Source organism: Gallionella capsiferriformans ES-2, assembly GCF_000145255.1.
In the GTDB taxonomy this organism is placed as follows: Bacteria; Pseudomonadota; Gammaproteobacteria; order Burkholderiales; family Gallionellaceae; genus Gallionella; species Gallionella capsiferriformans.
In genome coordinates this window covers 1,901,573-1,958,232 of sequence record NC_014394.1, presented here as the reverse complement: position 1 = coordinate 1,958,232, position 56,660 = coordinate 1,901,573, and the positions used below count along the sequence as shown (strand labels likewise).

At 53.0% G+C, this 56,660-nt stretch carries 55 protein-coding genes and 1 tRNA gene (1 of these 56 cut by a window edge); 42 read left to right on the top strand and 14 right to left on the bottom strand.

The features are described from left to right. The first annotated feature begins 309 nt into the window (after window positions 1-309). The 3 genes from GALF_RS08995 (at window position 310) to GALF_RS08985 (ending at window position 2,620) form a co-directional block, all read left to right on the top strand. Entirely contained in the window at window positions 310-585 is a 276-nt protein-coding gene (locus tag GALF_RS08995; protein ID WP_013293747.1) for a hypothetical protein, read from the top strand. Between the two features lie 334 nt (window positions 586-919). Further along, entirely contained in the window at window positions 920-1,489 is a 570-nt protein-coding gene (locus tag GALF_RS08990; RefSeq protein WP_013293746.1) for a recombinase family protein, read from the top strand. 798 nt (window positions 1,490-2,287) lie between these two features. Beyond that, window positions 2,288-2,620, top strand: coding sequence for a hypothetical protein (locus GALF_RS08985; protein ID WP_013293745.1), 333 nt, complete (start codon window positions 2,288-2,290; stop codon window positions 2,618-2,620). Window positions 2,621-2,895: 275 nt separating this feature from the next. On the opposite strand, the gene GALF_RS08980 is transcribed toward GALF_RS08985, so the two are convergent. Further along, window positions 2,896-2,986: transfer RNA gene (locus GALF_RS08980), tRNA-Ser, on the bottom strand. Window positions 2,987-3,123: 137 nt separating this feature from the next. Between GALF_RS08980 and GALF_RS08975 the strand changes: the two genes are divergently transcribed. The 19 genes from GALF_RS08975 to GALF_RS08885 all read left to right on the top strand — a co-directional run bounded on the left by GALF_RS08975 (window position 3,124) and on the right by GALF_RS08885 (window position 22,555). Further along, window positions 3,124-4,053, top strand: a complete 930-nt coding sequence (locus tag GALF_RS08975) for a tRNA dihydrouridine synthase (RefSeq protein ID WP_013293744.1) — start codon at window positions 3,124-3,126, stop codon at window positions 4,051-4,053. A 70-nt stretch (window positions 4,054-4,123) separates the two neighbouring features. Further along, on the top strand, window positions 4,124-5,902 hold the full coding sequence (locus GALF_RS08970) for a GspE/PulE family protein (protein ID WP_013293743.1): 1,779 nt from the start codon (window positions 4,124-4,126) through the stop codon (window positions 5,900-5,902). Window positions 5,903-6,093: 191 nt separating this feature from the next. Beyond that, window positions 6,094-6,822 (top strand): 30S ribosomal protein S2, encoded by a 729-nt coding sequence (gene rpsB, locus GALF_RS08965; protein ID WP_013293742.1) that lies wholly within the window; start codon window positions 6,094-6,096, stop codon window positions 6,820-6,822. Between the two features lie 72 nt (window positions 6,823-6,894). Next, window positions 6,895-7,794 carry a translation elongation factor Ts gene (tsf, locus tag GALF_RS08960; protein ID WP_013293741.1) on the top strand — a complete coding sequence of 300 codons (900 nt, stop codon included), beginning with the start codon at window positions 6,895-6,897 and terminating at the stop codon, window positions 7,792-7,794. A 5-nt stretch (window positions 7,795-7,799) separates the two neighbouring features. Continuing rightward, the gene (gene pyrH / locus GALF_RS08955; protein WP_013293740.1) at window positions 7,800-8,519 is read left to right on the top strand and encodes a UMP kinase; all 720 of its coding nucleotides are present in this window, start codon (window positions 7,800-7,802) and stop codon (window positions 8,517-8,519) included. 62 nt (window positions 8,520-8,581) lie between these two features. Beyond that, complete coding sequence (gene frr / locus GALF_RS08950) at window positions 8,582-9,103, top strand: ribosome recycling factor (RefSeq protein WP_223293759.1); 522 nt, start codon at window positions 8,582-8,584, stop codon at window positions 9,101-9,103. Further along, window positions 9,103-9,888: an isoprenyl transferase gene (locus tag GALF_RS08945; protein ID WP_013293738.1), complete on the top strand. Its 786-nt coding sequence runs from the start codon at window positions 9,103-9,105 to the stop codon at window positions 9,886-9,888. Before frr ends, GALF_RS08945 begins: the two co-directional genes overlap by 1 nt. Next, on the top strand, window positions 9,881-10,693 hold the full coding sequence (locus tag GALF_RS08940) for a phosphatidate cytidylyltransferase (RefSeq protein WP_013293737.1): 813 nt from the start codon (window positions 9,881-9,883) through the stop codon (window positions 10,691-10,693). Before GALF_RS08945 ends, GALF_RS08940 begins: the two co-directional genes overlap by 8 nt. Window position 10,694: 1 nt before the next feature. Then, complete coding sequence (gene ispC / locus GALF_RS08935) at window positions 10,695-11,876, top strand: 1-deoxy-D-xylulose-5-phosphate reductoisomerase (protein ID WP_013293736.1); 1,182 nt, start codon at window positions 10,695-10,697, stop codon at window positions 11,874-11,876. Further along, entirely contained in the window at window positions 11,873-13,228 is a 1,356-nt protein-coding gene (rseP, locus tag GALF_RS08930; RefSeq protein WP_013293735.1) for an RIP metalloprotease RseP, read from the top strand. The genes ispC and rseP overlap by 4 nt, the downstream gene beginning before the upstream one ends. 6 nt (window positions 13,229-13,234) lie before the next feature. After that, complete coding sequence (bamA, locus tag GALF_RS08925; protein ID WP_013293734.1) at window positions 13,235-15,508, top strand: outer membrane protein assembly factor BamA; 2,274 nt, start codon at window positions 13,235-13,237, stop codon at window positions 15,506-15,508. A gap of 50 nt (window positions 15,509-15,558) precedes the next feature. Beyond that, entirely contained in the window at window positions 15,559-16,074 is a 516-nt protein-coding gene (locus GALF_RS08920; protein ID WP_013293733.1) for an OmpH family outer membrane protein, read from the top strand. Window positions 16,075-16,082: 8 nt separating this feature from the next. Then, complete coding sequence (gene lpxD, locus GALF_RS08915; protein ID WP_013293732.1) at window positions 16,083-17,132, top strand: UDP-3-O-(3-hydroxymyristoyl)glucosamine N-acyltransferase; 1,050 nt, start codon at window positions 16,083-16,085, stop codon at window positions 17,130-17,132. After that, a complete protein-coding gene (fabZ, locus tag GALF_RS08910) occupies window positions 17,129-17,599 on the top strand; it encodes a 3-hydroxyacyl-ACP dehydratase FabZ (protein ID WP_013293731.1) in 471 nt (156 codons plus the stop codon). The genes lpxD and fabZ overlap by 4 nt, the downstream gene beginning before the upstream one ends. Beyond that, window positions 17,599-18,375, top strand: a complete 777-nt coding sequence (gene lpxA / locus GALF_RS08905; protein WP_013293730.1) for an acyl-ACP--UDP-N-acetylglucosamine O-acyltransferase — start codon at window positions 17,599-17,601, stop codon at window positions 18,373-18,375. The genes fabZ and lpxA overlap by 1 nt, the downstream gene beginning before the upstream one ends. 6 nt (window positions 18,376-18,381) lie before the next feature. Next, entirely contained in the window at window positions 18,382-19,536 is a 1,155-nt protein-coding gene (gene lpxB, locus GALF_RS08900; protein ID WP_013293729.1) for a lipid-A-disaccharide synthase, read from the top strand. After that, the gene (rnhB, locus tag GALF_RS08895; protein ID WP_013293728.1) at window positions 19,536-20,150 is read left to right on the top strand and encodes a ribonuclease HII; all 615 of its coding nucleotides are present in this window, start codon (window positions 19,536-19,538) and stop codon (window positions 20,148-20,150) included. The genes lpxB and rnhB overlap by 1 nt, the downstream gene beginning before the upstream one ends. A gap of 74 nt (window positions 20,151-20,224) precedes the next feature. Next, entirely contained in the window at window positions 20,225-21,889 is a 1,665-nt protein-coding gene (locus GALF_RS08890; RefSeq protein WP_013293727.1) for a response regulator, read from the top strand. Then, the gene (locus tag GALF_RS08885; RefSeq protein WP_013293726.1) at window positions 21,890-22,555 is read left to right on the top strand and encodes a sensor histidine kinase; all 666 of its coding nucleotides are present in this window, start codon (window positions 21,890-21,892) and stop codon (window positions 22,553-22,555) included. 25 nt (window positions 22,556-22,580) lie between these two features. Here GALF_RS08885 and cheZ read toward each other — a convergent pair whose 3' ends face one another. From cheZ to fabI, 3 genes are read right to left on the bottom strand one after another with little or no spacing between them, the layout of a single operon-like run. Beyond that, complete coding sequence (gene cheZ, locus GALF_RS08880) at window positions 22,581-23,273, bottom strand: protein phosphatase CheZ (RefSeq protein ID WP_013293725.1); 693 nt, start codon at window positions 23,271-23,273, stop codon at window positions 22,581-22,583. A gap of 17 nt (window positions 23,274-23,290) precedes the next feature. Next, complete coding sequence (gene cheY, locus GALF_RS08875) at window positions 23,291-23,680, bottom strand: chemotaxis response regulator CheY (RefSeq protein WP_013293724.1); 390 nt, start codon at window positions 23,678-23,680, stop codon at window positions 23,291-23,293. Between the two features lie 58 nt (window positions 23,681-23,738). Further along, entirely contained in the window at window positions 23,739-24,527 is a 789-nt protein-coding gene (gene fabI / locus GALF_RS08870; RefSeq protein ID WP_013293723.1) for an enoyl-ACP reductase FabI, read from the bottom strand. 114 nt (window positions 24,528-24,641) lie between these two features. On the opposite strand from fabI, the gene ccmA reads away from it, so the two are divergent. From ccmA to GALF_RS08825, 10 genes are all read left to right on the top strand, one after another. Beyond that, window positions 24,642-25,256 carry a cytochrome c biogenesis heme-transporting ATPase CcmA gene (ccmA, locus tag GALF_RS08865; protein ID WP_013293722.1) on the top strand — a complete coding sequence of 205 codons (615 nt, stop codon included), beginning with the start codon at window positions 24,642-24,644 and terminating at the stop codon, window positions 25,254-25,256. Beyond that, window positions 25,253-25,936 (top strand): heme exporter protein CcmB, encoded by a 684-nt coding sequence (ccmB, locus tag GALF_RS08860; RefSeq protein ID WP_013293721.1) that lies wholly within the window; start codon window positions 25,253-25,255, stop codon window positions 25,934-25,936. Before ccmA ends, ccmB begins: the two co-directional genes overlap by 4 nt. Before the next feature lie 3 nt (window positions 25,937-25,939). Continuing rightward, window positions 25,940-26,674: a heme ABC transporter permease CcmC gene (gene ccmC / locus GALF_RS08855; RefSeq protein WP_013293720.1), complete on the top strand. Its 735-nt coding sequence runs from the start codon at window positions 25,940-25,942 to the stop codon at window positions 26,672-26,674. After that, window positions 26,674-26,841: a heme exporter protein CcmD gene (locus tag GALF_RS15345; RefSeq protein WP_013293719.1), complete on the top strand. Its 168-nt coding sequence runs from the start codon at window positions 26,674-26,676 to the stop codon at window positions 26,839-26,841. The genes ccmC and GALF_RS15345 overlap by 1 nt, the downstream gene beginning before the upstream one ends. A 1-nt stretch (window position 26,842) precedes the next feature. Then, on the top strand, window positions 26,843-27,298 hold the full coding sequence (gene ccmE, locus GALF_RS08850; protein WP_013293718.1) for a cytochrome c maturation protein CcmE: 456 nt from the start codon (window positions 26,843-26,845) through the stop codon (window positions 27,296-27,298). Between the two features lie 17 nt (window positions 27,299-27,315). After that, window positions 27,316-29,325 (top strand): heme lyase CcmF/NrfE family subunit, encoded by a 2,010-nt coding sequence (locus GALF_RS08845; RefSeq protein WP_013293717.1) that lies wholly within the window; start codon window positions 27,316-27,318, stop codon window positions 29,323-29,325. Continuing rightward, the gene (locus tag GALF_RS08840) at window positions 29,322-29,849 is read left to right on the top strand and encodes a DsbE family thiol:disulfide interchange protein (protein WP_013293716.1); all 528 of its coding nucleotides are present in this window, start codon (window positions 29,322-29,324) and stop codon (window positions 29,847-29,849) included. The genes GALF_RS08845 and GALF_RS08840 overlap by 4 nt, the downstream gene beginning before the upstream one ends. After that, window positions 29,846-30,340: a cytochrome c-type biogenesis protein gene (locus GALF_RS08835; protein WP_013293715.1), complete on the top strand. Its 495-nt coding sequence runs from the start codon at window positions 29,846-29,848 to the stop codon at window positions 30,338-30,340. The genes GALF_RS08840 and GALF_RS08835 overlap by 4 nt, the downstream gene beginning before the upstream one ends. Next, on the top strand, window positions 30,337-31,596 hold the full coding sequence (gene ccmI, locus GALF_RS08830; RefSeq protein ID WP_013293714.1) for a c-type cytochrome biogenesis protein CcmI: 1,260 nt from the start codon (window positions 30,337-30,339) through the stop codon (window positions 31,594-31,596). Before GALF_RS08835 ends, ccmI begins: the two co-directional genes overlap by 4 nt. A 257-nt stretch (window positions 31,597-31,853) precedes the next feature. Continuing rightward, window positions 31,854-32,258 carry a DUF1924 domain-containing protein gene (locus GALF_RS08825; protein WP_013293713.1) on the top strand — a complete coding sequence of 135 codons (405 nt, stop codon included), beginning with the start codon at window positions 31,854-31,856 and terminating at the stop codon, window positions 32,256-32,258. 87 nt (window positions 32,259-32,345) lie between these two features. On the opposite strand, the gene GALF_RS08820 is transcribed toward GALF_RS08825, so the two are convergent. The 7 genes from GALF_RS08820 to GALF_RS08790 form a co-directional block, all read right to left on the bottom strand. Continuing rightward, window positions 32,346-32,657, bottom strand: coding sequence for a DUF3301 domain-containing protein (locus GALF_RS08820; protein ID WP_013293712.1), 312 nt, complete (start codon window positions 32,655-32,657; stop codon window positions 32,346-32,348). 36 nt (window positions 32,658-32,693) lie between these two features. Beyond that, window positions 32,694-33,914, bottom strand: coding sequence for an ABC transporter permease (locus GALF_RS08815; protein WP_013293711.1), 1,221 nt, complete (start codon window positions 33,912-33,914; stop codon window positions 32,694-32,696). Beyond that, entirely contained in the window at window positions 33,911-34,609 is a 699-nt protein-coding gene (locus GALF_RS08810; protein WP_013293710.1) for an ABC transporter ATP-binding protein, read from the bottom strand. The genes GALF_RS08815 and GALF_RS08810 overlap by 4 nt, the downstream gene beginning before the upstream one ends. Beyond that, window positions 34,609-35,796: an efflux RND transporter periplasmic adaptor subunit gene (locus GALF_RS08805; protein WP_013293709.1), complete on the bottom strand. Its 1,188-nt coding sequence runs from the start codon at window positions 35,794-35,796 to the stop codon at window positions 34,609-34,611. Before GALF_RS08805 ends, GALF_RS08810 begins: the two co-directional genes overlap by 1 nt. After that, window positions 35,793-37,214 (bottom strand): TolC family protein, encoded by a 1,422-nt coding sequence (locus tag GALF_RS08800; RefSeq protein WP_013293708.1) that lies wholly within the window; start codon window positions 37,212-37,214, stop codon window positions 35,793-35,795. The genes GALF_RS08805 and GALF_RS08800 overlap by 4 nt, the downstream gene beginning before the upstream one ends. 96 nt (window positions 37,215-37,310) lie before the next feature. Beyond that, window positions 37,311-38,360 carry an acetate/propionate family kinase gene (locus tag GALF_RS08795; RefSeq protein WP_013293707.1) on the bottom strand — a complete coding sequence of 350 codons (1,050 nt, stop codon included), beginning with the start codon at window positions 38,358-38,360 and terminating at the stop codon, window positions 37,311-37,313. 61 nt (window positions 38,361-38,421) lie between these two features. Next, a complete protein-coding gene (locus GALF_RS08790; protein WP_013293706.1) occupies window positions 38,422-40,791 on the bottom strand; it encodes a phosphoketolase family protein in 2,370 nt (789 codons plus the stop codon). Between the two features lie 272 nt (window positions 40,792-41,063). Here GALF_RS08790 and GALF_RS08785 point away from each other — a divergent pair, with 272 nt between their 5' ends. Together GALF_RS08785 and GALF_RS08780 are read left to right on the top strand one after the other, a co-directional pair. Then, entirely contained in the window at window positions 41,064-43,520 is a 2,457-nt protein-coding gene (locus tag GALF_RS08785; RefSeq protein WP_041938040.1) for a glycogen/starch/alpha-glucan phosphorylase, read from the top strand. A 125-nt stretch (window positions 43,521-43,645) separates the two neighbouring features. After that, window positions 43,646-44,518, top strand: a complete 873-nt coding sequence (locus tag GALF_RS08780; RefSeq protein WP_013293704.1) for an HDOD domain-containing protein — start codon at window positions 43,646-43,648, stop codon at window positions 44,516-44,518. Between the two features lie 32 nt (window positions 44,519-44,550). On the opposite strand, the gene prfB is transcribed toward GALF_RS08780, so the two are convergent. After that, window positions 44,551-45,655 (bottom strand): peptide chain release factor 2 gene (gene prfB, locus GALF_RS08775; protein WP_013293703.1). Its coding sequence is split into 2 segments (ribosomal slippage): window positions 44,551-45,573 and window positions 45,575-45,655, totalling 1,104 coding nucleotides; the frame shifts between segments, so codons are not numbered across the junction. Window positions 45,656-45,832: 177 nt separating this feature from the next. Here prfB and GALF_RS08770 point away from each other — a divergent pair. The 7 genes from GALF_RS08770 (at window position 45,833) to GALF_RS08740 (ending at window position 53,073) form a co-directional block, all read left to right on the top strand. After that, the gene (locus tag GALF_RS08770) at window positions 45,833-47,533 is read left to right on the top strand and encodes a SulP family inorganic anion transporter (RefSeq protein WP_013293702.1); all 1,701 of its coding nucleotides are present in this window, start codon (window positions 45,833-45,835) and stop codon (window positions 47,531-47,533) included. Between the two features lie 126 nt (window positions 47,534-47,659). Beyond that, complete coding sequence (locus GALF_RS15025; protein WP_150102597.1) at window positions 47,660-48,067, top strand: c-type cytochrome; 408 nt, start codon at window positions 47,660-47,662, stop codon at window positions 48,065-48,067. Window positions 48,068-48,235: 168 nt separating this feature from the next. After that, window positions 48,236-48,892, top strand: coding sequence for a MotA/TolQ/ExbB proton channel family protein (locus GALF_RS16085; RefSeq protein WP_013293700.1), 657 nt, complete (start codon window positions 48,236-48,238; stop codon window positions 48,890-48,892). 4 nt (window positions 48,893-48,896) lie between these two features. Continuing rightward, window positions 48,897-49,298: an ExbD/TolR family protein gene (locus tag GALF_RS08755; protein ID WP_013293699.1), complete on the top strand. Its 402-nt coding sequence runs from the start codon at window positions 48,897-48,899 to the stop codon at window positions 49,296-49,298. A gap of 114 nt (window positions 49,299-49,412) precedes the next feature. Further along, the gene (locus tag GALF_RS08750; protein ID WP_013293698.1) at window positions 49,413-49,859 is read left to right on the top strand and encodes a four-helix bundle copper-binding protein; all 447 of its coding nucleotides are present in this window, start codon (window positions 49,413-49,415) and stop codon (window positions 49,857-49,859) included. Window positions 49,860-50,047: 188 nt separating this feature from the next. After that, on the top strand, window positions 50,048-52,246 hold the full coding sequence (locus GALF_RS08745; RefSeq protein ID WP_013293697.1) for a TonB-dependent receptor: 2,199 nt from the start codon (window positions 50,048-50,050) through the stop codon (window positions 52,244-52,246). Window positions 52,247-52,398: 152 nt separating this feature from the next. Next, entirely contained in the window at window positions 52,399-53,073 is a 675-nt protein-coding gene (locus GALF_RS08740) for an energy transducer TonB (protein ID WP_013293696.1), read from the top strand. A gap of 90 nt (window positions 53,074-53,163) precedes the next feature. On the opposite strand, the gene GALF_RS08735 is transcribed toward GALF_RS08740, so the two are convergent. Further along, a complete protein-coding gene (locus tag GALF_RS08735) occupies window positions 53,164-54,804 on the bottom strand; it encodes a DEAD/DEAH box helicase (protein WP_013293695.1) in 1,641 nt (546 codons plus the stop codon). A gap of 381 nt (window positions 54,805-55,185) precedes the next feature. Next, window positions 55,186-55,686: a DNA-deoxyinosine glycosylase gene (locus GALF_RS08730; protein WP_013293694.1), complete on the bottom strand. Its 501-nt coding sequence runs from the start codon at window positions 55,684-55,686 to the stop codon at window positions 55,186-55,188. 102 nt (window positions 55,687-55,788) lie between these two features. On the opposite strand from GALF_RS08730, the gene GALF_RS15020 reads away from it, so the two are divergent. Next, a protein-coding gene (locus GALF_RS15020; protein ID WP_013293693.1) for a CYTH and CHAD domain-containing protein crosses the window boundary here: on the top strand, window positions 55,789-56,660 show its 5' portion. The gene runs 619 nt beyond the window's last position; only the first 872 of its 1,491 coding nucleotides appear in the window; its start codon is at window positions 55,789-55,791; the stop codon falls past the right edge of the window.

Here is a 56,660-nt window from a genome sequence, read left to right as displayed (position 1 = left end):
GCACACTTACAGTTTAGGCATGAACTGGATTATATTTTCTGTAAATTTTCGAGGGGTGTCCTAAAGGTCTTCCGCACCGTTCTTCCCCCTGTGCCCAGTCGCTGTGCCTATGGTGTGGCGTGGGAATCTTCGGGGGCTTTGAAGTACCAAGGGCGGGTAGCCTGACTAACCTCCCTTCTCAATTGTCAGGGTGTTATCAAGAGTCAAAGAGTTTGATATGTGATTGATTATATTGATAATTAACTCTTGTGCAGCCCATCTATATCCGATACAGTGCGCCCTCTTTCAACCACAACGGAGCAACGGAACATGACACAGGTACACACAGCAGCACTTGAATCAGCACAGCGCATAGAGGACTACCAACGGGCAGACATTGAAGCGATCCTGTCCGCAAGGGTGCGCGAGTTCCTTGATGACTTTGATACGGTGAAGGCGTACAGCCTCAATAAGGCGACCCCAACGGAGTGGGATATATCGGGTGCTGTGCTTAAAGAAGGGATTGATGAACTCCTAGAAAGCTTCGGGGGGCTGGGTCACTATGCGGGGGCGATCCGCTCAGGTGCGGCGCATAGCTGGCAATAATCCAGCATCAGCTCTAAGGAATACATCAGGCCGCCACTGTGCGGCTTTTTCTTTGCCTGTTGATGTAGCCACGCAGCACAGCAGGACAGCGCACAGCCCTATAGAACCCTCAGGAAGCCATACGGCGCACCGCTGCAATCAATTGATACCAACATATAGGCAAGCTACCGCTAACCCCTTGCTGGCACTCTCACACTGTATTCTTTAACCAACGTTTACAGGTACGAAAATGAATACAGTGAATGCGTATTCTTAAATGGGGTATTGACAGCGATACACTGTACCGAGATAATGCACCCCTATTTTGAGTAATCAAACACACAGGGGAATCATCATGGCAATCTTCGCATATCTTCGGGTCAGTACACAGGATCAGACTACCGAGCAGCAGCTATATGCAATTGAACAGGCTGGTCATGCTGTAGGTGAGCGGCTGGTATACACAGAGCATGGTGTATCAGGGAAGATTCCAGCCATGCAGCGTGAGCAGTTCAAGCAACTGAGTACACAGATCACCTCAGGGGATTCTTTAGTGGTTGCCAAGCTGGATAGATTGGGGCGGGATACGATGGATGTAATCGCCACCATTGAAGCACTGATAGCCCGTGGTGTCTCAGTAGTGGTGCTGGGGCTGGGTGTGCTGGATAGTTCCCCGACCTCAAGATTGACCCTGACCATGTTGGCAGCTATTAGCCAGTTTGAGCGTGAGCTGATAGGTGAGCGTACCAAGGCAGCACTGGCGATCAAGAAGGCCAACGGGGTGCAACTGGGTAGACCTATGAAGATCAACAATGCAGACCTGAAGGCCAGCGCACAGGCTTTACTTGATGGCGGTACTAGCTGGAGGAAGGCCGCTACTGATTTGAATATATCCCTGTCCACATTACAGCGGATGATGAAATAGTACCTAGCCAGCGCCAGCCCTGAGGATTACACAAGGGAACTCATCGCGGATGTGCTGCCATATTGATTAATAATGCTCAGTCAGCACCCACAGAGCCTCTTTAAGCCACCTAGAGCGCATCCGTGTATTTATTTGATACCAACACATAGGCGGAGCGATAAGATAGCGTTAAATGCAATCCTAGCGGGAGCATCATTTAGTACCACTACTCAAGCCCCGCATTACCAAAGTTATCCACAGGGCTGCAAGCCGCGTATTCATTGGGCTGCGTGATAGGGGGGTTATAGTGGTTGATAAAAAGAGAAGATACATAAAGAAGTTCTTAATGATTACTTAAAGAAGTTCTTAATGATTCCTTAGGTAGTCACCGATACGCAAGTGGGTGTGAATTAACTATTGATTACACTCATCAGTGCTTTACTTCAGGCTCATTCTGAACCTCTCTGGGTGGTGTACTCAAGGAAGTTCAGAATGTGGCAGGGCTGAACCCGAGAGTTCCGCCACACAAACTTAGTAGCGCGCACCACACTAACCCCTATCGAATGGCTAACGCTGTCCGGTAGGGGTTTTTTTCGTGTATGGCGTATCTGTCACTTTTCTGAATATCACTAATCAGGAGTGCTAGCCAGCACCAGCGCACCCACAGAGCCTCTTTAAGCCACCTAGAGCGCATCCGTGTATTTATTTGATACCAACACCTAGCGATTGGCATTGAGCGCCTTGAGGGGCTGCTTTAAGCCTTCAGCCAATTGTGCACATCTGCACAGTTCCCAGCCATCAACCAACAAAGGAGGGGTCATGCCCCACAACCATACCGCAATCCTGTATGACCATATCAGATTCTTGAATTCAGCAATGCAGACCTTCCAGTACCAACCCACCGAGCAACACAGAGCCGCACTCACGGCAACCATGAAGAACTATCGGGAGGCGGTCTCTCGTGGGTTGGCGATCAGCCGCGCCATACCTCCCCCACTTGAACCAGCGGATAACCTATCGGACTACTACAGGCGGGAACTCAACGAAGCCATGATTCAATTCAAGGCACTGCCTGAGGATGGATGGGAGGCACTGGACAGGCTGACTACGGGGTACATCAAGGCAGTACAACAGGGGAAGATTAGACCCTAGAGGATGCAAGGAGGCGCTCTAAGGGTGATACAGTGGATTGTTATCATTTATTGATACCAACACAAGGGCGAAGCTATGAGAGGCGCTTAAACGCGATACTAGGGGGTTGTCTTTGATTGCCCAGATATGGGGAGTTGGGATGTTCCTGAGATTCTAGGAGCTTGCCTAATAGCCTGCCGTGTGGGTGAGCTGTGTGGGTATAACGTGTGGGTGAGGTAAATTAGACGCTTACCTAACTAGCTGATTATATTCATAAATCAACCAGTTTTATCAACTGGCGGAGAAGGGGGGATTCGAACCCCCGTTGGGATATTATCCCAAACACGCTTTCCAGGCGTGCGACTTAAACCGCTCATCCACCTCTCCGAAGGGCGCGCAGAATAAACCAGATTGCGCTTTAGTGCAATCGGCATGTGACATATTTAAAATACTCGGCGCAAAACTAGCATTATCGAGGTGTTTTTACACTAAACTCACAAGTCCTCAAAATTGCAGATAAATACATGCGCTTGATTCTTGCTCCGATGGAGGGATTGGCCGATCCCAGTCTGCGCGACATCTTGACGCGACTGGGCGGCATCGACCTTTGTGTGGCTGAATTCGTGCGGGTCACGAATCATCTGCTCACCGAAAAATTTGTGCTGCGCACGGTGCCTGAGCTCGACCACGGAGGCTGTACACCTTCCGGTGTGCCGGTGCGTGTGCAGTTGCTGGGAAGCGATCCCGTCTGCCTTGCTGAAAATGCTGCATTTATTGCAAGCCTTGGCGCGCCGGGGATTGATCTTAACTTTGGTTGTCCCGCACCGACCGTTAACCGGCACGGCGGCGGGGCTGTTCTGCTTGCGTTTCCCGAACAAATCCACGCCATTGTGGCGGCTACGCGCCGGGCTGTGCCGGAAGGTATTCCCGTGACAGCCAAGATGCGTCTGGGGCTTTCTGATACTTCGCTGACCTTGGAATGCGCTCGTGCAATTGAGGCGGGCGGCGCAGATGAGATCACCGTTCATGCGCGTACGCGCTCAGACGGCTACCGTCCGCCTGCGAGATGGGAGTGGCTCAGCCAGATTCGTGAGGTGGTGACGCTGCCGATGGTAGTCAACGGGGACGTCTGGACGCCGGAGGATGGTCAGAATATACGCAGGGTCAGCGGGTGTGAGGATGTCATGGTCGGGCGCGGGGTTATCCTCAGGCCCGATCTGATGCGGCGCATCAAAGAGGGGGGTGAGGCGATGAGCTGGGAGGCGTTGCGGCCTTGGGTGCTCGATTACTTCGATTTGTTGTGTGCCAGAATGGAACACCGGCATGCGCCGGGGCGGCTCAAGCAATGGATGGGAATGATGCGCGCGGCATATCCTGAGGCGCAGGAGCAGTACCAGTCGTTGCGCACTGAGCGCGATCCGGCCGCCGTCAGGAAGATGCTGGCGGGTTTTTAGCTGTGATGAGAGCGATAAGCCTTGGGCGACTCCGGGGCGTGGCTCAACTCTTTAAGGTGTGGGGTGAACGATGAGTAAAGAAGTGAGGCCGCTCGAGGCAAGGTTGACGCTCGTTCAGTTGTTGGGCTGGCTTGCACAGGATGGCGTGATCCTGGCGGCGGATGCTGAGCTTCTTGCGGGCAATCGCAAGGGGGAGCACGGCCTGTATCCGCTGGTTCTGATCGCGGAGCAAAAGTGGCTCAGCCGGACATTGCCTGCGAGGCTTTTGACGGTCGAGTATCTGACCGAGTGGCTGGCGGCGCGCACAGGCATGGCGTATTTTCATATCGATCCTTTGCAGTTGAACTTTGGCAGCGTCGCCAATGTGGTTTCAAAATCCTATGCCGAGCGGCTTAAAATTATGCCAGTGAAGGTCGGGGAGGGCGAGGTGGTGATTGCAACCTCCGAGCCGTTTGTGACCGACTGGGTGGCAGAGCTGGAACGCATCCTGAATCTAAAGATTACCCGGGTGCTGGCAAGCCCGCTCGATATCAACCGCTATTTGCCGGAAATCTACAGTCTTGCCAATTCGGTTCAGCAGGCGAGTAGGGCTCGCGCCGGGCAGGCGGTCGGCGTGCAAAATTTTGAGCAGCTGGTCGAGCTCGGTAAAAACAAGAATCTCGACGCAAACGAACAGCATGTTGTGACCTTGGTCGACTGGCTGTTCAAATACGCCTTCGAGCAGCGCGCCAGCGATATCCATCTTGAGCCGCGCCGCGACATTGGCATCGTACGTTTTCGTATCGACGGCGTGCTGCATCAGGTTTATCAGTTGCCAGTCAGTGTCAATAACGCGATTACCAATCGCATCAAACTGTTGGGGCGCATGGATATGGTGGAGAAGCGTCGCCCACAGGATGGACGCATCAAGACGGTGAGCGCCTCGGGCGATGAAATCGAGTTGCGACTGTCAACGATGCCCACCGCCTTTGGCGAGAAGTTGGTGATGCGGATTTTTGATCCGGAAATTCTGGTGAAAAGTTTTGCCGATCTGGGATTTTCGCGGGGGCAGACGGCGCTGTGGGATCAATGGACGGCCCAGCCTTGTGGCATCATTCTGGTGACGGGGCCGACCGGATCGGGAAAGACGACGACCCTGTATTCAACGCTCAAGCAGTTGGCGACACCGGAAGTCAATGTCTGCACCGTGGAAGATCCGATCGAGATGATCGAGCCTGCCTTCAATCAGATGCAGGTGCAGCAAAATATTGGTTTGAATTTTGCCACTGGCGTGCGCACGTTGTTGCGGCAGGATCCCGATATTATTATGGTCGGCGAAATTCGCGACGCGGAAACGGCCGAAATGGCGATACAGGCTGCACTGACGGGGCATCTGGTGTTGTCGTCGCTGCATACCGGGGATGCGCCCTCCGCCATCATGCGTCTGCACGAACTGGGGGTGCCGTCCTATCTGCTCAATTCCACGTTGTTGGGGGTAATGGCGCAGCGTCTGGTGCGCACGCTGTGTCCGCATTGCAAGGCGGCGGGTAAAATAAACACCGATGAATGGCAGGAGTTGGTGCGTCCGTGGCAGGCGCCCGTGCCGCCCAGTGTCAGTGTGGCGACCGGCTGTCTGGAGTGTCGCATGACCGGCTATCGCGGGCGCACGGGGATTTATGAAATGCTGCCGTTCAGTGTGGACATGCAAAGGCTGGTGTCAGGCGTTGCCGATTTGGCGGCGATCAAGGCGCTGGCAATCAAGGAAGGTATGAAGCCCTTGCGGCTCTCGGGTGCCGAAAAAGTGGCCGCAGGTCTGACGACTTTGGCTGAGGTGGTCAAGGTGGCGCCACCGTTTGAATCGAGTTTTTGATTGATAAGCGTGTTGAGCCGGATGGTAAATTGGTGGTAGAATGCGTGTTGCATCGGAATTGGCCGGTGCAAATTTCCCGCTCGCACAAGTTGGGGTGCTCGTAGGAAGCGGTAAAAATCGTAAGGTTTTTGCGGTTTTCGTAAGAGTCAGGCTGGCGAGTGGTAGTTTTAACCCTTACGTTAGGAATAAACATGGCTGTAACAATGCGTCAAATGCTGGATGCTGGTGTTCACTTTGGTCACCAAACTCGTTTCTGGAATCCTAAGATGGCTCCGTTCATCTTCGGTCACCGCAATCGTATTCACATCATCAACCTGGAAAAATCCGTAGCCCTGTTTGCAGAAGCAGAAAGCTATGTGCGCAAATTGTCCGCGAAAAAGGGCACTGTCCTGTTCGTCGCGACTAAGCGTCAGGCACGTGAAATTTTGCAAGAAGAAGCTGTTCGTGCAAATTCACCGTTCGTAAATCACCGCTGGTTGGGTGGTATGCTCACCAATTACAAGACCGTTCAGCAATCGATCAAGCGTCTGCGCGAACTCGAAGCGATCACCGCTGAAGGCGCTGAAGGCGTTTCCAAGAAAGAAGCGCTGGTTATGGCGCGCGAACTGGAAAAGCTCAATCGCAGTCTGGGCGGTATCAAGGATATGCCTAATCTGCCGGATGCAATTTTCGTCATCGACGTGGGCTATCAAAAGGGCGCAATCGTTGAAGCCAAGAAGTTGGGTATCCCTGTTATCGGTATCGTTGATACCAATAACTCACCGATCGGTGTGGATTTCGTGATCCCTGGTAACGACGATTCGACTCAGGCAATTCGTTTGTACGCACGCGGTATCGCTGACGCGGTATTGGAAGGTCGCGCACAGGCCTTGAATGAATTGGTTCAGCAAGTAGCTGAAGAGCCAGAACAAGTAGCCTAAGTTTTCTTTAGGCGTTGAAAGGGGCGCAAGCCCCTTTTTTTGTAAGTTTTTTAAGAATTTTTGGAGTTAGTTATGGCAGAAATTACTGCAAGTATGGTTAAGGAATTGCGCGAAGCCACCGGCCTCGGCATGATGGAATGTAAAAAAGCGTTGGTTGAAGCGAACGGTGATTTCAAGGTGGCTGAAGAGCAGATGCGCATCAAGAGCGGTGCGAAGGCCAGCAAGGCTTCTTCACGTGTAACAGCTGAAGGCGTGGTAAGTGCCTTTATCGCTGCGGATGCCAAGTCGGGTGCGGTTGCTGAAGTGAATTGCGAGACTGACTTTGTTGCTAAGAACGATGACTTTGTTGCCTTTGCAAAGAATGTTGCCGAAACGGTTGCAAAGCATAATCCTGCCGATATCGCTGCGTTGTCCGAACTCACGATTGCCAACGGAACCGATACGGTTGAAGAAACCCGCAAGGCGCTGGTAATGAAATTGGGCGAAAATCTGACCGTTCGTCGTATCGAGCGTTACGAAACGACTACTGGCACATTGGCAAGCTATCTGCACGGTAGCAAGATCGGTGTTCTGCTGAATTTCACCGGCGGCGATGAAACTTTGGGTCGTGATATCTGCATGCACATCGCAGCTTCTAAACCTAAATCGGTCGATAGTTCAGGTGTTAATCCTGCGGATATCGAAACTGAACGCCGCATTGCGATCGAAAAAGCACGTGAAGCCGGCAAGGCTGAAGCGATGCTGGAAAAAATCGCTGAAGGTACTGTGCAGAAATTCCTGAGGGAAGTAACGCTGTTGGGGCAGGTTTTCGTTAAGGCTGAAGACGGCAAGCAAACCATCGAGCAACTGTTGAAGGCGCGTGGCGCTTCGGTGTCTGCATTCCAGATGTTTGTGGTCGGTGAAGGCATCGAGAAGAAGGTAGAAGACTACGCGGCAGAAGTTGCTGCAACCATCGCAGCTGCACAAGGATAATTGCCATGAGCGCACCCGTTTATAAACGTATTCTGTTAAAACTTTCCGGCGAAGCCCTGATGGGCGACGACAGTTATGGTATCAATCGCACGGTCATCGAGCGCATCGTTGCCGAGATAGCAGAAGTCGTGGCGATGGGTGTGCAAGTGGCGATGGTCATCGGCGGCGGCAATATCTTTCGCGGTGTGGCGCCTGCCGCAGCGGGAATGGACAGGGCTACCGCCGACTACATGGGGATGCTGGCCACGGTGATGAACTCAATGGCGCTGCAGGATGCGATGAATCGCGCGGGGCTCGATTGCCGCGTGCAGTCAGCGCTGAACCTGGAGCAAGTCGCTGAGCCTTTCATTCGCGGCAAGGCCCTGCGTTATTTGGAAGAAGGCAAGGTCGTCATTTTTGCGGCAGGTATCGGTAGTCCGTTTTTTACCACCGATACGGCTGCAGCTTTGCGCGGCGTGGAAATGAGTGCCGAAGTGGTGATCAAGGCCACCAAGGTGGACGGGATTTATACCGCAGATCCTAAAAAGGATCCGCACGCGGTTCGCTATCAGAGCCTGAGCTTTGATGAGGCGATCAGCAAAAATTTACAGGTGATGGATGCCACTGCGCTGACTTTGTGCCGTGACCAGAAATTGCCTATCATCGTATTTAGCATCTTCAAAGCGGGCGCGTTAAAACGCGTGGTGTTCGGCGAAGGTGAAGGTACGCTGGTGCGTGTTGAGTAGTACTCTCGCAAATACAGGAGAAAGTTGTGATTACTGAAATCAGAAAAGATGCCGAAGCCAGAATGCGCAAGTCGCTGGACGCCTTGCGCGCGGATTTAGGCAAGGTTCGTACCGGTCGCGCACATACAGGTCTGTTGGACCACGTGATGGTGGATTATTACGGCAGTCCGACACTGGTGACGCAGGTGGCCAACATCACGCTGGTCGATGCGCGCACCATCGGTGTGCAGCCTTATGAGAAAAGCATGGTGGGCAAGGTTGAGCGCGCGATCCGCGATGCGGATCTGGGGCTCAATCCCGCAACGAACGGCGAACTGATTCGTGTACCGATGCCGATGCTCACCGAAGAGCGTCGTCGCGATATGATCAAACTGGTCAAGTCAGAAGGCGAAGATGCGAAAATTGCGGTGCGTAATATCCGTCGCGATGCCAATGGCTCTCTAAAGGATTTGCTCAAGAAAAAAGAAATTTCCGAAGACGATGAGCGTCGCGTTCAGGATGATATTCAGAAACTGACCGACCGTTTTGTCTCTGAAATTGACCAGATGCTGGCCGCTAAAGAAGTCGATTTGATGGCAGTGTAATGGCCATTTTGCCCAGTTCCACGCGTGCTATTCCGGATGTGGCTCGTGTGCCGCGTCATATTGCCATCATCATGGATGGTAATGGGCGCTGGGCGAAGCAACGCTTCATGCCGCGCATCATGGGGCATCAGCGCGGCGTGGAATCCTTGCGCGCGGCGGTGCGCGCCTGCCGCGATCTGGGCGTACAATATCTGACCGTTTTTGCCTTCAGCAGTGAGAACTGGCGTCGTCCGGTTGATGAAGTCTCCTTTTTGATGTCGCTGTTCCTGAAAATGCTGGAGCGCGAAGTTGCCAGCCTGCACAAAAACAATATCCGTCTGAAAATCATCGGAGACCGCAGCCGTTTTGATGAAAAGCTGCAAAATACGATGTCGCATGCAGAGTCGCTCACGGCCGGTAACACGGGTTTGACGCTGACCATTGCGGCTAATTACGGCGGACGCTGGGATATGATGGCCGCCGTGCAGCGTTTGCTGAGCGTTCATCCTGAACTTGCGACTTCGTTTACTGAGGATGATCTGCAGCCTTATCTGTCTATGGGGGATGCGCCTGAGCCGGATCTCTTTATTCGTACCGGTGGCGAGATGCGCATCAGCAATTTCATGTTGTGGCAGTTAGCTTATACGGAGTTGTATTTCACCGATACCCTGTGGCCGGTTTTCGATCGGAAAGAACTGGAAAAAGCCATTGCTTCGTATCAAAATCGCGAACGGCGTTTTGGTCGCACCAGTGAGCAACTGGTGGGCGTCCCTGTGCAATCGAATGAAGGAGAGTCGCGTGCTTAAATCCAGAATCATTACTGCCGTCATTCTCCTGCTGTTGCTGTTGGGCGTGCTTTTTACCTTGCCGGTTGCGTGGTGGTCGGCTTTGGTCGTACTGCTTGTGATGCAGGGGACGATTGAGTGGTCGAAATTGGCTAAATTACAGATTATGGGCGCCTATGTCAATGCGGGCCTGACCTTGGCGGCCATGCTGGCTTTACTCTGGTTTGACGCAAATTATAGCGAGCCCGACCGCCTGTTTGTTCATTTGATGATCTATGCCGTTTCCGCATTGTTGTGGTTAATCATCGTGCCGACTTGGATGATCGCATCCTGGCGCATCGAGAGCCCGGTATTGATGGCGGTAGTGGGGTGGGCGCTTTTGATTCCGACGGGGCTTGCGATGCTCGATTTGCACGCCGTGAGTCCCTGGGTCTTGCTGTTGCTGATGGCGCTGGTGTGGGTCGCTGACATCGGGGCCTATTTTTCAGGTCGCAGGTTTGGCAAAAATAAACTGGCGCCCAGCATTAGTCCCGGAAAAACCTGGGAAGGGGTGGCAGGCGCTATGTTCGCTGTGACGATTTATGTGCTGATCGTCTGGTATATCTTCCCGTTCGCCATGCTGCCTATAATTTTGCTGGCGGCCTGGTGGTGGGTGGGACTGGCCGTGATTGGCGATTTGTTTGAATCAGCGATCAAGCGTCAGGCTGGAGTCAAAGACAGCGGAACCCTGCTGCCGGGGCACGGCGGGCTGCTCGATCGTATCGATGCATTGACTTCGACGCTGCCGCTGGCTGCGATGGTGATTCTGTTGGGGCAGTTTAGTTAATATGCAAAACATTACGGTATTAGGTTCAACCGGCAGTATCGGCACCAGTACACTGGATGTGGTGGCGCGTCACCCCGATAAGTACCGGATTACGGCTTTAACGGCTCATCGTCAGATTGACCTGTTGTTTCGCCAGTGCATGCAGTTCAAACCCCGCTTTGCCGTGCTGCTCGATGAGAATTCCGCTGCGCAGTTGCGTGCGCTGCTCTGTGATGCTGGACTTGCGACCGAGGTGTTGTGCGGCGTGGATGCGTTAGAACAAGTGTGCGTGTTGCCGGAAGTCGATGCGGTGATGGCGGCGATTGTCGGCGCGGCAGGCTTGCGGCCTACACTGGCTGCGGCAAAAGCCGGCAAAAAAATTCTGCTGGCCAACAAGGAAACGCTGGTGCTGGCGGGCAATGTGTTTATGGACGCCGTTCGCATCAGCGGGTCGGCCTTGCTGCCGATCGACAGCGAACACAACGCAATTTTTCAGGCCTTGCCGCGCAATTACAGCGGCAATATGGCTGATCATGGCGTGCGACGCATCCTGCTCACCGCATCCGGCGGGCCGTTCCGCAATACGCCGTTATCTGAATTGCAAAATGTCACCCCGGATCAGGCTTGCGCGCATCCCAACTGGACGATGGGTCGTAAAATTTCAGTTGATTCGGCCAGCATGATGAACAAAGGTCTGGAAGTCATTGAAGCGCACTGGCTGTTTAATGCCAGCGCTGATGATATTCAGGTTGTTATCCACCCGCAGAGCGTGATTCATTCACTGGTTGAATACATCGACGGCTCGGTGATCGCGCAGTTGGGGAACCCTGATATGCGCACGCCGATTGCCTATGGCCTGGCCTATCCTGAACGCATCGATTCAGGCGTGGCACCGCTCGATTTGTTCAAGGTAGCCACGTTAAGTTTTGACGAGCCTGACTTTGAGCGCTTTCCTTGTCTGGCGTTAGCCTATCAGGCGCTGCGCACCGCAGGGACGGCACCTGCCGTGCTCAATGCGGCAAATGAAATCGCGGTTGCCGCCTTTTTAGATCATAAAATTTCTTTTTTATCGATACCGCGTGTGATTAATGAGGTGCTCAATCGCTTGCCTGTTAATGTCGTAACGGTCATTGACGATGTGCTGGATGCAGATCTGGCGGCGCGTCGCGCCGCAGAGAACGTCATTTCAACTTTAGTTAAATGATTACGCTGTTATCCTTCGCGGCAGCCATCGCGCTGCTGGTGGTATTTCATGAGTACGGTCATTACTGGGTTGCCCGGCGCTGCGGGGTCAAGGTGCTGCGATTTTCGCTGGGGTTCGGCCCCGTCTTGTACCGCAAGCGTTTTGCCGGTTCCGATACGGAATGGGTGTTGTCAGTGATCCCGCTAGGCGGTTACGTTAAGATGCTTGACGAGCGTGAGGGGGAAGTGCTGCCCGGTGAACTGGACAGGGCTTTCAATCGCAAACCCGTTTTGCAGCGCATGGCGATCGTCGTGGCAGGCCCGGTTGCTAATTTGTTGCTGGCGGTTTTTTTGTATTGGATTTTGTTCGTGCACGGCGTGCCGGGTTTGAAGCCGGTGCTAGGTGAAGTCGTGCAGGGGACGCCCGCTGCCAATGCACAGATGATGGTCGGTGAGACGATCATCCGTATCAACGACGAGCCCATTCCAAGCTGGCAGGAGTTGCGTTGGACGCTTTTGACGCTGGCCCTGCAAAAAGGCGAGGTTGCCGTTGAGGCGCAAACAGCCAGCGGAACCACGGTGCGGCATACCTTGAGTTTGAGCAGTCTCGACGCGCACGACTTAGAGGGCGAGTTTCTCGATAAACTGGGGCTGCATTTAAATCAACCGGCTGTTATGCCGGTCATCGGAAAATTGACTGCCGACGGCATCGCTAAACTGGCGGGCTTGCAGGAATCGGACCTTGTTTTGCGTGCTGACGGAAAAACGCTCGCCAGTTGGAGTGCCCTCGTCGATATTATCCGCACGCATCCCGGTCAGTCTGTTGCGCTTGAAATCCAGCGTGCGGGAAGCGTGCAGACGATTTCGCTGACGCCGCAATCCGTTTTAGAATCAGGCAGAATGGTTGGAAAAATCGGCGCTGCGCCTCGTGTCGATCCTGCGGTAATTGCGGCGATGTTCACCGAGGTGAGCTACGGTCCGGTTGATGCGATCGGACAGTCGCTGAAGAAGACATGGGATACCGCTGCTATCAGTTTGAAAATGCTGGGGAAAATGTTATTGGGCGAAGTGTCCATGAAGAATATCAGCGGGCCGATTTCAATCGCAGATTATGCCGGGCAGTCGGCCCACATGGGGCTGACCGCTTATCTGGGATTTTTGGCGCTGATCAGCATTAGCTTAGGGGTGTTGAATTTACTGCCTGTTCCCTTATTGGATGGCGGGCACTTGCTGTATTATGTCGCTGAATTGATCAAAGGCAGTCCGGTTTCCGAGCAGGCCTGGGAAATCGGTCAGAAGATCGGCATTGCATTACTGGGTACCTTGATGGTTTTTGCCATCTATAATGATATTAATCGCCTCATCTCAGGTTAGTACTAAATGAACAAGACAAAACTGGCAGGAATTCTTTCATTGTTGTTTGCAGCGCCCGCATGGGCGATTAGCCCCTTTACGGTTACCGATATTCGCGTCGAAGGCATACAGCGCACAGAAGCGGGGACTGTATTTAGCTACCTTCCCGTCAAAGTCGGCGAGGTCATGAACGACGAACAGGCCGCTGTCGCGATACGCGCCCTGTATGGCACCGGATTTTTCAAGGATGTACGCCTTGAAGTTGAACAGGGCGTGCTGATCGTACTGGTCAAAGAGCGGCCGTCGATTGCCAGTATTCAGGTGAATGGCGTCAAAGACTTTTCCAAAGATCAACTCAAAGACAACATGAAGTATGCAGGCTTAGCTGAAGCGCGCATCTTTGATAAAGGCGCGCTGGATAAGGCAGTGCAGGACTTGAAGCGCCAGTATGTGGCGCGCGGAAAATACGGCGTGAGCGTGAATGCCAAGGTAACGGAATTGGAACGCAACCGCGTCGGCGTTGTGTTTGACGTGGTCGAAGGAGAAATTTCCAAGATCAAACAGATCAACATCGTCGGAAATAAGGCTTATTCTGAAGCAGATCTGCTCGATTTGATGAAACTTAGCACACCCGACTGGATGAGCTGGATGAGCAAGAACGATCAGTACTCGAAGCAGAAGTTGTCTGCCGATATGGAGTCGATGCGTTCGTTCTACATGGACAGCGGTTTTTTGGAATTCAATATCAATTCCACGCAGATTTCCATTACGCCCGATAAGAAGGATATCTATATCACCATCAATGTCACTGAGGGTGAAAAGTACACGATTTCTAAAGTCGCCGTTTCCGGAAATACGCTGGTTGCTAAGGAAGAGATCGAAAAACTCGTTCAGGTAAAACCGAACGATGCGTTTTCTCGTAAGGCGTTGTCTGAAACCAGTAAGCTGGTTGGTGAACGTCTGGCGGCGGAGGGGTATGCTTTTGCCAACGTTAATGCGATTCCCGATCTGAATAAGGAAAAGCATGAGGTCGCGTTCAATTTTGTAGTGGATCCCGGGCAGCGCGTGTATATCCGCCGCATTAATATCGCGGGCAATACCAAGACGCGCGATGAAGTCATTCGCCGTGAATTCCGTCAGGTTGAAGGTGCCTGGTTTGACGTGACTAAAATTAAAAAATCCAAACAACGCGTTGACCGGTTGAATTTCTTCTCCGAAGTGAATGTTGAAACGCCCGCCGTACAGGGGACTTCTGATCAAATGGATGTGAATGCCTCCGTCAAGGAAAAATCGACGGGTAGTTTTACGGTCGGTGCGGGTATCAGTCAGGGAGAAGGTCTGGTGCTCTCGGGGGGCGTAACGCAGGCAAACTTGTTTGGTAGCGGTAATATGCTCTCAACCCAGTTAAATACCAGCAAGATCAACAAGAACATTTCGGTGTCGTATACCAATCCGTATTATACGGACGAAGGTGTGAGTCGCGGTTTCGATATCTATCAGCGCAACACCAATGCGACCAATACAATCATGAGTCGATATACCTCTGCTACAACCGGCGGTGGCGTGCGCTTCGGGATCCCTATCAGCGAGGATCAAAGTATCTCATTCGGGTTATCTGCTGAAAAATCTACGATTGGTTTGACCGCCCTGAGTCCGTTGTCCTATCAAAATTATGTGACGACCTTCGGCAGTACCAACACAACGGTGCTAGGCACATTAGGCTGGGGGCGCGATAGTCGTGACAGCGCAATCTACACCACTGAAGGTACGGTGCAACGCGCGTATGCAGAGGTTGCTTTGCCGGTGATGGATATGCGCTATTACAAGGTCAATTATGATCAACAGTGGTATTACCCGATTTCATCGGACTTTACCTTGATGCTCAATGGCATGGCCGGCGCAGGTCGGGGGTACGGTGGCAAGCAAATGCCGTTCTTCAAGAATTTCTACGCGGGCGGTAGCGGTTCGGTGCGCGGTTATGAAGCCAACTCGCTAGGACCGCGTGATGCCAATAATTTTTCACTGGGCGGTCAGCGTCGCGTTGCAGCAAGCATGGAAATTATGGCGCCTATTCCGGGTATCAAGGATAAATCGGTTCGTTTGAGCGGCTTTGTCGATGGCGGGGCCGTCTATGGTACCGGTACGCTGCCGGGCAGTGTCGGGATGCGTTATTCGTATGGTGCTGCGGTCACTTGGTTGTCACCGATGGGACCAATGAAATTCAGTTATGGTTTGCCGTTGAATAAACAGGCTGTTGATAAGTTGCAGGCCTTCCAGTTTACTTTGGGTACCATGTTTTAGACGTGTCTGTTCGACTGCCTGTACCGGATAAATATAAAAAGGAACTCACGATGGATACGAAAATGATTAAGTTGGCGTTTATTGCAGCATTGCTGGCTGCAGGTTCTGCTATGGCAGGAGATTTTAAGGTGGGTGTGGTCGATACGGAGCGCGTATTACGCGAATCAGCCCCCGCGGTGAAGGCCGAGAAGAAAATCGAAAAAGAATTTTCCGGACGAGATCAGGAAATCAAGAAAACGATGAGGCAGGCCAAAGATTTGCAGGTGCTGCTGGAAAAGGACGCGAGTACGCTGCCTGAGGCCGACCGGCGCAATAAGGAGCGCGAACTCAATGCGCTTAACGTCAATTTGCAACGCATGCAGCGCGAATTTCGCGAGGATTTGAGTTTGCGCAAAAATGAAGAGTTAGCCGTGGTGCTGGAACGTGCCAATAAGGCCATTCAAATGATTGCCGAAACAGAAAAATTTGATTTGATTTTGCAAGAAGCGGTTTATCGCAATCCTAAGATCGATATTACCGATAAGGTCATCAAAAATCTTGCATCGGACAAAACAGACAACAAGTAACCGATAGCATGGCTTATACATTAGCTCAGATTGCGCAGCAATTAGGCGGGTGCCTGTTCGGTGATGGCGAGGTGCTCATCGATCAAATTTCCACGCTGGAGCGGGCCACGGCCGGTCAGATCAGTTTTCTTACCAACAGTAAATATCATGCGCAGTTAGCGAATACCGGTGCGTCAGCGGTCATACTTGGCGAGGCGGATGCGGATGCGACCGATTTGCCGCGCATTATTTCTGAAAATCCTTATGCCTATTTTGCCCGCGTCTCCGCCTTGCTCAATCCCTCTACTGAGATCAAGCCGGGGGTGCATCCGGCTGCCGTCGTCAGCGAGGGCGCGCAGATAGATCCCTCCGCCTGTATTTGCGCGACGGCGGTGATCGGCGCGGGCGCTGTGATCGGTGCGCATACCCTGATTGGCGAGGGATGCAGCATCGGAGAAAACGTTGTGATTGGTTGTCATGTCAGGCTGTATCCCCGTGTCGTGATTTACCACGATTGTGTGATCGGCGACAATTTGATCGCGCATTCCGGTGTGGTGATCGGCTCCGATGGGTTTGGCATCGCGATGGACGAGGGGCGCTGGCTGAAGATTCCGCAAATCGGTAGGGTCGTGATCGGTCGCGATGTGGAAATCGGTGCGAATACCACCATTGATCGTGGTGCCCTGGACGATACGGTGATCGAAGACGGCGTGAAGCTGGATAACCAGATTCAGATCGCGCATAACGTGCGCATCGGTGCGCATACCGCGATTGCAGGTTGTGTGGGAATTGCCGGCAGTACCACGATCGGCAAGTACTGTCAGATCGGTGGCAGTGCGGGTATCCTCGGACATTTGAAAATCGCGGATCGTGTGGTGATTTCTTCATTTACCCTGATTGGAAAATCCATCCGCGAAGCGGGCTCTTATGCCGCGATTTATCCCTTTGCCAAGACGGACGACTGGCGCAAAAATGCGGTTCATCTGCGTCATCTGGATGAAATGGCGAAACGCTTGAAAACACTGGAGCAAGAGATGTGCTTGCTAAAACAAGAATCACAGAAAGGTAATACAGAATGAGTACTCAGTCCGAGAAGGCCGGCCACGCGATGGACATTCATGCAATTCTTGAAAGCTTGCCGCACCGTTATCCTTTTTTATTGGTTGATCGCGTGTTGTCGGTCGAGCCGGGTAAAAATATCGTTGCGCTGAAAAATGTCACGATCAACGAGCCGTTTTTTCCGGGGCATTATCCGCACCACCCGGTTATGCCCGGTGTGCTGATTATTGAGGCGATGGCACAGGTTGCTGCTTTGCTGTCTTTTCAGAGCATGGAAAAAAAACCGGATGAAAACACAGTGTATTACTTTGCCGGTATCGACGGCGCGCGCTTTAAACGTCCTGTCACCCCGGGTGATCAGCTCATTTTTAAGGTGGAATTGACCCGCAGCATGCGCGGAGTGTACAAATTTAAAGCCATCGCTGAAGTCGACGGGCAGTTGGCGGCTGAGGCTGAACTAATGTGCACGGTTAAGACGGTGGCTTGATGACTCAGTCGAAAATACATCCAAGCGCTATTGTTCATCCGGGTGCGCGTCTTGCCCCTGACGTTGAAGTCGGTGCATACTCGCTGATCGGTGAACATGTCACCATCGGTGCCGGTACGGTGGTAGGTCCCCATGTGGTCATCAACGGTCATACGACGATCGGTGAGCATAACCATATTTTTCAATTTTGTTCGCTAGGCGAAGTGCCGCAAGACAAAAAATATGCAGGTGAGCCGACCAGACTGGAAATCGGCGATCACAATACCATCCGGGAATTCTGTACTTTCAATCTCGGTACTGCTCAGGATGGCGGCGTGACGCGCGTTGGAAATCACAACTGGATTATGGCTTACGTGCATTTGGCGCATGACTGTCAGGTCGGTAATCACACGATTTTTGCCAACAATGCACAGCTTGCAGGTCATGTTGAGGTCGCGGACTATGCGATTCTGGGCGGTTTTACCGTTGTGCATCAGTTTGTTCGTATCGGCGCGCACATCATCACCGGCATGGGCACGATTCTGCTCCAGGATGTGCCGCCCTTTGTGCTGGTTTCCGGCAATCCGAGTGCGCCGCACGGTATTAATTCCGAAGGCCTTAAACGACGCGGTTTTTCAAGTGCGTCGATTATGGCCATCAAGCGAGCTTACAAGGTCTTGTATAAGTCAGGTTTAAGTCTGCTCGAGGCACAGACTGCCATCGCAAAAATGGATCAGGCCGAGTTGCAGCCTCTGGTCGATTTTCTGGCGAGTACTCAGCGCGGCATCGTTCGGTAGTCGGGTATGATTCAGAAAAAACTTGTCATCGGTATCGTCGCAGGCGAGGCCTCAGGTGACCTGCTCGCAAGCCATTTGATGGTGGCCCTTAAACTGGCTCGTCCGGATATCGAGTTTGTCGGTATTGGCGGGCCTAAAATGCAGTCTGCAGGTATGCAAGTTTTGTTTCCGATGGAAAAACTCGCGGTATTCGGCTATGTCGAAGTATTGCGCCATTATCGTGAAATTACCGGTATCCGGGCTAAGTTGCGCGCGTACTTTCTGGCACATCGTCCGGCTTTGTTCATTGGTATTGATGCGCCTGACTTCAACCTTGATCTGGAACAGGCGCTCAAAGGACACGACATTCCAACCGTGCACTATGTCAGTCCTTCTATTTGGGCGTGGCGCGGCGAGCGCATCAAAAAAATCAAGCGGGCCGTGACGCACATGCTGGCACTCTTTCCGCATGAGCCAAAACTGTACCGGGATGCCGGAATTTCTGTGGATTATGTCGGCCATCCTTTAGCGGATATGTTGCCCGATTCGCCCAATCGAGACCGGATGCGGGAGTCGATGCGCCTTCCGCTGTCAGCGAGGGTATTTGCTTTTCTGCCCGGTAGCCGTCAGTCTGAGGTGAAACAACTGGCTCGTTTGTATATCGAAACGGCTAAGCTGATCTTGCAGCAGGAGCCGGAAGCGCGCTTTCTGGTGCCGCTGATTAGTCGCGAAACGCGGACTATTTTTGAGCAGGCTATTTACGATTGCGATGCGGAAGACTTGCCATTTGTGCTGTTGTTCGGCCATGCGCAGGACGCTATGATTGCGGCCGATATTGTGCTGGTGGCCTCAGGCACTGCAACGCTCGAATGCGCCCTGCTCAAACGCCCCATGGTGATTACTTATCGTTTGAATCCGATGACCTGGCGGATGATGAAGCGTAAAAGCTACCTGCCTTACTTCGGCTTGCCCAATATTTTGTTCGGGCGCTTTGTCGTGCCCGAACTAATACAGGACGATGCAACTCCTGAAAATCTCGCACAGGCGTTGCTCAACTTGCTGAACGATAAGGATGCTATCGCGCAGCTGGAAGGTGTTTTTTCTGAGCTGCATGCCACGCTGCGCCAGAATACCAGTGAGAAAGCCGCCGCTGCAATCCTGCCCTATCTCCCCGCAGTCTGATGCCGCTCTTCAGCTCAGGCGAGATGGCGTTAAATGATGAAAAATTCACACTGATCTGTGGTGTGGATGAGGCGGGGCGAGGGCCGTTGGCCGGACCCGTGAGCGCGGCGGCGGTAATTCTTGACCCGAATAATCCCATCCCCGGCCTGAATGATTCGAAAAAACTTAGCGAAAAACAGCGTGAAAAATTAGCGTCGCTGATCCGCGAATGCGCGCTGGCCTGGGCCGTGGCCTATGCAACAGTGGAGGAAATTGACCGGCTCAACATCCTGCAGGCGACGCTGCTTGCGATGAGGCGTGCAGTGCAGGCCTTGCAGGTTCAGCCGCAGCTTGTATTAGTCGACGGTTTGTACTGCCCTGATACGGGGATTGCCAGTGAGGCGATTGTTAAGGGTGACAGCAAGGTCGCCGCCATTTCTGCTGCGTCCATACTGGCAAAAACAGATCGAGATGCACTGATGTTGCAGCTCGATGAGCAGTATCCGCACTATGGATTCGCACTGCATAAGGGCTATCCAACCGCCGCGCATCTTGCCGCTTTGCAGGCGCACGGCGTCAGTGTTGTTCATCGCAGGAGTTTCAAGCCAGTCCGCGTGCTGATTGAGCGCGACTGAACATATAAAGGGTCAGCAGACTCATCTGATCAAGGCTAGAATACCAAACTCACATTTTCCGGAGTTCGACTGCTTTGGCTACTATCCTCCCTCAGGGCGCGAGCATTTTCGACAAGCATGTAGAAAACGAATACATTCGTTTCGATAAATTGTCTGCACTGGTCATCGATGACATTAGTTCGATGCGACATGCGATACGCACGCAATTACAGTCGATCGGAATGAATTCTGTTGGTGTGGCAGTCAATGCACATGAAGCCTTGGAGTTGATCGGGCTGAATACCTATGATGTGATCTTGTGCGATTACAACTTGAATAAGTCGAGCTCCGGCCAGCACTTCTTAGAATATCTGCGCAACGAAAATATTCTCAGTGCTACCACGTTGTTTATCATGCTAACCGCTGAAACGGAATACAGTTTTGTGGCCAATGCGGTTGAATTTATCCCAGACGACTATTTGCTCAAACCCTGTTCTGAGGCGAAGTTGCGTTCACGACTGGAACGTCTGATAGACCGGCGCACTTATCTAATGCGGGTGCTCAAAGCGATGGATATCCGTCGCTACGATGTGGCGATCCATGAGTGTAATAAGTTGCTCGCAACGGCCGCAGACGACCGGCGCAGGATGGATGTGTTGCGGCGCAAGGCTGAAGCTCAGTTAAAACTAGAAGAATATACCGCGGTGCTCGATACCTATGCGCGGGCCGCAACCATCCGGGCGGATACCCCGTGGATACTGCTGGGCATGGCACGTGCGCATTACGCGCTCGGCGATTCTGCGCAGGCGTCCACTCTCGCCAGTGAACTGATCGATAAAAATAAGAGTTATGTCGCAGCTTATGAGCTGCTGGCAAAAATTCGCCTGGAAGCAGACGACGAAGAGGGTGCTTTTGATCTGCTCTTACGCTCCTCCGCAATTTTGCCCAGTGCAAAGCGACTCCGTTCTGTAGCGCAAGCGGCCTTTTTGTTAGGGAGGCTTGACGAAGCCAAAGCGAACGCGGAGGCGGCAATTCAGTTGTCTACAGGTTCGATGGTCGAGAGGTCGGGGGACTACCTGTCGCTTGCTCAGACGCTGGTGGATATGGGAGACCATAAGTCGGCCATGCTCACGCTGGAGAAAAATGCCCGCAAACATGGCGATGAAGGGATATTCGGTGTGGCAAAGGGCGCCATACTCGCCCAGGCTTATTTCGATGCCGGTGAACGCGAAAAGGCAAAAAAATTGATGGATCGTTCGATTTCCCTGCTGGCCAGCCGTAAAAACAGCTTTGTGATGACGGCATTGGGGAAAGCCGCGCTTAAGGTGGGTGACGTCATTCTAGGTTTGAAGTTATTAACCAAGGCCATTCAGTGCAGCGGTAAGGATGAAATGCGCATCGCGCGATACGTCAAAAAATCCATGGTAGACACTGGGCAAAAAGACAAGGTGGAGGATGTCATCGATGGCGGACGCAAGCGGATTTTACTGCTGCTCGATGAGGCAACTAAGCTGATGCGAACTGCGCATTTCGAGGAGGCTAATCAAATGGTTGTTGAGGCACTCGATATTCAGGAAGAAAATATTGAAACGCTGATGACGGCAGCGCAGTTACATTTGTTGTGGTTAAAGCACGGGGGGCTGGATGACAAGATTATGGCACGCGCCAAGAACTATTTGTCGATGCTGGATAAACTCGTGCCAAACAATCAGAAGGTGATGAATTTCTATCGATTTTTTAATGAGATTGCGAGCAAATAAATGGAAAAAACCTTGTCTGCACTGGTTGTTCATGACATTAAAAATGCCTTGGCCTTGCTGGAAATCGATCTTGAGCAATTGATACACCGCGAGAATGCGCCGACTGAAGGGCTCCGGGCGTATCGGCGCTGTGTCGATTTGAAGAGCCGCCTGATCAGTTTCTTAACGCTTTATAAGCATGACCAATCGGGGCTACAACCGCTGAGGCAGGAAGTCGTTTTGCTCGAATTCATCGAAGATTTGGTTCGCAACAGTCAATCCGGCATGGCGGCAGAAAGTCACCACGGTCACAAAATTACCGTGAGCATTGATTACGAGAAGATGAAGATGGGCAGCATGGCGACAGCGTGGCTGGATGAGAATCTGGTGGAGTTGGCGATGGAGTCCGCAATCAATAATGCGATTCGTTATACGCATCACCGGGTTGGCGTATGGGTTGAGCAAACCCCGGACGCGCTGATTTTAAACGTGCAGGACGATGGCGTCGGGGTAGGTGTCGTCGGTGAACTCGTACAGCGTAATGTTCCTGATCAGTCATCCTCGACAGGGCTGGGATTGGCTTTATGCAAGGCGGTGGCTGAAGCGCATGGCGGTGGAGAGGTACGACTGGGTAATGTCGCAGGGGGGGGGGCGCTGTTTTCAATGACGTTGCGCTCTACTTCATGAGCATGCGCCGCTTGGAGCATATTTTTTAGAATCCTAAGCTTTCTAGTAGATCGTCCACCTGATCCTGATTAGTCACCACATTGTGGTTGTTCTGGTTAATCACAGGGCCGTTTTCCAGGCTGCTGTCGGGTTCTGAACTGCCTTCTATAGGCGAATTTTCCAGTAACAGACCGAGCAATTGTCGTTCCATGTTTTGTGTCAAATCGATAATTTTTTTGATGACTTGACCTGTTAAATCCTGAAAGTCCTGCGCCATCATAATTTCTATCAGATAACCATTGGCCGTGCGGGTTTTGTCCGGCAGGGTTTGCAGAAAGCCTTTATTGCGCATGACCAATGTTTTGAATTCATGAGGGCTTAATTTTCCTGCCAGCAGCAGATCCCATTGCTGATCCAGTTGTTGTGATTCTGCCTCCAGATTTTGCACCAGGGGTTGTACAGCCTCCGTGGCATTGAGCACCCGTTCGGCGGCTTGCTGTGTGAGTGTTGCTACATAATTCAAGCGGTCGCGGGCATCGGGAATTGAGGAGGCAACCTGTTCGATGTGTGTGTTTAAACCCAACTCCCGCAGCGTGTCGTGCAAGGTTCGGGTGATTTGTCCCAGCTGATTAATCAAACGGGTAGGCGCGGCCTCGGCCGGTTCGATAACGGCAGGCTTGTTATTCGCCAGTATGCTTTCAAACAGCAATTCAAGATCTTCGTCGTTCGATTCGTTCATGTTTGTTATGCCCGCGTTCACTTGTTCAAACTTTGAAATATTTTTTTCAGCTTTTCATCCAGTGTTGAGGCGGTGAACGGCTTGACTACATAACCTGAGGCGCCCGCTTGAGCGGCTTCAATGATATTTTCGCGCTTGGCTTCTGCGGTGACCATCAGAACGGGCAGATGGCGTAGCTTGGTATCCGCACGAATCTCACGCAATAGTTCAATCCCGGTCATATTGGGCATATTCCAGTCTGATACGACGAAATCATATGTGTCTGCACGTAATTTTTTCAATGCATCGACGCCGTCTTCAGCCTCCTGAACATTAGCAAAGCCAAGTTCTTTGAGTAAGTTTTTGATGATGCGGCGCATGGTGGAAAAATCATCCACGACCAAAAATTTAGTATCTTCAATTCCCATGAGAGCCCTTTTGCAGCGCGTACGCAGTCTTTAGCTGTCGTAAAGCAGTGATGCCTGTTCAGGCTTCAGTTGAACCCAGAGAGGTGGTGTTGAAACCGCCATCGACATAAGTGATTTCGCCGGTAATGCCGCTGGCCAGATCGCTGCACAGGAAGGCGGCGGCGTTGCCTACTTCTTCGGCCGTAACGTTACGTTTAAGTGGCGCGTGTTTTTCGTTGTAACCCAGCAGTTTCCCGAAATCAGCAATGCCCGCTGCTGCCAGTGTACGGATTGGGCCGGCCGATATGCCGTTTGCGCGGATACCGCGTGCACCCAGCTGCATCGCGAGATATCGCACGGACGCTTCAAGGCTGGCTTTGGCCATGCCCATCACGTTGTAATGCGGCATAGTGCGTACGGCGCCCAGATAGCTTAATGTTAAGATGGCCGCATTGCGTCCCTCCATCATCGGCAGTGCAGCTTTGGCCATAGCAGGAAAACTGTAGGAGCTGATGTCGTGGGCAACGCGGAAGGCTTCGCGGCTGAAGCCGTCGAGAAATTCACCTTCGAGTGCTTCGCGCGGCGCAAAGGCGATCGCATGCACAAAACCGTCAAAACCGTCCCAGTGCTGCTTCAAGTTGATAAACAAGTTGTTGATGTCCTCGTCGGAGGCGACGTCGCATTCAAACACCAGTTCACTGTTAAATTCGCGGGCTAATCCTAAAACGCGCTCGCGCACGCGTTCTCCCTGATAGGTGAACGCTAGTTGCGCGCCTTCACGGTGCATCGCAACGGCGACGCCATAGGCAATGGAGCGCGTGCTGATCATGCCGGTAATCAAAATGCGTTTGTTGGCCAAAAATCCCATGTGTACTCCTTCAGGTTGGTCAAAAGTGGGCGAATTATAAAGCAATTGAATGTCGCGCATCGGGCGTATGCAATCGTATATAATCCTGAGTTGTTCAATTTCAGGTCTTTTTTCATGCTGGAAGTCAGCAATCTTGCTTGTAGTCGCGGTGATCATCGCCTGTTTTCGGGATTATGCTTTGCGCTGTCGCCGGGGCAGATCATGCAGGTTCAGGGCGCGAATGGCAGCGGAAAGACCAGCTTGTTGCGTACCCTGTGCGGTTTTATTTCCCCTGATGAGGGCTGTATTTCCTGGGGGGGCACCGATGTGCGCGAACTGGCTGAGGATTATTTTGCCCAGATGATGTATTTGGGGCATTTGAATGCCATCAAGGATGAATTGAGCGCGCTTGAGAATCTGCGTATTTCGGCGGGGTTGTCGGGCATGGAACTGAGTGAGGCGGATGCCATTGCCGCCTTGCGACGCATGGGGATCAAGGGGCGCGAGCGGTTGCCGACTAAGGTGCTCTCACAAGGGCAGCGCCGCCGCGTTTCGCTGGCGCGTCTGCTGGTGAATGATGCCAGGCTGTGGGTGTTGGATGAACCTTTGGCCGCTTTAGATGTCGGAGCGGTGGCGTTGATCGGGGAATTGATCCGCGAACATTTGGCAGGGGGGGGGATGGTTATTTTTACCACCCATCAGCCGCTGGTCGTGGCGGGTATGGAGATGCGCAGTCTGTCGTTGTCATGAAGAAATTATCGTTATTTTCTTTATTGTTGCTGGTTATACGTCGTGATCTCGTGCTGGCGATGCGTCGCCGCGCGGACGTACTGACGACACTGTTCTTTTTTGTCATGGTGGTGAGTTTGTTTCCATTGGGTGTCGGTCCAGAAATGGATATGTTGCGCAAAATGGCACCCGGTGTTTTGTGGGTAGCAGCCTTACTCGCATCAATGTTGTCGTTGGGCAGATTGTTCTCGGCAGACTATTTGGATGGTACGCTAGAGCAAATGCTGCTCGCGCCCCAGTCATTGTCGGTGCTGGTGCTGGGTAAAATGGCCTCACACTGGATGGTGTCGGGTTTGCCGCTGGTCTTGATGACGCCGGTGCTGGGTTTGCAGTTCGATATGTCGGTTGAAGCGATCGGCGTGTTGATGTTGAGTTTGCTTTTGGGTACGCCCATATTGAGCATGGTCGGTGCAATCGGTGCCGCGCTGACCTTAGGTTTGCGAGGCGGCGGCGTGCTGCTCTCCCTGCTGGTGCTGCCTTTATGTATTCCGGTGCTGATTTTTGGCACCGGTGCGGTGCAGGCGGTGACCAGCGGTTTGAATGTGTCGTCTCATCTATCTTTGATGGGCGCATTGCTGGTGTTGGCGCTGGCCTTTACCCCCTGGGTGACGGCACAGGCATTAAGAATTTCGATGGAGTAATGTATGGCAATTAACTGGTTTAAATACTCAGCACCGACCACCTTCTATCCGCTCGCCGGCAAGTTGATTCCCTGGTTCGCGATATCCTCAGCGATCCTGTTTGCGGTCGGCTTGTACATCGGCTTTGTCGTGGCGCCTAGTGATGCTACGCAGGGCGAGTTTTATCGCATCATCTTTATTCACGTGCCATCTTCGATTATTTCGATGTTTTTGTATCTGATCATGGCAGGTTATGCTGCGCTTGGCCTAATCTTCAACACGCGGCTATCTTCGATGATGGCCAGCGCGATAGCGCCGACCGGCGCTTTGTTTGCCTTTATTTCGCTCTGGACCGGTGCCCTGTGGGGAAAACCGATGTGGGGCGCGTGGTGGGTCTGGGATGCGCGCCTGACCTCGGAACTGATCTTGTTGTTCCTGTACCTCGGATTTATCGCGCTGCACGCCTCGATTGATGATCCTCGTCGGGCTGACCGCGCAGCAGCCTTGCTGGCGATCGTCGGTTCCGTGAACGTGCCTATCATTTATTTCTCGGTTAAATGGTGGAACACCTTGCATCAAGGCTCAACCATTAAGTACTCGGGTACCTCAATGCACATCGCGATGCAACAGGCGATGTTCACCATGCTGGCTGCCTGCTGGCTGTATGCGATTGCGATTGCGTTGATGCGGGTGCGCAGCATCATCCTCGAACGTGAAAAAAATACCAAATGGATCACTGAATTGGCGGAGGTTAAGTAATGGGACTGGACATCTGGATGAGAGAAAATCCGCTTACCTATATCTGGGTGGGCTCTTACGCAGTTGCTTTTATCATCTTCGCGGTTGAAATCGCGATGGTGATACATAAACGAAAAATTACCCTGCAGCAGGTGCGCCTGATGCGTGAAGCTTCGGAAGAGGAATAAGATGAAACCGCGTCAGAAAAGAATTTTATACATTGTGCTCGCGATTGCTGCGGTAGGGCTTGCGGTAGGTTTAGTGCTCAATGCGCTCAAAGATAACGTCAGTCTGTATTTTACGCCGACTCAGGTTTACAACAAGGAGGCACCGCAGGGACGTAGTTTTCGTATTGGCGGGCTGGTCGAAGAGGGCAGTATAGAGCGCCAGAAGGACGGGCTAACCGTGCATTTCATGATTACCGACTTAAAACAAAAATTGCCGGTCGTCTATAAAGGCATCCTGCCCGACTTGTTCAAGGAAGGTAAGGGGGTTGTCGCGCAAGGAAAGATGGAGGCGGATGGCGTGATGCACGCCTCAGAAGTGCTGGCCAAGCACGATGAAAACTACATGCCGCCTGAAGCTGCCGATGCATTGAAGAGGGCGGAAGCCGCCTCTGCAGTCAGCGCCCCTGCTACCAAATAATTGTTGAAAGATCGTACATGATTCCAGAACTAGGTCATTTTTCTCTCATTGTCGCGCTGTGTCTGGCGATCGTCTTAGGTGTGCTGCCCATAGTGGGCGCTGCGCGCAACAATCCTGTCTTGATGGGGGTTGCGCGACCTTTGGCTTACGGGCAGTTGCTTTTTATCGGACTTGCGTTTGCCACGCTAGCCTATGCCTTTTTGGGCAACGATTTCTCTGTCTTGTATGTCGCGCAACATTCGAACTCTCAATTGCCCGGGCAATATCGTTTTGCGGCGATCTGGGGCGGGCATGAGGGCTCGCTCTTGCTGTGGGCCTTGCTGCTATCGGTTTGGACCGCTGCGGTTGCGATGTTTAGCCGTCATTTGCCTGAAGAGATGGTCGCACGTGTGTTGGGCGTGATGGGATTGATTTCGGTCGGATTCCTGATGTTCATGTTGTTCACCAGCAGTCCGTTCGATCGCCTGTTGCCGGCGGCTGCCGATGGTCGCGATCTGAACCCTCTGTTGCAAGATCCGGGGCTGGTAATTCATCCGCCGATGCTCTATATGGGCTATGTCGGGTTCTCCGTGGCGTATGCTTTTGCGATCTCAGCCTTGCTAGGTGGAAAGCTTGATGCAACCTGGGCGCGCTGGTCGCGTCCTTGGACGACGGTGGCGTGGGTGTTTATGACCATCGGCATTGCGCTGGGCAGCGGCTGGGCCTATTACGAATTGGGCTGGGGCGGCTGGTGGTTCTGGGATCCGGTCGAGAACGCCTCGTTCATGCCATGGTTGCTAGGCACGGCCCTGATTCATTCGCTGGCCGTAACTGAAAAGCGCGGCGCATTCAAAAGCTGGACGGTGTTGCTGGCGATCGCGGCGTTTTCGTTTAGCCTGTTGGGTACCTTCCTCGTGCGCTCCGGTGTGTTGACCTCGGTACACTCGTTCGCCGCCGACCCTAAGCGTGGTATCTTTATTTTGAGTTTTCTAGTGCTGGTGATCGGTGCTTCCTTGCTGTTGTTCGCCTGGCGTGCACCTAAGGTCGGTTTGGGCGGCAAGTTCGATATGCTGTCGCGCGAGTCCTTGCTGCTGTCAAATAACGTGTTGCTGTCGGTTGCCTCGGCTTCCGTCTTTATCGGTACGTTGTATCCTCTGTTCATGGATGCCTTAGGTTACGGAAAACTCTCGGTCGGTCCGCCGTACTTCGAAGCCGTTTTCGTGCCGCTGATGATGCCGATGGTGTTCATGATGGGCTTAGGGCCACTGGCGCGCTGGAAAAAAATGGCCGTGCCTGATCTAGCGCAGCGTGTGAAATGGGCGTTTGCCAGTTCGCTGGTATTGGCCTTGCTGCTGCCACTCTTGATGGGTCGTTTTTTGTCGCTGGAATCGAACAAATGGTCGCCGATGATCGTGTTGGGGCTGTTGATGGCGTTCTGGATTATCGCGACCCTGTTCGTCGGCTTGCGCCAGCGCTTATCAGGGCAGGGCGCATTCATGGCGCGGGTGCGCAAGCAAAGCATGAGCTATTACGGTATGCAACTGGCGCATTTGGGTGTGGCGTTGTTTATCATCGGCGTAACGCTGGTGAAGGGGTATGAAACCGAACGCGATGTGCGCATGAATGTCGGCGACACCGTGATGGCGGGTGGCTATGAGTTCCGTTTCAACGGCGTGACTGAGACTGAGGGGCCTAATTATGTTGCCGGTGTCGGCCATGTCACGGTCAGTCATGACGGCAAAATTGTCGGTGAATTGACCCCTGAAAAACGTCAGTACAATGTCTCCGGTATGCCGCTGACGGAAGCTGCGATTCAGACCGGCGTGTTCCGCGATCTGTATGTGTCGCTGGGCGAGCCTATTCCGGAATCGGAAGGTGCGTGGGCGGTGCGCGTTTATATCAAACCATTTATCGACTGGATATGGGCTGGCACGCTGTTGATGGCGCTGGGCGGTATGCTGGCCGTGTCTGATCGTCGTTATCGCATCCACAAGAAGGCGGGGAAAATTGCACGGTCTTCCGCAATTGATCAAGGAGTCGCATCATGATGCGTTTCATTTTACCGTTTGTGATTTTTCTGGTCTTGTCGGTGTTCTTATATAAGGGCCTAGGGCGCGATACGCGCGAAGTACCTTCGCCGCTGGTCGGGAAAGCTGCGCCTGCTTTTGTATTGCCACTATTGCATGAGCCGGAAAAAAAGTTTTCACCTGAAGAGATGAAAGGCAAAGTCTGGCTGCTCAATGTCTGGGCTTCCTGGTGTGGTGCCTGCAAGGACGAGCATCCTATTTTGATGGAATTGTCCCGTCAGAATATCGTGCCTATCGTGGGGCTGGATTACAAGGATAAGGCTGTCGACGGTGAAATGACATTAAAGCGCGCGGGTGACCCGTATTCTCTGGTGATCGCGGATCTTGATGGCAAAGTTGGCTTCGATTACGGCGTATATGGCGTACCGGAAACCTATGTGATCGACAAGCAAGGAATGATTGCCTACAAGTTGATCGGCGCGCTGACTGCACAGAATTTGCGCGATACAATTTTGCCGAAGGTCGCGGAGTTACAAGCCAAATGAGATACCTTTCAATTTTGCTGTTTTGCCTATTGCCGGCGATGTCATTTGCCGGCGTTGCAAAGGACATCGCAGATGATCCTGTGATGGAGCGCCGCATGATGCTGCTGGCTGAAAAAGTGCGCTGTCTGGTGTGTCAGAGTGAGCCGGTGTCCAATTCGCATTCGGACTGGTCGAAAGATGTGCGTCAAATCATGCGCGAGAAAATGCAGGCCGGGGCCACCGATCAGGAAATACTCGATCTGCTTGTTGAGCGCTTCGGCAAGTCGGTGTTGTTTGATCCGCCGGTCGATAAGGAAACCATGCCATTGTGGTCGGCGCCGTTCATCTTGCTGCTGTTGGGCGGGGCGGGATTGTTTTATCAGTTGAGACGTCGCAAAGGACAGGTCGTTGACGTTGAACTGTCTGCACAGGAACAACTGCGCGCCTGCGCCTTACTCAATGATCCCGATTTGAATGATGCACCTGAACCACACAAGGATACACACGCATGACCCTATTCTGGATAATCTGTGCAGCGCTGCTGCTCGTGGCGCTGCCTTTTGTCATCTGGCCGCTGTGGCGCAAGCACGCAGCGAACAATGATGTGCTGCGTGATGCAGCTAATTTGGAAATCCTGCGCGATCAGGCCGATGAGCTTCAGGCTGATCTCAATAACAGCTTACTCACGCAGGCGTCCTTCGAGCAGGGGCGTCGCGAATTGCAGGCGCGTTTGATAGAAGAAGTTAAAACGACCGCGGTGCCGCAGGCGGTGGTTCGCAATCCGGCACGGTTGCTGGCGATTGTGCTGGCGTTGCTGATTCCGCTTGGCAGTGTCTTGCTCTATCTGCAAATAGGTAGTTTGAAGGCCATGCAGCCGCAGCAGATACAAGGCGAAGGCGCGGAAGGGTTTGGGGTTTTACGCTCTGAAGCGGCTTTGCAGGAGTTGGAGGCGAAGCTTGTGAAACTGCCGGAAAATCCAGATGGCTGGCTGATGCTTGCGCGCTCCTACACCGAACTGCAGCGCTATGCGGATGCCGTTCGTGCCTACGGCGAGTTAGTCAAACTGGTGCCGAATGAGTCGCAACTTTGGACAAATTATGCTGATGCGATGGCGATGAACAACAATCAGTCGCTGCTGGGCGAGCCGACCAAATTCATCAGCAAGGCACTGCAACTCGATCCGGAAAATACTACCGCGTTGGCGCTGGCGGGCTCATCCGATATGGAACGCGGTGATTATGTGTCGGCGATCACGCACTGGCAGAAGCTGGTCACTCTGTTGCCGCCGGACTATCCGCAAATCCAGATGATCCATGACGGGATTAATCAGGCGCGCGAATATCTGTCTCAGCAAAAGGGGGGCAAGGAGATGCTGGCTAAATTGCCGGCGGCTAATGCACCTGAAAAAGTGGCGGCCAACCCGGCTGTTGCAATTACCGGGCGCGTCACTTTGAGTCCAGCTTTGCTGGCTAAAGCGTCACCTACCGATGTTGTCTTCATCCTGGCGCGTGCAGCCGAAGGCCCTAAAATGCCGCTCGCGGTGATACGCAAGCAGGTTAAAGATTTGCCGATGGAGTTTACACTCGACGACAGCATGGCGATGCAGCCGCAATTGAAACTCTCGGGTTTCGACAAGGTCGTGGTGCTGGCACGGGTGTCAAAATCGGGCACGCCGATGGCGCAAACTGGCGATCTGGAAGGGTCCGCCGGTGTCGTTAAGCCTGGCACTAAGGGTTTAAATATCACGATTGACAGTACAGTGAAATAGTACTGGTGCATTTAAGGGCGGCATCCTTTATATTTGGGGTGCCGCTTTTTTACGGGCGTAGGTTTTACACGAATTTGTGTGGTCGCCTCAATCCGTGATCGCGCCCATTTAAGGGGTATGACGGGGTGTAAAGTACCTAAATGTCAGCCGTGCACGAGACAATAACCTACGTTGCATATAGTTATTGACAGCGTGTGGTTGGGTGCTGGAGAATACAGCCTGTTGTACAAACTTAAACCCATGGGAGGGATTCACAGATGAAAAAAGCATCATACTTGTTGCTCGCAATTTTTGGTTTGATCAGTTTTTCTGCACAAGCAGATGTTACGACTGCCGAGCAAGCTGCCACGCAATATTCTTTGTTTGCAAAGTCGACTCTGTCGGCTGATGACGGTAAAGAATTCTATACTCGCAAGCAAATGGTTAAGGGTAAAGATTTGGCCTGTTCAACTTGCCACACAGATAATCCTGCAAACAAGGGCAAGCACAATGAATCCGGCAAAGAAATTCAGCCTATGGCGCCTTCTGCGAATCCAAAACGTTTTTCTGACCTGAACGAATCTGCTAAGGGTTTCACTAAGCATTGCAAACAAGTTTACGGTAAAGATTGCTCTGCCAAAGACAAAGGCAATTTCATTGCTTATGTGCTGACATTCAAGTAATTCGACGTTGTTGTTGAAAACCCCCTCAGGCCCAAGCTTGAGGGGGTTTTTATTTACGGGGTTAAAAATGCCAAGAGACTGTTTTGTCTATGGTTCAATCCGGTAAGGATCTAGCGTGACCGATTCTAACGTGGTTCCACTCAGGATTAATTGTCCTTCCAGTCGGCTGTTGCCGGTTTCGCTAAATTCAAACTGGTAGGTACGGCGTATTACGCGTCGGCCCTGTTTGTCACGTGCAATCCGGATTTTGATATTCTCGACCGTATCGTCGAGAAACTGCAGGTTGGCATCCTGACAGACTTGTCTGCCATAGTTTCTGGCCGCGTCCAGTGCGCCCATACTGTCGAACCAGTACCAGGCAACAAGGGCGAAGATGAGCAGTGCAGCGAAGATGTCCATGGGGTTTTAGCCGTTAAAAATTCGACTCAGGCGCACCTATTGGTAACGCAATGCTTCGATCGGATCCATGCGGGCGGCTTTTCTGGCGGGATAAAAACCGAAGAAAATTCCCACGGTCGCCGCCACGCCAAAAGCGACTAGCACCGAATTTCCCGAGATAATCACCAGCGTTCCGGTCAGCGCCTCGGTCAGTAGTGCACCGCCAACGCCCAACAGCAGACCAATCAGACAGCCAGCCACAGAAATGATGATGGCTTCGAGGAGAAACTGCAGCAGAATGTCGCGTTCACGCGCGCCGATCGCCATGCGGATGCCGATCTCGCGGGTGCGTTCTGTGACCGAGACTAACATGATGTTCATGATGCCGATGCCGCCGACCAGAAGCGAGACCGAGGCGATCGCCCCCAACAGCATCGACATGATGCGGGTGCTCTCTGCGGCTGAATTGGCGACTGCAGTGAGGTTACGCAGCGAAAAATCGTTGTCAGCATTTTCACGGATGCGGTGGCGTTGACGCAGCAGGCCTGTCATGGCTGCTTCCACTTCCGGCATCACGTCCAGCCCCGTCGATTGCACCATGATCATGCGCACGGTGCCGGGAAAGCGGATACCGAACACGTTACGCTGCGCGGTGGTTAACGGAATGATAATGGTGTCATCCTGATCGCGGCCATCCATGCCCTGACCCTTGCTCGCTAACACCCCTAAAATGATAAAAGGACTTTGCTTGATACGGATGGTTTTGCCGAGCGGATTGTCATCGCCGAACAGGTTTTGTGCGGCAGTTTGGCCTATCAGCGCCACACGGGTGGCCGAGCGCACATCGGAGGCGGTAAACGCCGCACCGCTGACGACCTGCCAGGCGCGCACATCTAAGTAGGCTGGTGTCGTGCCGATAATGGCGGTATTCCAGTTGGCCGGTCCGTAAACGACCTGCGCATCGCCCGGATTGATCGGGGCGACCGCCTGCACGCCGGGCAATTCGGCAATGGCGGCCGCATCGTTCACCGTCAACGTCAGCGCGCCGCCGCTGCCGGTACGTACGCCGCCGGCCTGTGTGCTGCCGGAGAGCAAAATGAATAGATTGCTGCCCATCGCGCTAATCGATTGTTTGATGGCATATTGCGCACCCTGTCCGATCGACATCATCAGCACGACGGCCGCAACCCCGATGACCATCCCTAACATGGTCAGCACCGTGCGCATACGGTTCGCCCCCATTGCGCGCCACGCTTCGCCCAGCATCGCTAGTGTCATGACTGATGCTCCGTTGCTTGATCGCTGATGATGCTGCCGTCGTAAAAGCGCACCTGGCGTTTGGCGTGGCTGGCGATGTCGGCCTCGTGGGTAACCAGCACGATGGTGATGCCTTCGAGATTCAATTCACTGAACAGCGCCATGATTTCGATGCTGGTGTGGCTGTCCAGATTGCCGGTCGGCTCATCCGCCAGTAGCAGGCGCGGGCGGTTGATCAGGGCGCGTGCGATGGCAACCCGTTGTTGTTGTCCGCCGGAAATCTGATTGGGCAGTGAATTCGCTTTATCGGCCAGTCCAACGCGCGTGAGCAATTCATGCGCGCGCTGCGACCGTTCTGCATGCTCGATACCTGCGTAGATCAGCGGCAGGGCGACGTTGTCGAGCAGCGTCATGCGCTGCAACAAATTAAACCCTTGAAATACGAAGCCTATGGTTTGGTTACGCAGCAGTGCCAGCTCGTCGCGACTGAGTTCTGCGACCGAGCGGTTGTTGAGTTGATACTGGCCACCGGTGGGCTCATCAAGGCACCCTAGTATATTCATGAAGGTCGATTTGCCGGAGCCTGACGGACCCATGATGGCGACAAATTCACCGCGGCTAATCGTCAGGCTGACATTTTTCAGGGCCGGAAACAAGCCTGCGGAAGTCGCATAGGATTTACTCAAATCCACAATGCGGATGACAGCCTCGCTCATCAGAACATTCTCATGCGCATCGGTTGAGTTCCTGTTTGCGCCGTGCTGCCGCCCTGTGCATCGCCCGTGACAATCTGATCGCCCGCTTTGATGTCGCCTGACAGAATCTCGGTGTTGCGGTTGTCGGTGATGCCGAGTTTAACCGGCACGGCGAGGAGCTGGCCGTTTCTCATGACATACAATCGTCCGGAAAATCCGTCGCGCTTGTCCTCTTTAGGCTTTGCCGTCTCGCTGCGGGGTTTTGTGTTTGCGCCTGATTTTTCAACGGGTTTGAAACGCAGGGCGACGTTGGGCACGAACAGCACATTGCGGCGTTCAGTCACCGCGATGCTCACGTAGGCGGTCATGCCGGGCATTAAAATCTGTTCCGGATTGGCGACGTTGATGACCACGTCGTAAGTGACCACGTTTTGCACGGTGGTGGGATTTAAGCGTATCAGGCGCACCGACCCCTGAAAATTTCGGTTCGGATACGCATCCACCGTGAAGCGCACGGTTTGGCCGACGCGGATTTTCCCGATATCGGCTTCGGCAAAGCTGCTGTTGATCTGCATCTTAGATAAATCCTGTGCGATCTTGAACAGAGTCGGTGTCTGTAAGCTGGCGGCAACGGTTTGACCGACATCAACCGAGCGGTCGATGACGACGCCTGATACGGGGGAGCGGATGACCGAGTAGGCCAGATTTGCGCGGTCCTTTTCGACGGTGGCTTGAGTGAGTTTCATTTGTGACAGCGCTGCTTTTTTGGCCTGAATCGCTGTGTCGAGCTCAAGGCGGGAGGCGTATTCCTGATTAAACAGGCTGCGGGTACGCGCTTCATTTGCGCTCGCCAATTCCACCGATGCGCGTGCAATTTCCACGTTTGCCATATCCTGTTTGAGCTGGGCTGAGAGTAACGCATTATCTAACTCGAGCAGCACCTGTCCCTTTTCAACCGCATTATTAAAATCGACGTACAGTTTTTTTACCGTGCCCGACACCTGAGTGCCAACATTGACCAGCGTCACCGGGTTGATCGTGCCATTGGCTGAAACGGTCTGGCTGATGTCGCCCTGTTCCACCGCTTGCATCCGGTATTGCTGTTCGGGCGTAGTCTGATTAAATTGCCGGTAGATTGACCATCCCGCGATCGCGAGCGCTGCGCTGATTAGCAGGAGTGAGAGAGGGGAGAGCAGAAATTTTTTCATGGCTTAAAGGATGTTGTGACGTCGGGTAAGGACGTTAATAATTGCGCATCCAGACTGCCCATCGCCTGCGCGAGTGTGGCGCGGCTGATATTCCAGTTCAGATCGGCCTGGATGCGTTGCTGGCGTGCGCTGGCCAGTATGGTTTGCGCATTAAGTAAATCAAGCATAGTACCTGCACCCGCCCTGTAACGCCCCGAGGCGACGCGTTCGGATTGTTCGGCGCTGCTGAGTAAATCGCTAGTGGAGCGCCTGTTTTGTGATGCTGTGGCCAGATTTTGATACGCGTTCCAGACATCGAGTGCGATTTGCAAACGAATACGATCCATTTGCGCTTTTTTGCTTTCGACTTGCGCATCGGCCGCGCGTATCCGGTAGGTGGGGGTAAACCCCGAGAACAGCGGCACGCTGACCGCCAGCCCCAGCGATGAGCCATGAGTATTGACCCCTGCATTGTTGTTCTGATTCGCCGCAGCAGTCATCGACAGGGTTGGCATGCCCGCCGCGCGCGCTGCATCAGCCGCCGCTTGTGCCGCTTTAACGGCCGCTTGCGCAGCCAGCAGATCAGGGCGGTTTAGTCTCGCCGTCTCAATCAGTGTGACGATGCTTTGTTCGATCGCATCGAATTTATCCTGCCCGTTGTCAACGGGCGTGCTGCCGGAGGCGAGTTTGACACCCAAATTTGCATCGATGCCTAAGATATTGGCAAGACTGCCCTGTGCGATTTTCATCGCGCCATGTGCTGTAATGCGGTTGAGCGTTGCCTGTGAGTAGGCGGTTTGTGCAGTGAGCTTGTCGGCAGGTGTGGTGCTGCCGGACTGGTAGCGTGCCGCGGCCACTTTCAAACTCTCCTGTGCAGCCTGTTCTGATACCACGGATGCGTCAAATGCAGCGAGGGTCGAGCGAGTCTGGTAATAGGCCTGTACCGCCGCGAGAAACAGTGTTTGCACGGTATTATTCTGGGTCGCGCTCACCGAAATCAGCAATTGGCGGGCGTTTTCCAGATTGGCCGCGCGTGCACCAAAGTCGTATAACAAGTAGGAAAAATTAAGACCTAGGCTGCTCAGTTTATTGCCGGGCGTACTTTGATTTTCGCTGACACTTACACTAACGCCGGGTAGATAGCCTCCACTGATAACGCCCACTTGTGCGGCCTGCGCACGTGAGTTGGCCCAGACTTCCCTTGTTTGCGGGTTGTTGCAAAGCGCGGTATTGACGATGTCGATCAGATCAAAAGTGCGGTCATTTTGTGTTTCGGTACAGGGGGCGAGGGGCGTAAGACGAGACTCAGTCAATAGTGGATCTGACGTGTCGCTTGCCTGCGACTCAGTACTGGCTAGCAGTATGCACAGAGCAAGTGCGACATTCCCGACAATTCGGGGCAGCGCTACCGGAACCTGACGTTTTAAGTGAGCGTACATGAGTGTGGTGACAAATTTTATGGGTATATTGTAACGGTTGGCATCCGGATTCGTGCAGACTGCGGTTGTTAAATTATTAACAGGGTGTGACGGTGATCAATTCAGGCAGGCGGATAAGGACAGTCGCTGGATCATCGCTTCTTCGTCAGCCGCAATGACGAGTACAGGGCGGCTGTTGGCGCTGCTGATTTTTATCGAGGCCCCGTCGTCATTTAATGTAAATCCTAAAAAGGCCAGCGGAGCGCAGATTTGCCGGCGTATGCTGGCGGCGTGTTCACCGATGCCGCCTGTGAAAACCAGCGCATCGATGCCGCCCGCTTTGGCCGCCAGTGCGCCGATTGCCCCGCTGACTTCACGGCAGAAATAATCGACGGCAAACTGGGCTGAGGCCGTATTGCTTGCCAATAGTTCGCTCATTTCGCTGGATTCACCATCCGACAGGGCCAGTAGCCCCATTTGGTGGAACACGATATCCGTCAATTGCGCGGTATCGAAACGGCGGGAGAGTTCCAGCATGACGCCAGGGTCGAGATTGCCGCTGCGCGTGCCCATCACGACGCCGCCGGCTGGCGTGTATCCCATCGTGGTGTCGACCGAGTGCAGGTCTTTGAGCATACAGAGACTCGCGCCGCTGCCCAGATGCGCGATGACGACATTGCCACGCGCCGTCTGGCCCAACAGTTCGGGTAGCCGGCTTGCGATATAGGCATAATTCAAGCCGTGAAAGCCAAAGCGGCAGAGGCCAAATTCCTGTGGAATCGGCAGGCGACGCGAAAATTCCGGCATGCCCGCATGAAATGCGGTATCGAAGCAGGCGACTTGCGGTACATCAAAACGCTGACGGCACAGATCCAGCCCCATCAGGTTGCCCGGCAGGTGCAAGGGTGCCAGATGGGTGATTTTTTCCAGACGTTCCCGTTCAGTGTGATCGACCAGACGCGCGGCATCGGTGATCTCGCCGCCGTGCACGAAACGATGGCCGATGATGTCCGGCGCATCGTGTTTGAGCTCCTGCATCAATAAGTCAAACGCCGGCGCATGATCTCTCAGGTGCTCGTAGCGGAAATTGCGCCGGCCTCCCGCCGCGTCGAACAGGCTGGCCTTGATCGACGACGAACCGCTGTTAATGGTCAGAATGCTAGTCATAAGTTGTGAGTCGCTAGTTTGTAGTTGGGTGCTGACTAGCCGCTAACGACTCGCGACTGTTTCAAAGCGTCCAGGTCCAGTTGTCGACTTCAGGCAGATCGATGCCGTGCGCGTAAGCATAGTTGCGGCATTCGATCTGCTTGTTGAGCATCTTCTCCTTGATGTGTGCGCCGGAAACTTGCAGGGCAGGGAGACGGTCGATGATGTCGATCACCAGACTGAAACGGTCGATCTGATTCTGAATCGCCAGTTCCAGCGGCGTATTGATGCTGCCTTTTTCCTTGTAACCGCGCACGTGGAAGTTCTGGTGGTTGTGGCGGCGATAGGCCAGACGGTGTATCAGCCATGGGTAGCCGTGGAAGTTGAACATCACAGGACGGTCTTTTGTGAACAGGCTGTCGAAATCGCGATCGCTCAGGCCGTGAGGGTGCTCGGTGGAAGGCGTCAGTTTGTACAGATCGACCACATTGATAAAACGAATCTTCAGATCCGGGAAATGCTCGCGTAGCAGCATCACGGCGGCCAGCGCTTCCTTGGTTGGAATATCACCGGCTGAGGCCATCACGACATCCGGTTCGCTTCCCTGATCGTTACAGGCCCAATCCCAAATGCCGATGCCCTTGGTGCAATGCAGGATCGCCGCTTCCATGTTGAGAAACTGCAAATGCTTTTGTTTGTCGCAGACAATGACGTTGATGTAATCGGTGCTTTTGAGGCAATGGTCGGCAACCGACAACAGGCAATTGACATCGGGCGGCAGATAAATTCGGGTGACTTCAGGGCTCTTGTTGACCACCAGATCCAAAAATCCAGGATCCTGATGGGTAAAGCCGTTGTGATCCTGACGCCATACGGTGGAAGTGATCAGCAGATTCAATGACGATACCGGCGCGCGCCAGGGCACGTCCTTTGACATCGCCAGCCATTTGGCATGCTGGTTGAACATCGAGTCGATGACGTGGACGAAGGCCTCATAGGTCGAGAAGAAACCGTGGCGTCCCGAGAGCAGGTAGCCTTCGAGCCAGCCCTCCAGCGTATGTTCGGAGAGCATTTCCATCACGCGGCCATCCGGCGAGAGTTCACCGCCACCCGCATCTTCCGGCAGGTAGTCCGCAAGCCAGGTTTTTTTGCTCACTTCATAGATGTTATCGAGTTTGTTCGAGCTGTTTTCATCCGGGCCGAATACGCGGAAATTCTGCATATTGGCCTGCATGATGTCGCGCAGGAATTTTCCCAGCGGACGGGTATTTTCCGCGACCGTGGTGCCCGGATTTTTGACCTCAACGGCGTAGTCGCGGCAGTTGGGCATGTGCAGTGCACGGCGCAGCAGGCCGCCATTCGCGTGCAAATTGGCACTCATGCGGCGGATGCCTTTGGGGGCCAGCGCTTTGAGTTCCGGCAACAGTTTGCCGTTTTCATCGAACAGTTCATCGATCTTATAACTGCTCAGCCATTCTTCCAGCTTGGCGAAATGCTCCGGCGTTTTGACGTCGCCAATCGGCACCTGATGCGAGCGCCAGAACCCCTCCATTTTTTTGCCATCCACTTCGGCAGGTCCCGTCCAGCCTTTCGGGGAGCGCAGTACGATCATCGGCCAGCGCGGACGTGCCGGGATGCCGCTCTCGCGTGCTTCGGTCTGAATGCGGCGGATTTCCAGTACGCATTCTTCCATCACCTGTGCCATGCGCTGATGCATGGTTTCGGGGTCTGAGCCTTCGACGAAGTAGGGGGTCCAGCCGTAACCCTTGAACAGGTTTTCCAGCTCTTCGTGCGAGATGCGAGACAGGATGGTCGGGTTGTTGATCTTGTAGCCGTTCAGATGCAGGATAGGCAGCACGGCGCCGTCCCGGATCGGATTGAGAAATTTGTTCGAGTGCCATGAGGTCGCCAAGGGGGCTGTTTCGGATTCGCCGTCGCCGACCATCACGGTGACGATCAGATCAGGATTGTCAAAAGCGGCGCCAAAGGCGTGTGAGACGCTGTAGCCTAATTCGCCACCTTCGTGGATGGAGCCCGGTGTCTCAGGGGTGCAGTGACTTCCGATGCCGCCGGGAAAAGAAAATTCCTTGAAAAACTGGCGCATGCCGTCGATGTTTTCACCCTTGTTCGGATACACCTCACTGTAGCGGCCTTCCAGATACACAGGACCCAGCACGCCGGGCGCGCCATGCCCCGGGCCTGCCATAAAGATCGCATTCAGATCGTATTTGACGATCAGACGGTTCATGTGGATATAGCCGAAAGACAGACCGGGGCTTGATCCCCAGTGTCCCAGCAGGCGGTTCTTGATGTGTTCGAGCTTGAGTGGCTCTTTGAGCAGCGGATTGTCGCGCAGATAAATCATGCCGGCAGCCAGATAGTTGCAGGCGCGCCAGTAGGCATTGATATGGTTTATTTCGCTAGCTGACAAGGGAGGAATTTTTGAGTTCATGATTTTCACTCTTTAAGATGTTATGCATCAGGTTGATTTTGGTAATTCAGACCTTTGTAACAGTTTCGTGTTACAGATTCGTTAGGCCATAGGCTATCTTTGCGTACCAGCACCCTAATATAGTGACGCTCATTATCACCTGATGCGAACGGATTGTCATATTTGTCAGGCATTTTTTGCAGTATCTCATCCTGACAAGAGGCAAGATTGACAGGGTCTGACAAGGCGCGGAGAATCAGGCAGAATTGAAGAATTCCACCACGGGGGATGTAATGAATAGCAGTTCGATACCGAGAAATTCGGATATGAGTGTTGAGGGCGTCAGTGCATCGCTGACAAAACATCTGATTTATTCCAGCAGTAAGAATTTGCCCAATGCCACCACACGCGACTGGTTTCAGGCTGCAGCCCACGTGGTGCGAGACCGTCTGGTCGAGCGCTGGATGGCGACGATGCAGCGCTACTATGAACACGACTCCAAAAGAATTTATTATCTTTCATTGGAGTTTCTTGTCGGGCGTACGTTGAGCAATGCCATGCTCAATCTGGGGCTCGATGCGCAATTAAAGACTGCGCTGTATGAGCTCGGGCAGCAGTATGAGAAGGTTGCTGAAATTGAGTCTGATGCAGCGCTTGGAAATGGCGGGTTGGGGCGTCTAGCCGCTTGTTTTTTGGATTCAATGGCGACCTTGGATTTGCCCTGTTATGGCTATGGTATACGCTATGAATACGGTATGTTCCGCCAGAGTATCGAAAACGGCGAGCAGGTTGAGCATCCTGATAACTGGCTGCGCTACGGAAATCCCTGGGAGTTCCCGCGTCCTGAGTTATTGTATCCGGTCAAGTTTTACGGGCGCGTTGTTGAATATAGGCACGAGGACGGCTCGCTGCATCACCATTGGGTTGAAACGGACGATGTGATGGCGATGGCGTATGACACGCCCGTGCCGGGTTTTGGCGGAAAAACGGTCAATAACATGCGGCTGTGGTCTGCGAAGTCCTCTCGTGATTTTGATTTGCGCTATTTCAATCAGGGTAATTACATACAGGCCGTTGCCGACAAGAATGATTCGGAAAATTTATCTAAGGTGCTGTATCCGGATGATTCAACGGAAGTCGGACGGGAGTTAAGGCTCAAACAGCAATACTTTTTTGTCAGTGCTTCGTTGCAGGATATGTTGTTCCGTTATAAAAAGCATGCTGACGGCTGGGCGATGCTGCCGGAAAAAATTGCAGTACAGCTGAACGACACTCATCCGTCGATCGCCGTTGCAGAGCTGATGCGGCTATTAGTCGACGTGCATAAGTTAAGTTGGGATGAGGCGTGGGGACTGACCACGCAAATTTTTTCCTATACGAATCACACGCTGATGCCAGAAGCCTTGGAGACTTGGCCGGTGGCCTTTTTTGAACGCTTGCTGCCGCGCCATTTACAGATCATTTTTGAAATCAATTACCGCTTTATGCAACAGGTGATGCATCAGTTCCCTGGAGACGGTGAGTTACTCAGGCGTTTGTCTCTTATCGATGAAACCAACGGGCGGCGTGTGCGAATGTCTCATCTGGCCATCGTTGGCAGCCATACGGTTAACGGCGTCGCAGCGTTGCATACGGAGTTGATGAAGCGTACGATTTTTGCCGATTTTGAACGTATCACACCGGGAAAAATTGTCAATATGACCAATGGCGTGACGCCGCGACGCTGGTTGAATCAGGCGAATCCCGGACTTGCCGCGTTGATTGGTACACGGATCGGCAATGGCTGGATCACCGATCTTGATCAGCTCAAAGAATTGCGCAAACTGGCTGATGAGGATGACTTTCAGACGCAATTTCGTGCCGTCAAACATGAAAACAAGGTGCGGCTTGCTCAGTTGATACGCTCGCAGTTGTGCATCGAAGTCAATCCAGCCTCGCTCTTTGATATTCAGATCAAACGGATTCATGAATACAAGCGCCAGTTGCTCAACGTGCTGCATGTCATCACGCTTTATAACCGCATTCGCGCAGGTGCTGACGGTATGCCGCGCACGGTGATCATTGCGGGTAAGGCAGCGCCAGGTTACGCGATGGCTAAATGCATCATCCGTCTGATCAATGATGTCGCAGATATTGTAAATAACGACCAACGGGTCGGTAATCAATTGAAGCTGGTCTTCATTCCGAATTACGATGTTTCCAATGCCGAGCGTATCGTTCCGGCCGCTGATCTGTCGGAGCAAATATCCACTGCAGGGACCGAGGCTTCGGGTACGGGAAACATGAAGCTTGCGCTCAATGGTGCATTGACCATCGGTACGCTCGATGGCGCCAATGTAGAGATGCGCGAAGAAGTGGGTAGCGACAATTTCTTCCTGTTTGGACTCACAACGGAAGGAGTGGAGGAGTTAAGTCGTCAGGGATATGATCCGATGCGCTATTATCATGCCAGTGCCGAGTTAAAACAGGCGCTGGATATGATATCCGGTGGTTATTTCTGTTCGGATGAGCCTGCGCGTTACCAGCCTATCGTTGATGCCTTGCTTCATCAGGGGGACAAGTACTTTTTGCTGGCCGATTATGAGGCGTATGTTGCGTGTCAGGATACGGTGAGCGCTTTGTATCAGGATCAAAAGGAGTGGACGCGCCGCGCCATTCTGAATGTTGCCGGGATGGGTAAGTTTTCCAGTGATCGTACGATTAAAGAATATGCTGAGCGGATCTGGCATGTCGAACCTGTAACAGACTGACAAGGTATGTGCGTTAGCTTTATTTGAGCGGCGCACGGGGCTAGCCCTATTGGCTAGTATCCATCAACATAAAAAAGTATTATCGTTCGCAGATAATCTTGTGGTCAGTATTTTTAGGGGTCGTTATGGGTGTTTGCAAGGAAGTTAATAATCTGGAATTGTCACACGACGATATCAGTCTCGTTTTTAAAAACATCGATATTCCGACTTGTCCTGCAATCGTAAGTTTGGCCATGTCTGAGGCTCAGCGCGATGAGCCTGATATCAGAAAACTGGTCGCAGCCATTGAGCAGGACGTCGGGATGGCTGCGTTGACGATCAAGCTGGCAAACTCACCGATGTTTCGCACCAGTCAACCCGTGAGTGGGGTATCTGTTGCACTGGCCAGATTGGGAATACGTAACGTTGTGTGCGTTGTTGTGGCGGCTGCTCTGCGTAATTGCATGAGTGGTGTGGATGCGAAATGGCTGGAGAGCTTTTGGAATCACGCCTCGCTAGTGGCCACCGCTGCCGGCTTGATCGCCAGAAAACAATACGGCATTCCTCCTGATGCAGCTTATACGTTCGCCTTGTTTCATGATTCGGCTATCCCCTTGCTGCGCAAGCGTTTTGACAACTATTGTGATGTCATCAAGCTGGCGATGGACAGGCGTCAGTCGTTGATCGATGCTGAGAATGAGTATTTTCCTTGTACGCATCCTATTGTCGGCACTTTGCTGGCGCGAAACTGGGGGTTGCCAAAAAATATCGGGCAGTCGATTTTGTTTCACCATGAAAGCGATGTGTATCAGCTGCCTGAAACCACCCTTGCGGGATCATCTGTTGCGCTGATCGCGGTAACCCATGTGGCAGAACGTTTGATCGCGGGGCTCGATGAAAACGCCAATTTCGAAGTGAGTGATGCGCATTTTCAGGAAGCGCTGCATCATCTGTCTATCACGATTGATGAGTTAGAAGAGATTCGTGAGTTGCTGGAGCACGAGAGTTCCCGTGTCTAATTTATACGCTGCCCCTGTTGGGGCAGCGGTGGTTAAACGCCTTGCTTTAAGCTGGCTGAAATGAAGTCATCCAGATCGCCATCGAGCACGCCCTGCGTATTGCCGACTTCATGGTTGGTTCTTAAGTCTTTGATGCGCGACTGATCTAGCACGTAAGAGCGGATCTGATGCCCCCAGCCTATATCCGTCTTGCCGTCTTCCATCTCCTGCTTTTCTTCGTTGCGCTTGCGTAACTCTTCTTCATACATGCGCGATTTTAGCATCGCCATTGCCTCTGCACGGTTACGGTGTTGCGAACGATCGCTCTGGCATTGCACCACGATGTTGGTCGGAATGTGCGTGATGCGCACGGCCGAATCGGTCTTGTTGATGTGCTGACCGCCCGCGCCTGACGCGCGATAGGTATCCACGCGCAGATCAGCCGGGTTGATTTCGATTTCGATCGAGTCATCCACTTCCGGATAGACGAACACGCTGGAAAACGAGGTGTGGCGGCGGTTGCCTGAATCGAACGGCGATTTGCGTACCAGCCGGTGTACGCCGGTCTCAGTGCGCAGATGACCAAAGGCGTATTCACCGATGAGCTTAATCGATGCGCCCTTAATACCCGCGACATCGCCGTCGGAGATTTCCAGTACTTCGACCTGATAGCCCTTGCGTTCGGCATAGCGTACATACATGCGCATCAGCATGGAGGCCCAGTCCTGCGCCTCCGTACCGCCTGAACCTGCCTGAATATCGATGAAGCAGCTGTTCGGGTCCATCGGATGATTGAACATGCGACGAAATTCCATTTCGGCGACGCGGCGCTCTATGTCATCGATGTCGGCAGCGGTGCTCATTAATGACGCTTCGTCATTTTCTTCCTGGGACATTTCAAACAACTCGGCCGCATCCGTCAGATCCTGCTGGATTTTACCCAAGCCAAAAACAACACTTTCGAGCATTTTTCGCTCGCGTCCCAGTTCCTGTGCGCGTTTTGCATCCTGCCAAATTGCCGGATCTTCGGCCAGTTCGCAAACTTCGGTTAAACGTTCTTGTTTGGTATCGTAGTCAAAGATACCTCCGTAATTCATTGCTGCGTAAGCTCAAGTCTTGCAAGTGATTGTTTATTGAATTGATTTGTTCGACTTCCATGATTTTGTCCTGAGCTGGTGCTGGCTGAAAAGGGGGGTAATTATAACGCAAACCTATCGACGGCACGGATGTCTGCCATTGAGCAATTTTATGAGCAAATTTTTCAGGCTAGTTTAGTATGACGGGAGTATTAACAGTACGCATGAGATTTAACTGATTACCGGAACTAGCTGAACTATGAAAATCCCCCTGCACCGACAACCGATCAATTCGTTTTTACCGCTGCTAGATACCCTGCGAAATTACCATCCACGCTGGATAGGTCGCGATGTGTCTGCCGGCTTGTCGGCGTGCATCGTGATGATACCGGCAGTCGTCGCCTATGCCGAGCTGGTACATTTGCCGCCGATCACCGGGCTTTATGCCGCACTGGCAGCGTCTATCGGCTACGCCTTGTTTGCCAGTTCGCGTCATGTCATTGCGGGGCCGGATGCAGCGATCGGATTGCTGGCGGGCTCTGCGATTTTGCCGCTGGCATCAGGGGATGCTGGGCGGGTAGCGCAGTTGGCCGCAGAATTAGGGTTGTTGTCGGGTGTGGTATTGCTGCTTGCCGCGCGACTGCGCTTGGGCGTGGTTGCCGATTTGTTGTCCAGACCCGTATTGGTCGGTTATCTCAATGGCGCATCCCTGGTGCTTATTTCCACTCAGCTAGGGAAAATGTTCGCGATCAAGACTCAGGGTGAAGAGTTTTTTCCGCTGCTCTCAACTTTGATCCGCCAGTTGCCCGAGGCTCATCTGCCCACCGTGCTATTCGGGGTGTTGCTGGTGTTGATGCTGGTCGCCATGGGGCGCTGGCTGCCGCGCGTACCGGGAGCGCTGGCCGTATCGGCGATAGCAATTTTGGTGACGGTTGTTTTTGATCTGGGGCAGTATGGTATCGCGCTGGTCGGTCACGTGCCCTCCGGCATTCCCCGATTTGAGATATTCGTGCCGCTCTGGTCTGATATTGCCGCATTGGCACCTGCGGCGGTTGCGCTGGCATTTCTGACTTTTTCCGATGGGATTTTGCTGGCACAGACGTTTGCTGAAAAACATGGCTATCCGGTCAGTCCTAATCAGGAGTTAGTTGCATTAGGTTCGGCGAATATTCTGGCTGCCATGTGGCAGGGGTTTCCGGTGTCAGCCAGTCAGTCGCGTACTTCGATCGTCGATGCGGCAGGTGGTCATTCGCAGGTCGCACAATTGGTCTCGGCAGGGGGCTTGTTACTGTTTTTAATGTTTTTGACCGGGCTCATTGCCTTGCTGCCTAAAGTTGCGCTGGGTGCCATCTTGATCGTCACCGCTGTGGGGATGCTGGAGCTGGCATCGCTGCGCACGCTATACAAGATAGACCGGAACGAGTTTGCGATTGCCGTTAGCGTGACGCTGGCGATTCTGCTGGCCGGGGTGGTGACCGGTATTATCGTCGGCTTGCTATTGTCGCTTATCGCTTTGCTGGTCGAATTGTCGCGGCCGCGCGATGCGGTGTTAAAGCGTTTGATCAAGGACGGCAAGTTTCATGATTGTCTGGAGGATGACGAGGCGGAAACCGTGCCCGGCGTGATGGTCTACCGTCTGTATGCACCGCTGATTTTTGCTAACGCGCGCTACGTGATGGAACGCATTGTGCAATTTGTGAATAAGGCTGATGAAAATCTAGAATGGCTGATCATCGATGCACAGGCGATTACCGACATGGACGTGACGGCCGCACAGCGTTTTGCCGAGTTACACCGGGAAATGCAGGAGCGCGGGGTGCAAATCAAGATCGCCGATGCACCAAGGCCTTTTCGTGAAGAGTTGGCGAAAGTCGGTCTTTCAGAAGCACTAGGGAGTCAGCAATTTTTCGTATCTGTTAAGAAGGCGGTGGAAGCTTTTGAGCAACAGTCTAAGCCTTAACTGAACTTAAAAGTTGCGTAATGCGACCTGAAAATTGGCGGGCGGGTGCGTTAAGCGCGGCAGACAGGCGATTGTTTTGATAAAAACTATTAAAATGCACCATTTTATGGAAAAGTGCTGGAACATATGATGGCCTCTTTAAGATATTGCCTTGTTTATTGCGCCGCGCTGATGATGGTCGTGATGGCTTTGTCCGCATGTGACGACCGTCAGCATGCGCCAGTTGCAGCACCGGTGAAGAGTGAGTCATTCGATGAGTTGATCATTAAACATAACTGTCTGGCATGCCACCTCGCCGGGAATGGCATGGGGCTTCCCGCATGGCCCGCAGTGGCTGAAAAATACAGCAATGACAAAACGGCTAGTGAGCATCTGTTCAAAAAAATTAGGCAAGGCGGTTCAGGTGACTGGGGAAAAATGGATATGCCCCCTTATCCGGAAATCGATGCAGTTGAGCTAAAAATCATCGTTGACGGTATTTTGTCAGTTGATTACCCAAAAAAGATGACTAAGGCCGCGCTGCGCAGGGATTGAATGCGGTTCTGATTTGGGTGCGACAAAATGCCACATTCCCGAAAGTTGTTTTTTTCGCTACATTTCGACTCCCATGCCGGTGGCACAGCGGCTTATTCCCTCCCGGGTATGTGTGTGATCGGCAGGTTCAACTGAACCCGCTATTTTTACGTTAGAGGATGCAAGAGTATGAGTAATTTGTTTTCCGTGAACTCCCCCGTCGTGGTCGGTACGCTGCTTTTGCTTATCCTGTTGTCGGTGGCCACCTGGTCGATTGCGTTGTTCAAGCTTTGGAAGCAAACGAAGGATCGCAAGCATAATCGTACTTTTCACGGCGCATTTTGGGCAGCGAGCAACTGGAGCGCAGCCGAAGGTGTGGCCAGCGAAGGTGAGGGCGATGTCGCATTGCTGGCCAAAGCCGGCTTCTCAGAGCTTCGTGCTTTGGGTTCGGATCGGCAGGATCTGATGCATACCGGTGCGCCGCAGGAAATTTTGGAGCGTCAGTTGCGGCAACAGGTGGAAAATATAAAACGCTATCACGAACGGGGGCTGGCAGAACTTGCGACTATCGGTTCGACGGCGCCCTTTGTGGGGCTGTTCGGCACAGTCTGGGGCATCATGCATGCGCTGCAAAGCATAGGGCAAAGCGGGGCGGCATCACTCGATGTTGTGGCGGGTCCGATCGGTGAGGCGTTGATTGCGACAGCGATCGGTATTGCTACCGCTTTGCCTGCCGTCCTAGCTTATAATTATTTTCTGCGCAATTTAAAGGTGCGTATCACAGAGTTGGAAAATTTTGCGCACGACTTTATGCGTCTGGCACTCAAGCATAATTTTAAGGGGTAGTGGGATGGCCGGTAATAATTCAGATGGCGAAATGATGAGCGAAATCAACGTTACGCCGCTGGTCGATGTGATGTTGGTGTTGCTGGTGGTGTTTATTATCACCGCGCCTTTGCTATCCCCTCAGTCACTCAAGATTACGCTGCCGAAAACGGATGCGGTTCAACAGACGGAAAAATTACAAAAAGTCAGTCTTGAAGTCGATGCGCGCGGCAATGTGGCCATGGATCATGCGCATGTGAGCGATGCAGGCTTGTCCGAAGCGTTGCGTGTGAGGGCGATGGATCCGGCGTTTCAGTTGCAGATTGAGGCGGATAAGCTGGTGCCCTACGGACGCATTGCCGAATTGATGGCGCTGGCACAGCATGCGGGAGTGAGCAAATTGTCTTTTGTCACACTAGCGAAGTAACCAAATTCGACGGCATTATATTGACGATTGCAGCTCGAATCAGGCAGGATGTGAGCTTCGTCCGTGTTGGATCCTATGTAATGTTGTATGGCTTGTTAACGAATGGAGTGTGTTATGAACAGAAGAGAGCTGTTGTTAGGCGGTATGGCATTAGCGGGTGCGGCTTTGGTGGGTAATGCTGAGGCTGCTGAGCATGATCATATGGCTCATGAACATCATCACGGAGCCGCGGGTAACGCGGCATTGGCAAAATCGGCGGCCGACTGCGTGCAAACTGGCGAAGTGTGTCTCGCTCACTGCCTGATATTGTTGGGGGACGGCGAGAAAGAGATGGCGGCCTGCGCAAAAAGCGTCAGTCAGATGCTTGCGCTATGTGGGGCATTGCAACAACTGGCGAATCAGAATTCGAAATTGCTGCCGAAATTGGCGGCGCTTGCGCAGGATGCCTGCAACCAGTGCGAAGAAGCCTGCAAAAAGCATGCTGAAAAACACCAAGAATGCAAAGCGTGCGGCGAGAGTTGTGCGGCTTGCGCTAAAGAGTGCAAGAAACTATCCGCTTGATCTAGGGTATAAGTTTATTAACGGGCTGAATTTTCGGCCCGTTTTTTTATGCCCGCCGTCCGAGTAAAAGTGCTCGATTGTAAGGGGGTGCGACAAAATGCCGCAGGGTGGTGCGACAAAATGCCGCAGAGGAGACGAAAAGTAATTTAGTAAAATTGCGTATACATTAACTTTCACCAGGAAAAGATATGCAATTGAAACGAATCACCCTTTGTGTCGCACTGGCATTCGCCCCGTCTGCCTTTGCCGCAGAATCCGCGGAGCTGCCTGACGTCGTCGTCACTGCTGAAAAGTTGCTGACGCTACCGGCATCCTCAAGCACCGGGCTGGATAAAAAAGAATTGCTGCGCCTGCGCACCGGGACGAGCGATGCCGCAAGATTACTCGACGGCCAACCGGGTGTCAGCTTGTACGGTGCTGGCGGCGTATCCAGTCTGCCCGTTATTCACGGCATGGCCGATGATCGTGTGCGCGTTAAAGTCGACGGCATGGATTTGATTTCTGCCTGTGCCAATCATATGAATCCTCCTTTGTCATATATCGATCCTGCCAATGTCGGCAGCGTAAAGGTATTTGCAGGCATTACGCCGGTCAGTATCGGCGGGGATAGTATAGGCGGCACCATACAAGTGGACTCCTTGGCTCCCGAGTTTGCTCTTGCGGGGGAGGGCACTTTGCTCAAAGGGCAGGCAGGTGCTTTTTATCGTAGCAACAATGGGGCTCAAGGCGGCAATCTCTCGGCGACGATTGCCGGTGAAAATCTCTCCATGCGCTATACCGGATCGACTGTGACGGCGGGAAATTATACCGCTGCAAGCACATTTAAACCTGCTGGTTTGGCGGCAGTGGGCAGAGGCTGGCTGGCTGGTGATGTGGTCGGATCATCAGCTTACAAGTCGGAAAATCATGCGCTGGCATTTGGCTTGCGACGTGATAATCACCTGTTTGAACTGAAGCTAGGCATACAAAACATCCCCTATCAGGGATTTTCCAATCAGCGTATGGATATGACGGGAAATGACAGTCAACAGATCAATTTGAACTACACAGGTCAATATGATTGGGGGAAATTGCAGGCGCGTGCTTATAACGAACATACCCGCCATAAGATGCAATTTGGCGATGACAAATTGTATTGGTACGGTGTGCTTCAGAATGTGGCTGGTATGCCGATGGACACCGATGGTAAAAATACCGGGTTTTCGGTCAAAGGTGACGTGATCCTTTCCGAGCGCGATATTCTGCGCGTGGGCGCGGAATATCAGCAGTACAGGTTGAACGACTGGTGGAACCCGGTTGCAAACTCGGCAATGATGTCCCCCAATATTTTTAAGAATATCAACAACGGGCAACGAGATCGCGCCAGTATTTTTGGCGAATGGGAAGCACGTTGGAATCAACAATGGTTATCGCAGTTTGGGTTGCGCGCTGAATCAGTGAAAATGAATACAGGCACGGTGCAGGGCTATGGTGCTGCATATAACGCGGCAGCAGCGATTTTTAATGCGGCGAACCGTCAGAGCACCGACAACAACATTGATTTGATCGCGCTCGCACGGTATACCCCCGATGCAAGCAAAACGTTCGAGGCGGGCTACGCGATGAAGTCGCGTTCACCTAATTTGTATGAGAAGTTTGCCTGGTCAAACACCAATACCATGGTGATGAACATGAACAACTGGGTGGGTGATGGCAATGGCTATGTCGGTAATCTTAATTTGAAGCCCGAAGTGGCGCACACTTTGAGCGCATCGGGGGACTGGCATGACGGCGACGCGTGGGGTTTTAAAGTCTCGCCTTACTATACGCATGTACAAAATTACATTGATGCGGTCACCTGTACTGTTATAGGTGTTGTTTGTCCTGCACGAACTGCTGATGGTTTTCTTAATTTAACTTTGGCGAACCAGACCGCGCGTCTGTATGGTGCGGATGTGTCTGGAAAAGTGTCGCTTGCTAAGGGCGGATATTTTGGCGGGATCACTGCAAAGGGTGTGTTGAGCTATGTGAATGGTAAGAACCTGACTAGCGGTGGCAATCTTTACAATATTATGCCGTTGAATGCAAAGCTGGCGCTCGAACAACGCACAGGTGACTGGACCAATACGATGGAAGTCAAGTTGGTTAGTGCCAAGACGAACGTGGAGGCCGTGCGTAAAGAGTTGGCGACCGGCGGCTATGGTTTGCTGAATCTGTATAGCAGTTATGAATGGAAGCAAATGCGCTTCGATATCGGTGTTGAAAATCTGTTCAACAAGTTTTACGCCAATCCATTGGGCGGCGCGTATGTCGGGCAGGGAGCTACGATGGGGACGGGCGTTTTATATGGTACCGCTGTTCCCGGCATGGGGCGTTCGATCAACGCCGGTGTGACGGTGAAATTTTAAGGTTGCTCTTCCGTCAATAAAAAGCCGCCTTCGGGCGGTTTTTTATTGACCGCGGGTAATGTTGTCAATGTGCTCTGCCCAATCCGTATAAAATAAAGCGCGACGGGTAAACAGGCGGTAAAATCGGCAGTTCATTTCAAGAGTAATTTCGCATGTCTCCATTCATCACTGCCTTGCCCGAGATTCGCTACGCTGAGCGTATTAGCATCGTCGCGCTGGTTGTGGTGATTCATGCTGGCGTTATAGGTATCTGGCTGATGCAGCCTGTGCCCCCCAAGGTTGTGGTGAGTGTGATGTCGGTGTCTGTGCAGGCTCAGCTACTGGCTCAACCGCACCCCGTCATGCCGTCATTGCCTGCCCGAAAGGAACCTCCTAGCCCTGAATCTCCTAAGCTTGAGTCACCCAAGGCTGAACCTGTCCGCGCGCCGCTGATTAAAAAGTCGGAGCCCGAAGTAGCCGAGCCGGTCGTAGCCTCGGTCGCGACGCCGGTGATCACCAATAGTGCGCCTGTGGCGCAGATCGTTGCTGCTCCTGTCATCGATACGGAGCCTGATTACAGGGCAAACTATCTGAAAAATCCGCGGCCGAATTATCCTGCCGTGGCGCAACGCATGGGGTGGCAGGGGCGGGTGTTGCTGCGTGTTGAAGTGCTGAGTGAGGGTGCTTGCGGGGAGGTCAGTGTTCTGCGCAGTAGCGGTCACGATATTTTGGATCATGCGGCGATGAATGCCGTCAGAAGCTGGCGATTTGTGCCGGCCCGTCATGGCGGGCAAGCCGTCACGCAGTGGTTTAGCGTGCCGGTTGTTTTTGCGCTGGAGGGCGAGTAGGTCGTCTTCGATGCATCCATGTAGGCTTTTCAGGCAGGCATAAAAAAAGCACGCATAAAGCGTGCTTTTTTTATGCCTTAAATAGCAGGATTACTTGTTGCCGCCGCGATTGCCGAAGCTAGGACGGTTGTTGCCGCCGAAACTTGGACGATCACCGCCGTCGCGACGCGGAGCGCCATTGCCGCCGAATGCCGGACGATCGCCACGCGGTGCGCCAGTGTTAGCGCGAGGTGCATTGCCGAAGCTACGCTCCTGGCTGCGTGGCTGTTGAGCCTGGCCGCCGAAAGCCGGACGCGCCTGGCCGCCAAAGCCTTCGTTGCGAGCAGGATGGCTGTGACGGCTATCCGGTGCGCTGTGATGGAAGCCTGCGCCACCGTTGTTGCCGTTACCAGCGAATGCTGAGCTGCGATTACCGCCGCCGAAGCCGCTACCATTGCCACGGTTACCGTTGTAGCCGCCACCACCGTTGCCGCCGCCGAAACCGCCGCCATTGCCGCCGCCAAAGCCGCCGCCATTGCCGCCGCCAAAGCCGCCACTGCGTGGGCCGCCGTTGCCGCGAGGACGATCAGAAGAAGGGCCGCCAGTGCGCAGCTTGTACTTAGGCTCCAGACCTTCGATGGTGTGCATCTTGATGCTTTGTTCTGTGTAACGCTCGATACGCTTCAGCAGTTGTGCATCGCGGTTAGAGGCGAAGGAAATCGCGATACCGGATGAACCGCCACGACCGGTACGACCGATACGGTGTACGTAGTCTTCAGCAAACTTAGGCAAGTCAAAGTTGATCACGTGTGAGATACCGCGTACATCCAGACCGCGAGCAGCGACGTCAGTTGCAACCAGAATACGCACGTTACCGTTACGCATGTTCAAGAGGGTGCGGTTACGTTCGCGCTGGCTCATGTCGCCGTGCAAAGCGGCAACTGAATGGCCTTGGGCTGAGAGTTGGTCGGCCAGGCCGTCCGCATCGCGCTTGGTGGCGGTAAATACCAATGCCTGATTGACTTCGGTATCGGTCAGCAGGTGGCTCAGCATCTTGTTCTTGTGGGCAACGTCATCAGCGAACATCATGCGCTGTTCGATGTTTTCGTGCTTGTCTTTAGCGGCGGATACATTGATGCGCTTAGGTGTCTTGAGCAGACGCGATGCCAGATTGCCAACAACACCTTCCAGCGTTGCCGAGAACAGCAAAGTCTGACGGGTTGCCGGTGTCGCTGCAGCGATGCGTTCTACGTCGTCCACGAAACCCATGTCCAGCATGCGATCGGCTTCATCCAGAATCAGCATTTCCAGACGCGAGAAATCGATACGGCCGCGTTCCAGATGGTCGATCAGACGGCCTGGTGTTGCCACCAGAATATCCACGTGGCTGGAGAGCAAACGGTTTTGCACAGGGTATGGCATGCCGCCCAGAATGCTGATGATCTTGAAGCGCATGTTTTTGCCGTACTTAGTTGCGGCATCGCACACCTGTTGTGCCAGTTCGCGAGTCGGTGTCAAAACCAATACGCGCGGGCCTTTGCCGGGCATAGCGGAGGGTGTTGCCAAACGGTTCAGTGCTGGCAGGATAAAGGCTGCGGTCTTGCCGCTACCAGTTTGAGCAGAAGCCATCAGGTCGTGACCGGCGATGATTTCAGGGATCGCTTGTTCCTGAATTGGTGTCGGTTCTGTGTAACCTGTTTCGGCGATAGCCTTCAGGATGGATGGGTTTAAATTCAGTTCTTCAAATGTCATGTTAATTCCTTTTAATCAAAGGGAATCCGCGTCGCAATGCGCTGATGAATCGCATCCGTATAGAAGTCGGACGCCGAATCAAAAACGGCATGGTGAACGTTAGTCGTTCCCTATGGTAAACGCAGGCGAGAGCTACCCGAATAGGGGTAGAGAGTTAACCGGCGCAAAAAACATCGTTGCTAACCGGGAAACCCTGAAAATCCGTTAAAAAACGAATTCTTGTAGAGTTCTTTAGACAGGTGCGCTGATTTCAGTGCACGAGAGGTAGGTCGGAAACGATGAGCTAATGCCGCATAGGCTGCGGCAAGGTGCGCATTATACGCATGCGCTAAATAAAAGCCAGTTAATTTTTAAGCCGGGTTGTTTTCAGTAAAACGCGACTTATCCCGGCCGTTTGATTTGAATGCGATCGCGCCATTGTGCGACTTTGTCCGGATAGGACATTGCGGCGTGTGCCGGGCTGCTGGAGGGTAAGCGTACGAGGCGCATGCCACAGGGCTTTAGCATTACCTGTCTGAGAAAAAGCTTTTCAGCCGTTGCGCCGTTGAAGCACAGCTGTTCAATATGCGGGTGAAACTGGAAAAAGGATGCGAAATCATTCGCACGGGTGGCGCTGATGTCAGCGTCCAGACTGCCGGGACGATGGCATGAAGCGAGTACGTCCCAGACTGCGATGCCTGATGATTTGAGTATTTCAGTTCGTGCCTGATAGGGTAGGGCGGGGGCAGCACCGAACAGCTCGCCCATGATAGGCCAGAAGGCGTTGCGCGGATGAGCATAGTACTGATTTTTTCTGAGCGATTCGACGCCCGGCATGCTGCCCAGAATCAGCAGGCGTGCATCCGGATTTTCGATGGGAGGGAAACCGGTGATTTGTTTCATGGGCATCAGTTTATTATCAGTGCAATGATTATAAACATGATTTGCTGCACCGGATCGGACGGCCTGTTATAGTAAACCATTCTTGCTACGCTTGAGGTATCTATGTCTGTCGAAACCGAGCTCAAATTGCGCATTTTGCCCGATGATCTGGCAAGATTGCGTCGTCATTCCCTGTTTAAGTCGCATCAGGTAACGGTGCCCGAAACACGGCGTCTGCACAACGTTTATTACGACACGCCAGCCCTCGACCTCAACAAGAGCCGTATGGCGTTGCGAATACGGCGCGTCGGGGGGCGTTGGATACAGACCCTGAAGGGAGGCGGACAGGTCAGAGCGGGCTTGCATCAGCGTTTTGAATGGGAAACCCCTGTCCCATCGGCCCGTCTTGATTTTACCGGGTTAGATGCGGTGGTCTGGGACGAGCACCTGCCGCTGGCATGGCGCGAACATCTGCAGCCTGTTTTTACCACGGATTTTTACCGCGCCAGTCGGCTGCTTGACTGGCATGGCACCATCATCGAAGTGTGTATGGATAAAGGTGAAGTCAGAACGCAGAATCTCAGTACGCCGATCTGCGAACTGGAGCTGGAATTGAAGTCGGGTGACTCCCAGCATTTGTTTTCGCTGGCGCAGGCTATTCTGGATATCGTGCCGTTTGAGCTGGAAACCGTCAGTAAGGCTGAATTGGGATTCAGGCTCATGGCAGGCTTTGTCGCTCAGCCTGTTAAAAGTGAACTGCCCGATATTACGGGGGCGAATCACTTGACGTCTGCGTTGCAAACGCTGGTTTGGGCATGTTTGCAGCATTGGCAAGGCAATTTACGCGGCGCTCTGAGCTGTGCTGACGACGCCGAATATTTGCATCAGCTGCGCGTGGCATTTCGGCGCTTGCGTATCGTGCTGCGCATGGTTGACAAGATTTGCGCTGATGAGGAACTTACCTGTTTGCGCGAAGCGCTTTCAGCAATGAGCGG

Excerpts from the sequence above, each read along its gene's own strand:
- cheZ (WP_013293725.1), bottom strand. The coding sequence starts at position 23,273 with ATGAACGAATCGAACGACGAAGATCTTGAATTGCTGTTTGAAAGCATA.
- GALF_RS08745 (WP_013293697.1), top strand. The coding sequence starts at position 50,048 with ATGCAATTGAAACGAATCACCCTTTGTGTCGCACTGGCATTCGCCCCG.
- GALF_RS08780 (WP_013293704.1), top strand. The coding sequence starts at position 43,646 with ATGGGTGTTTGCAAGGAAGTTAATAATCTGGAATTGTCACACGACGAT.
- GALF_RS08755 (WP_013293699.1), top strand. The coding sequence starts at position 48,897 with ATGGCCGGTAATAATTCAGATGGCGAAATGATGAGCGAAATCAACGTT.
- GALF_RS15345 (WP_013293719.1), top strand. The coding sequence starts at position 26,674 with ATGGGACTGGACATCTGGATGAGAGAAAATCCGCTTACCTATATCTGG.
- lpxB (WP_013293729.1), top strand. The coding sequence starts at position 18,382 with ATGATTCAGAAAAAACTTGTCATCGGTATCGTCGCAGGCGAGGCCTCA.
- fabZ (WP_013293731.1), top strand. The coding sequence starts at position 17,129 with ATGAGTACTCAGTCCGAGAAGGCCGGCCACGCGATGGACATTCATGCA.
- ccmA (WP_013293722.1), top strand. The coding sequence starts at position 24,642 with ATGCTGGAAGTCAGCAATCTTGCTTGTAGTCGCGGTGATCATCGCCTG.
- ccmB (WP_013293721.1), top strand. The coding sequence starts at position 25,253 with ATGAAGAAATTATCGTTATTTTCTTTATTGTTGCTGGTTATACGTCGT.
- GALF_RS08730 (WP_013293694.1), bottom strand. The coding sequence starts at position 55,686 with ATGAAACAAATCACCGGTTTCCCTCCCATCGAAAATCCGGATGCACGC.
- GALF_RS08820 (WP_013293712.1), bottom strand. The coding sequence starts at position 32,657 with ATGGACATCTTCGCTGCACTGCTCATCTTCGCCCTTGTTGCCTGGTAC.
- GALF_RS08750 (WP_013293698.1), top strand. The coding sequence starts at position 49,413 with ATGAACAGAAGAGAGCTGTTGTTAGGCGGTATGGCATTAGCGGGTGCG.
- rseP (WP_013293735.1), top strand. The coding sequence starts at position 11,873 with ATGATTACGCTGTTATCCTTCGCGGCAGCCATCGCGCTGCTGGTGGTA.
- GALF_RS15025 (WP_150102597.1), top strand. The coding sequence starts at position 47,660 with ATGATGGCCTCTTTAAGATATTGCCTTGTTTATTGCGCCGCGCTGATG.
- lpxD (WP_013293732.1), top strand. The coding sequence starts at position 16,083 with ATGGCTTATACATTAGCTCAGATTGCGCAGCAATTAGGCGGGTGCCTG.
- GALF_RS16085 (WP_013293700.1), top strand. The coding sequence starts at position 48,236 with ATGAGTAATTTGTTTTCCGTGAACTCCCCCGTCGTGGTCGGTACGCTG.
- GALF_RS08825 (WP_013293713.1), top strand. The coding sequence starts at position 31,854 with ATGAAAAAAGCATCATACTTGTTGCTCGCAATTTTTGGTTTGATCAGT.
- GALF_RS08885 (WP_013293726.1), top strand. The coding sequence starts at position 21,890 with ATGGAAAAAACCTTGTCTGCACTGGTTGTTCATGACATTAAAAATGCC.
- GALF_RS08920 (WP_013293733.1), top strand. The coding sequence starts at position 15,559 with ATGGATACGAAAATGATTAAGTTGGCGTTTATTGCAGCATTGCTGGCT.
- ccmC (WP_013293720.1), top strand. The coding sequence starts at position 25,940 with ATGGCAATTAACTGGTTTAAATACTCAGCACCGACCACCTTCTATCCG.
- ccmE (WP_013293718.1), top strand. The coding sequence starts at position 26,843 with ATGAAACCGCGTCAGAAAAGAATTTTATACATTGTGCTCGCGATTGCT.
- frr (WP_223293759.1), top strand. The coding sequence starts at position 8,582 with ATGCGCAAGTCGCTGGACGCCTTGCGCGCGGATTTAGGCAAGGTTCGT.
- GALF_RS08845 (WP_013293717.1), top strand. The coding sequence starts at position 27,316 with ATGATTCCAGAACTAGGTCATTTTTCTCTCATTGTCGCGCTGTGTCTG.
- GALF_RS08835 (WP_013293715.1), top strand. The coding sequence starts at position 29,846 with ATGAGATACCTTTCAATTTTGCTGTTTTGCCTATTGCCGGCGATGTCA.
- GALF_RS08770 (WP_013293702.1), top strand. The coding sequence starts at position 45,833 with ATGAAAATCCCCCTGCACCGACAACCGATCAATTCGTTTTTACCGCTG.
- GALF_RS08995 (WP_013293747.1), top strand. The coding sequence starts at position 310 with ATGACACAGGTACACACAGCAGCACTTGAATCAGCACAGCGCATAGAG.
- GALF_RS08740 (WP_013293696.1), top strand. The coding sequence starts at position 52,399 with ATGTCTCCATTCATCACTGCCTTGCCCGAGATTCGCTACGCTGAGCGT.
- tsf (WP_013293741.1), top strand. The coding sequence starts at position 6,895 with ATGGCAGAAATTACTGCAAGTATGGTTAAGGAATTGCGCGAAGCCACC.
- cheY (WP_013293724.1), bottom strand. The coding sequence starts at position 23,680 with ATGGGAATTGAAGATACTAAATTTTTGGTCGTGGATGATTTTTCCACC.
- ispC (WP_013293736.1), top strand. The coding sequence starts at position 10,695 with ATGCAAAACATTACGGTATTAGGTTCAACCGGCAGTATCGGCACCAGT.
- GALF_RS08810 (WP_013293710.1), bottom strand. The coding sequence starts at position 34,609 with ATGAGCGAGGCTGTCATCCGCATTGTGGATTTGAGTAAATCCTATGCG.
- GALF_RS08790 (WP_013293706.1), bottom strand. The coding sequence starts at position 40,791 with ATGAACTCAAAAATTCCTCCCTTGTCAGCTAGCGAAATAAACCATATC.
- GALF_RS08975 (WP_013293744.1), top strand. The coding sequence starts at position 3,124 with ATGCGCTTGATTCTTGCTCCGATGGAGGGATTGGCCGATCCCAGTCTG.
- GALF_RS08990 (WP_013293746.1), top strand. The coding sequence starts at position 920 with ATGGCAATCTTCGCATATCTTCGGGTCAGTACACAGGATCAGACTACC.
- rnhB (WP_013293728.1), top strand. The coding sequence starts at position 19,536 with ATGCCGCTCTTCAGCTCAGGCGAGATGGCGTTAAATGATGAAAAATTC.
- GALF_RS08735 (WP_013293695.1), bottom strand. The coding sequence starts at position 54,804 with ATGACATTTGAAGAACTGAATTTAAACCCATCCATCCTGAAGGCTATC.
- pyrH (WP_013293740.1), top strand. The coding sequence starts at position 7,800 with ATGAGCGCACCCGTTTATAAACGTATTCTGTTAAAACTTTCCGGCGAA.
- GALF_RS08800 (WP_013293708.1), bottom strand. The coding sequence starts at position 37,214 with ATGTACGCTCACTTAAAACGTCAGGTTCCGGTAGCGCTGCCCCGAATT.
- GALF_RS08970 (WP_013293743.1), top strand. The coding sequence starts at position 4,124 with ATGAGTAAAGAAGTGAGGCCGCTCGAGGCAAGGTTGACGCTCGTTCAG.
- GALF_RS08805 (WP_013293709.1), bottom strand. The coding sequence starts at position 35,796 with ATGAAAAAATTTCTGCTCTCCCCTCTCTCACTCCTGCTAATCAGCGCA.
- GALF_RS08785 (WP_041938040.1), top strand. The coding sequence starts at position 41,064 with ATGAATAGCAGTTCGATACCGAGAAATTCGGATATGAGTGTTGAGGGC.
- lpxA (WP_013293730.1), top strand. The coding sequence starts at position 17,599 with ATGACTCAGTCGAAAATACATCCAAGCGCTATTGTTCATCCGGGTGCG.
- bamA (WP_013293734.1), top strand. The coding sequence starts at position 13,235 with ATGAACAAGACAAAACTGGCAGGAATTCTTTCATTGTTGTTTGCAGCG.
- GALF_RS08795 (WP_013293707.1), bottom strand. The coding sequence starts at position 38,360 with ATGACTAGCATTCTGACCATTAACAGCGGTTCGTCGTCGATCAAGGCC.
- GALF_RS08815 (WP_013293711.1), bottom strand. The coding sequence starts at position 33,914 with ATGACACTAGCGATGCTGGGCGAAGCGTGGCGCGCAATGGGGGCGAAC.
- rpsB (WP_013293742.1), top strand. The coding sequence starts at position 6,094 with ATGGCTGTAACAATGCGTCAAATGCTGGATGCTGGTGTTCACTTTGGT.
- GALF_RS08945 (WP_013293738.1), top strand. The coding sequence starts at position 9,103 with ATGGCCATTTTGCCCAGTTCCACGCGTGCTATTCCGGATGTGGCTCGT.
- GALF_RS08985 (WP_013293745.1), top strand. The coding sequence starts at position 2,288 with ATGCCCCACAACCATACCGCAATCCTGTATGACCATATCAGATTCTTG.
- fabI (WP_013293723.1), bottom strand. The coding sequence starts at position 24,527 with ATGGGATTTTTGGCCAACAAACGCATTTTGATTACCGGCATGATCAGC.
- GALF_RS08840 (WP_013293716.1), top strand. The coding sequence starts at position 29,322 with ATGATGCGTTTCATTTTACCGTTTGTGATTTTTCTGGTCTTGTCGGTG.
- ccmI (WP_013293714.1), top strand. The coding sequence starts at position 30,337 with ATGACCCTATTCTGGATAATCTGTGCAGCGCTGCTGCTCGTGGCGCTG.